The sequence below is a fragment of the Anaerococcus hydrogenalis genome (assembly GCF_002871895.1).
GTDB lineage: Bacteria > Bacillota > Clostridia > Tissierellales > Peptoniphilaceae > Anaerococcus > Anaerococcus hydrogenalis.
In genome coordinates this window covers 1-57,671 of the sequence record NZ_PNHP01000008.1, presented here as the reverse complement: position 1 = coordinate 57,671, position 57,671 = coordinate 1, and the positions used below count along the sequence as shown (strand labels likewise).

General features: G+C 30.8%; 59 protein-coding genes, 19 tRNA genes, 1 rRNA gene and 1 other annotated feature (1 of these 80 running past the window's edge). Of the genes, 5 read left to right on the top strand and 74 right to left on the bottom strand.

What is annotated here, in order from left to right; translation table 11 throughout:
* The 3 genes in view from CJ192_RS09150 to CJ192_RS09140 are tightly spaced (at most 7 nt apart) and all read right to left on the bottom strand, a layout consistent with a single transcriptional unit that may run on beyond the window.
* A protein-coding gene (locus CJ192_RS09150) for an ABC transporter ATP-binding protein (RefSeq protein WP_102198539.1) crosses the window boundary here: on the bottom strand, positions 1-463 show its start. 545 nt of this gene lie to the left of the window's left edge; only the first 463 of its 1,008 coding nucleotides appear in the window; the start codon lies at positions 461-463; the stop codon falls past the left edge of the window.
* A 7-nt stretch (positions 464-470) separates the two neighbouring features.
* Complete coding sequence (locus CJ192_RS09145) at positions 471-1,511, bottom strand: ABC transporter permease (RefSeq protein ID WP_102198538.1); 1,041 nt, start codon at positions 1,509-1,511, stop codon at positions 471-473.
* Between the two features lie 2 nt (positions 1,512-1,513).
* Complete coding sequence (locus tag CJ192_RS09140; RefSeq protein ID WP_102198537.1) at positions 1,514-2,443, bottom strand: ABC transporter permease; 930 nt, start codon at positions 2,441-2,443, stop codon at positions 1,514-1,516.
* Between the two features lie 336 nt (positions 2,444-2,779).
* On the opposite strand from CJ192_RS09140, the gene CJ192_RS09135 reads away from it, so the two are divergent.
* Positions 2,780-3,220, top strand: coding sequence for a LytTR family DNA-binding domain-containing protein (locus tag CJ192_RS09135; protein WP_102198536.1), 441 nt, complete (start codon positions 2,780-2,782; stop codon positions 3,218-3,220).
* Positions 3,221-3,229: 9 nt separating this feature from the next.
* Entirely contained in the window at positions 3,230-3,655 is a 426-nt protein-coding gene (locus CJ192_RS09130; protein WP_102198535.1) for a DUF3021 family protein, read from the top strand.
* 259 nt (positions 3,656-3,914) lie between these two features.
* Here the strand turns inward: CJ192_RS09130 and CJ192_RS09125 are convergent, their stop codons facing one another.
* From CJ192_RS09125 to srtB, 29 genes are all read right to left on the bottom strand, one after another.
* Complete coding sequence (locus CJ192_RS09125; RefSeq protein ID WP_102198534.1) at positions 3,915-4,595, bottom strand: transaldolase family protein; 681 nt, start codon at positions 4,593-4,595, stop codon at positions 3,915-3,917.
* Positions 4,596-4,613: 18 nt separating this feature from the next.
* Positions 4,614-5,426 (bottom strand): SDR family oxidoreductase, encoded by an 813-nt coding sequence (locus CJ192_RS09120; RefSeq protein ID WP_102198533.1) that lies wholly within the window; start codon positions 5,424-5,426, stop codon positions 4,614-4,616.
* A 1-nt stretch (position 5,427) separates the two neighbouring features.
* Complete coding sequence (locus CJ192_RS09115; RefSeq protein WP_102198532.1) at positions 5,428-5,790, bottom strand: PTS glucitol/sorbitol transporter subunit IIA; 363 nt, start codon at positions 5,788-5,790, stop codon at positions 5,428-5,430.
* A gap of 8 nt (positions 5,791-5,798) precedes the next feature.
* The gene (gene srlE, locus CJ192_RS09110) at positions 5,799-6,797 is read right to left on the bottom strand and encodes a PTS glucitol/sorbitol transporter subunit IIB (protein WP_102198531.1); all 999 of its coding nucleotides are present in this window, start codon (positions 6,795-6,797) and stop codon (positions 5,799-5,801) included.
* Positions 6,790-7,350, bottom strand: coding sequence for a PTS glucitol/sorbitol transporter subunit IIC (gene srlA / locus CJ192_RS09105; protein ID WP_102198530.1), 561 nt, complete (start codon positions 7,348-7,350; stop codon positions 6,790-6,792). Before srlA ends, srlE begins: the two co-directional genes overlap by 8 nt.
* A gap of 23 nt (positions 7,351-7,373) precedes the next feature.
* Positions 7,374-7,814, bottom strand: coding sequence for a transcriptional regulator GutM (locus tag CJ192_RS09100; protein ID WP_102198529.1), 441 nt, complete (start codon positions 7,812-7,814; stop codon positions 7,374-7,376).
* 11 nt (positions 7,815-7,825) lie between these two features.
* On the bottom strand, positions 7,826-9,691 hold the full coding sequence (locus CJ192_RS09095; RefSeq protein WP_102198528.1) for a BglG family transcription antiterminator: 1,866 nt from the start codon (positions 9,689-9,691) through the stop codon (positions 7,826-7,828).
* 129 nt (positions 9,692-9,820) lie between these two features.
* On the bottom strand, positions 9,821-10,180 hold the full coding sequence (locus CJ192_RS09090; protein WP_004816908.1) for a DUF1667 domain-containing protein: 360 nt from the start codon (positions 10,178-10,180) through the stop codon (positions 9,821-9,823).
* Positions 10,177-11,436, bottom strand: a complete 1,260-nt coding sequence (locus CJ192_RS09085; protein WP_102198527.1) for an NAD(P)/FAD-dependent oxidoreductase — start codon at positions 11,434-11,436, stop codon at positions 10,177-10,179. The genes CJ192_RS09090 and CJ192_RS09085 overlap by 4 nt, the downstream gene beginning before the upstream one ends.
* A 12-nt stretch (positions 11,437-11,448) precedes the next feature.
* Positions 11,449-12,870 carry an NAD(P)/FAD-dependent oxidoreductase gene (locus CJ192_RS09080; RefSeq protein ID WP_102198526.1) on the bottom strand — a complete coding sequence of 474 codons (1,422 nt, stop codon included), beginning with the start codon at positions 12,868-12,870 and terminating at the stop codon, positions 11,449-11,451.
* 129 nt (positions 12,871-12,999) lie between these two features.
* A complete protein-coding gene (glpK, locus tag CJ192_RS09075; RefSeq protein ID WP_004816959.1) occupies positions 13,000-14,505 on the bottom strand; it encodes a glycerol kinase GlpK in 1,506 nt (501 codons plus the stop codon).
* Positions 14,506-14,516: 11 nt separating this feature from the next.
* Positions 14,517-15,089 carry a glycerol-3-phosphate responsive antiterminator gene (locus tag CJ192_RS09070; RefSeq protein WP_004816982.1) on the bottom strand — a complete coding sequence of 191 codons (573 nt, stop codon included), beginning with the start codon at positions 15,087-15,089 and terminating at the stop codon, positions 14,517-14,519.
* A 166-nt stretch (positions 15,090-15,255) separates the two neighbouring features.
* Positions 15,256-15,864, bottom strand: a complete 609-nt coding sequence (locus CJ192_RS09065) for a sugar transferase (protein WP_102198525.1) — start codon at positions 15,862-15,864, stop codon at positions 15,256-15,258.
* Positions 15,865-15,896: 32 nt separating this feature from the next.
* Entirely contained in the window at positions 15,897-16,604 is a 708-nt protein-coding gene (locus CJ192_RS09060) for a pseudouridine synthase (protein WP_102198524.1), read from the bottom strand.
* Complete coding sequence (locus tag CJ192_RS09055) at positions 16,585-16,920, bottom strand: PadR family transcriptional regulator (RefSeq protein ID WP_004817003.1); 336 nt, start codon at positions 16,918-16,920, stop codon at positions 16,585-16,587. Before CJ192_RS09055 ends, CJ192_RS09060 begins: the two co-directional genes overlap by 20 nt.
* A gap of 40 nt (positions 16,921-16,960) precedes the next feature.
* Complete coding sequence (locus CJ192_RS09050; RefSeq protein ID WP_102198523.1) at positions 16,961-19,543, bottom strand: ATP-dependent DNA helicase; 2,583 nt, start codon at positions 19,541-19,543, stop codon at positions 16,961-16,963.
* Positions 19,540-20,058, bottom strand: a complete 519-nt coding sequence (locus CJ192_RS09045; RefSeq protein WP_102198522.1) for a GNAT family N-acetyltransferase — start codon at positions 20,056-20,058, stop codon at positions 19,540-19,542. The genes CJ192_RS09050 and CJ192_RS09045 overlap by 4 nt, the downstream gene beginning before the upstream one ends.
* A gap of 67 nt (positions 20,059-20,125) precedes the next feature.
* Positions 20,126-20,977, bottom strand: a complete 852-nt coding sequence (locus CJ192_RS09040) for a MetQ/NlpA family ABC transporter substrate-binding protein (protein ID WP_102198521.1) — start codon at positions 20,975-20,977, stop codon at positions 20,126-20,128.
* 18 nt (positions 20,978-20,995) lie between these two features.
* Positions 20,996-21,868: a MetQ/NlpA family ABC transporter substrate-binding protein gene (locus tag CJ192_RS09035; protein ID WP_102198520.1), complete on the bottom strand. Its 873-nt coding sequence runs from the start codon at positions 21,866-21,868 to the stop codon at positions 20,996-20,998.
* Between the two features lie 14 nt (positions 21,869-21,882).
* The gene (locus CJ192_RS09030) at positions 21,883-22,548 is read right to left on the bottom strand and encodes a methionine ABC transporter permease (protein ID WP_004814360.1); all 666 of its coding nucleotides are present in this window, start codon (positions 22,546-22,548) and stop codon (positions 21,883-21,885) included.
* Positions 22,535-23,563 (bottom strand): methionine ABC transporter ATP-binding protein, encoded by a 1,029-nt coding sequence (locus tag CJ192_RS09025; protein WP_004814361.1) that lies wholly within the window; start codon positions 23,561-23,563, stop codon positions 22,535-22,537. Before CJ192_RS09025 ends, CJ192_RS09030 begins: the two co-directional genes overlap by 14 nt.
* Positions 23,556-24,776: an amidohydrolase gene (locus CJ192_RS09020; protein WP_244897304.1), complete on the bottom strand. Its 1,221-nt coding sequence runs from the start codon at positions 24,774-24,776 to the stop codon at positions 23,556-23,558. The genes CJ192_RS09025 and CJ192_RS09020 overlap by 8 nt, the downstream gene beginning before the upstream one ends.
* A gap of 62 nt (positions 24,777-24,838) precedes the next feature.
* Positions 24,839-25,062: a binding site (T-box leader), on the bottom strand.
* Between the two features lie 262 nt (positions 25,063-25,324).
* Entirely contained in the window at positions 25,325-27,145 is a 1,821-nt protein-coding gene (gene glmS, locus CJ192_RS09015; RefSeq protein ID WP_102198519.1) for a glutamine--fructose-6-phosphate transaminase (isomerizing), read from the bottom strand.
* Positions 27,146-27,476: 331 nt separating this feature from the next.
* Entirely contained in the window at positions 27,477-31,010 is a 3,534-nt protein-coding gene (gene nifJ / locus CJ192_RS09010) for a pyruvate:ferredoxin (flavodoxin) oxidoreductase (RefSeq protein WP_102198518.1), read from the bottom strand.
* 85 nt (positions 31,011-31,095) lie between these two features.
* Positions 31,096-32,319: a dicarboxylate/amino acid:cation symporter gene (locus tag CJ192_RS09005; RefSeq protein WP_004817010.1), complete on the bottom strand. Its 1,224-nt coding sequence runs from the start codon at positions 32,317-32,319 to the stop codon at positions 31,096-31,098.
* 425 nt (positions 32,320-32,744) lie between these two features.
* Positions 32,745-34,361 (bottom strand): chaperonin GroEL, encoded by a 1,617-nt coding sequence (groL, locus tag CJ192_RS09000; RefSeq protein ID WP_102198517.1) that lies wholly within the window; start codon positions 34,359-34,361, stop codon positions 32,745-32,747.
* 9 nt (positions 34,362-34,370) lie between these two features.
* Positions 34,371-34,652 (bottom strand): co-chaperone GroES, encoded by a 282-nt coding sequence (locus CJ192_RS08995; RefSeq protein WP_004816894.1) that lies wholly within the window; start codon positions 34,650-34,652, stop codon positions 34,371-34,373.
* A gap of 83 nt (positions 34,653-34,735) precedes the next feature.
* A complete protein-coding gene (locus tag CJ192_RS08990; RefSeq protein WP_102198516.1) occupies positions 34,736-35,641 on the bottom strand; it encodes a DNA-3-methyladenine glycosylase family protein in 906 nt (301 codons plus the stop codon).
* 8 nt (positions 35,642-35,649) lie between these two features.
* Complete coding sequence (srtB, locus tag CJ192_RS08985) at positions 35,650-36,414, bottom strand: class B sortase (protein ID WP_004817038.1); 765 nt, start codon at positions 36,412-36,414, stop codon at positions 35,650-35,652.
* Positions 36,415-36,495: 81 nt separating this feature from the next.
* Here srtB and CJ192_RS08980 point away from each other — a divergent pair, with 81 nt between their 5' ends.
* Together CJ192_RS08980 and CJ192_RS08975 are read left to right on the top strand one after the other, a co-directional pair.
* Positions 36,496-36,723, top strand: a complete 228-nt coding sequence (locus tag CJ192_RS08980) for a glutaredoxin family protein (protein ID WP_004816980.1) — start codon at positions 36,496-36,498, stop codon at positions 36,721-36,723.
* A gap of 129 nt (positions 36,724-36,852) precedes the next feature.
* Positions 36,853-37,668, top strand: a complete 816-nt coding sequence (locus CJ192_RS08975) for a Cof-type HAD-IIB family hydrolase (protein WP_102198515.1) — start codon at positions 36,853-36,855, stop codon at positions 37,666-37,668.
* 40 nt (positions 37,669-37,708) lie between these two features.
* Here the strand turns inward: CJ192_RS08975 and CJ192_RS08970 are convergent, their stop codons facing one another.
* The 18 genes from CJ192_RS08970 to thiD all read right to left on the bottom strand — a co-directional run bounded on the left by CJ192_RS08970 (position 37,709) and on the right by thiD (position 49,233).
* Positions 37,709-37,942, bottom strand: coding sequence for a hypothetical protein (locus tag CJ192_RS08970; RefSeq protein WP_004814425.1), 234 nt, complete (start codon positions 37,940-37,942; stop codon positions 37,709-37,711).
* A gap of 11 nt (positions 37,943-37,953) precedes the next feature.
* On the bottom strand, positions 37,954-38,127 hold the full coding sequence (locus CJ192_RS09330; protein WP_004814426.1) for a hypothetical protein: 174 nt from the start codon (positions 38,125-38,127) through the stop codon (positions 37,954-37,956).
* A 474-nt stretch (positions 38,128-38,601) separates the two neighbouring features.
* A complete protein-coding gene (locus tag CJ192_RS08965) occupies positions 38,602-39,300 on the bottom strand; it encodes an aldose epimerase family protein (RefSeq protein ID WP_102198514.1) in 699 nt (232 codons plus the stop codon).
* A 52-nt stretch (positions 39,301-39,352) separates the two neighbouring features.
* Positions 39,353-39,838, bottom strand: a complete 486-nt coding sequence (locus CJ192_RS08960) for a ferritin (protein WP_102198513.1) — start codon at positions 39,836-39,838, stop codon at positions 39,353-39,355.
* Entirely contained in the window at positions 39,831-40,127 is a 297-nt protein-coding gene (locus CJ192_RS08955) for a hypothetical protein (protein WP_004814429.1), read from the bottom strand. Before CJ192_RS08955 ends, CJ192_RS08960 begins: the two co-directional genes overlap by 8 nt.
* 49 nt (positions 40,128-40,176) lie before the next feature.
* Positions 40,177-40,806 (bottom strand): epoxyqueuosine reductase QueH, encoded by a 630-nt coding sequence (locus CJ192_RS08950; RefSeq protein WP_004816945.1) that lies wholly within the window; start codon positions 40,804-40,806, stop codon positions 40,177-40,179.
* Between the two features lie 8 nt (positions 40,807-40,814).
* Complete coding sequence (locus CJ192_RS08945; protein ID WP_081456701.1) at positions 40,815-41,369, bottom strand: chromate transporter; 555 nt, start codon at positions 41,367-41,369, stop codon at positions 40,815-40,817.
* Complete coding sequence (locus CJ192_RS08940) at positions 41,359-41,916, bottom strand: chromate transporter (protein WP_004816962.1); 558 nt, start codon at positions 41,914-41,916, stop codon at positions 41,359-41,361. Before CJ192_RS08940 ends, CJ192_RS08945 begins: the two co-directional genes overlap by 11 nt.
* 259 nt (positions 41,917-42,175) lie before the next feature.
* Positions 42,176-42,406, bottom strand: a complete 231-nt coding sequence (locus CJ192_RS08930) for a cysteine peptidase family C39 domain-containing protein (protein ID WP_102198511.1) — start codon at positions 42,404-42,406, stop codon at positions 42,176-42,178.
* On the bottom strand, positions 42,406-43,389 hold the full coding sequence (locus CJ192_RS08925; RefSeq protein ID WP_102198510.1) for a DUF2705 family protein: 984 nt from the start codon (positions 43,387-43,389) through the stop codon (positions 42,406-42,408). Before CJ192_RS08925 ends, CJ192_RS08930 begins: the two co-directional genes overlap by 1 nt.
* On the bottom strand, positions 43,386-44,102 hold the full coding sequence (locus CJ192_RS08920) for an ABC transporter ATP-binding protein (RefSeq protein ID WP_102198509.1): 717 nt from the start codon (positions 44,100-44,102) through the stop codon (positions 43,386-43,388). The genes CJ192_RS08925 and CJ192_RS08920 overlap by 4 nt, the downstream gene beginning before the upstream one ends.
* Positions 44,099-44,962 carry a CPBP family intramembrane glutamic endopeptidase gene (locus CJ192_RS08915; protein WP_102198508.1) on the bottom strand — a complete coding sequence of 288 codons (864 nt, stop codon included), beginning with the start codon at positions 44,960-44,962 and terminating at the stop codon, positions 44,099-44,101. The genes CJ192_RS08920 and CJ192_RS08915 overlap by 4 nt, the downstream gene beginning before the upstream one ends.
* A 256-nt stretch (positions 44,963-45,218) precedes the next feature.
* Positions 45,219-45,371 carry a hypothetical protein gene (locus CJ192_RS09325; RefSeq protein WP_180960904.1) on the bottom strand — a complete coding sequence of 51 codons (153 nt, stop codon included), beginning with the start codon at positions 45,369-45,371 and terminating at the stop codon, positions 45,219-45,221.
* 410 nt (positions 45,372-45,781) lie between these two features.
* A complete protein-coding gene (locus CJ192_RS08910; protein ID WP_180960903.1) occupies positions 45,782-46,474 on the bottom strand; it encodes a helix-turn-helix domain-containing protein in 693 nt (230 codons plus the stop codon).
* Positions 46,475-46,664: 190 nt separating this feature from the next.
* Entirely contained in the window at positions 46,665-47,057 is a 393-nt protein-coding gene (rpsI, locus tag CJ192_RS08905; RefSeq protein ID WP_004814442.1) for a 30S ribosomal protein S9, read from the bottom strand.
* Between the two features lie 12 nt (positions 47,058-47,069).
* Entirely contained in the window at positions 47,070-47,510 is a 441-nt protein-coding gene (gene rplM / locus CJ192_RS08900) for a 50S ribosomal protein L13 (RefSeq protein ID WP_004814443.1), read from the bottom strand.
* Between the two features lie 171 nt (positions 47,511-47,681).
* Positions 47,682-48,425, bottom strand: coding sequence for a sirohydrochlorin cobaltochelatase (locus CJ192_RS08895; protein ID WP_102198506.1), 744 nt, complete (start codon positions 48,423-48,425; stop codon positions 47,682-47,684).
* Between the two features lies 1 nt (position 48,426).
* The gene (gene thiD, locus CJ192_RS08890; RefSeq protein WP_102198505.1) at positions 48,427-49,233 is read right to left on the bottom strand and encodes a bifunctional hydroxymethylpyrimidine kinase/phosphomethylpyrimidine kinase; all 807 of its coding nucleotides are present in this window, start codon (positions 49,231-49,233) and stop codon (positions 48,427-48,429) included.
* 143 nt (positions 49,234-49,376) lie between these two features.
* Here thiD and CJ192_RS08885 point away from each other — a divergent pair, with 143 nt between their 5' ends.
* On the top strand, positions 49,377-50,060 hold the full coding sequence (locus CJ192_RS08885) for a DUF554 domain-containing protein (protein ID WP_102198504.1): 684 nt from the start codon (positions 49,377-49,379) through the stop codon (positions 50,058-50,060).
* Between the two features lie 56 nt (positions 50,061-50,116).
* Here CJ192_RS08885 and CJ192_RS08880 read toward each other — a convergent pair whose 3' ends face one another.
* The 24 genes from CJ192_RS08880 to rrf form a co-directional block, all read right to left on the bottom strand.
* A complete protein-coding gene (locus CJ192_RS08880; RefSeq protein ID WP_102198503.1) occupies positions 50,117-50,842 on the bottom strand; it encodes a helix-turn-helix domain-containing protein in 726 nt (241 codons plus the stop codon).
* A gap of 166 nt (positions 50,843-51,008) precedes the next feature.
* Positions 51,009-52,469, bottom strand: a complete 1,461-nt coding sequence (locus tag CJ192_RS08875; protein WP_102198502.1) for a TrkH family potassium uptake protein — start codon at positions 52,467-52,469, stop codon at positions 51,009-51,011.
* A gap of 2 nt (positions 52,470-52,471) precedes the next feature.
* A complete protein-coding gene (trkA, locus tag CJ192_RS08870; RefSeq protein WP_004817037.1) occupies positions 52,472-53,839 on the bottom strand; it encodes a Trk system potassium transporter TrkA in 1,368 nt (455 codons plus the stop codon).
* Between the two features lie 133 nt (positions 53,840-53,972).
* Positions 53,973-55,175, bottom strand: coding sequence for a M20 metallopeptidase family protein (locus CJ192_RS08865; RefSeq protein ID WP_102198501.1), 1,203 nt, complete (start codon positions 55,173-55,175; stop codon positions 53,973-53,975).
* A gap of 198 nt (positions 55,176-55,373) precedes the next feature.
* Positions 55,374-55,450 (bottom strand) — tRNA-Ile (locus tag CJ192_RS08860).
* Positions 55,451-55,515: 65 nt separating this feature from the next.
* Positions 55,516-55,592 (bottom strand) — tRNA-Ile (locus CJ192_RS08855).
* A gap of 16 nt (positions 55,593-55,608) precedes the next feature.
* A tRNA-Trp gene (locus tag CJ192_RS08850) sits at positions 55,609-55,684 on the bottom strand.
* A 33-nt stretch (positions 55,685-55,717) separates the two neighbouring features.
* Positions 55,718-55,793 (bottom strand) — tRNA-Phe (locus tag CJ192_RS08845).
* 3 nt (positions 55,794-55,796) lie between these two features.
* Positions 55,797-55,890: transfer RNA gene (locus tag CJ192_RS08840), tRNA-Ser, on the bottom strand.
* Between the two features lie 29 nt (positions 55,891-55,919).
* A tRNA-Ser gene (locus CJ192_RS08835) sits at positions 55,920-56,010 on the bottom strand.
* Positions 56,011-56,016: 6 nt separating this feature from the next.
* Positions 56,017-56,092: transfer RNA gene (locus CJ192_RS08830), tRNA-Lys, on the bottom strand.
* A gap of 86 nt (positions 56,093-56,178) precedes the next feature.
* A tRNA-Lys gene (locus tag CJ192_RS08825) sits at positions 56,179-56,254 on the bottom strand.
* 4 nt (positions 56,255-56,258) lie between these two features.
* Positions 56,259-56,334 (bottom strand) — tRNA-Gln (locus tag CJ192_RS08820).
* A gap of 3 nt (positions 56,335-56,337) precedes the next feature.
* Positions 56,338-56,414 (bottom strand) — tRNA-Arg (locus CJ192_RS08815).
* Between the two features lie 3 nt (positions 56,415-56,417).
* A tRNA-Gly gene (locus tag CJ192_RS08810) sits at positions 56,418-56,491 on the bottom strand.
* A gap of 4 nt (positions 56,492-56,495) precedes the next feature.
* A tRNA-Tyr gene (locus CJ192_RS08805) sits at positions 56,496-56,581 on the bottom strand.
* Between the two features lie 62 nt (positions 56,582-56,643).
* Positions 56,644-56,719 (bottom strand) — tRNA-Thr (locus tag CJ192_RS08800).
* A 26-nt stretch (positions 56,720-56,745) separates the two neighbouring features.
* Positions 56,746-56,822, bottom strand: a tRNA-Asp gene (locus CJ192_RS08795).
* Between the two features lie 27 nt (positions 56,823-56,849).
* A tRNA-Val gene (locus CJ192_RS08790) sits at positions 56,850-56,925 on the bottom strand.
* A gap of 4 nt (positions 56,926-56,929) precedes the next feature.
* Positions 56,930-57,004: transfer RNA gene (locus CJ192_RS08785), tRNA-Glu, on the bottom strand.
* Positions 57,005-57,040: 36 nt separating this feature from the next.
* Positions 57,041-57,117 (bottom strand) — tRNA-Met (locus CJ192_RS08780).
* Positions 57,118-57,121: 4 nt separating this feature from the next.
* Positions 57,122-57,210 (bottom strand) — tRNA-Leu (locus tag CJ192_RS08775).
* Positions 57,211-57,213: 3 nt separating this feature from the next.
* A tRNA-Asn gene (locus tag CJ192_RS08770) sits at positions 57,214-57,288 on the bottom strand.
* Positions 57,289-57,380: 92 nt separating this feature from the next.
* Positions 57,381-57,497: ribosomal RNA gene (gene rrf / locus CJ192_RS08765) — 5S ribosomal RNA — on the bottom strand.
* Positions 57,498-57,671: the final 174 nt, after the last annotated feature.

Sequence of the window (57,671 nt, the reverse complement as noted above, 5' to 3'; positions counted from 1 at the left end):
TACGTCTTTTAGGATTTGAAATTCCTACATTTTCTAACATTTCAACTGCTTTTTTATAGGCCTCGTCCTTGGAGCATTTTTTATGGACCAAAAGGGCCTCCATCAATTGGTTTCCTATTGTATAAACTGGATTTAGGCAAGTCATAGGATTTTGAAAAATCATCGAACACTTATCTCCCCTAAATTCACTCATTTTTTGTTTATCATAATCAAGAACATTTTCTCCTTTATAGAGAATTTTTCCTGACTTTACCCTTCCTGGATCTTGCAAAAGTCCCATTATTCCATAACTTTCTACAGATTTTCCAGAGCCTGATTCTCCAACAATACACATAATTTCATTTTCATAAAGGGTGTAGCTTATAGAGTCAACTGCCTTTACTTCTCCAACAGGTGTGTCAAAGGAAATAGATAAATCTTCAATTTTTAATACTTCTTTTTTATTTTCTTTTAAATTTTCCATAATACACCTATTTCTTTAACCTTGGATCTAGAGCATCTCTTAGTCCATCTGCAAATAAATTTAAGGATAAGATCATCAAACTTAATAATAAGGAAGGAATTATTAGTCTATAAGCGTAAGAATAAATTCCTCCAAGGGCATCTGCTGCCAAGGCACCAAGGGATGTCATAGGAGCTGAAACTCCTATTCCCAAAAATGATAAGAATGATTCTAGAAATATTGCTGATGGTATTTGCATAGCAGTCATAACTATTACTTGACCAATACAATTTGGAAACAAGTGCCTTCTAATAATTCTTTTTTTAGAACCACCCAAGGCCTCAACTGCTGTAACAAATTCTTGTTTTTTTAACATCAAGACTTGTCCTCTAATAATTCTTGCCATTCCTACCCAATAAAGTAGGCCAAAGGCAATAAAGATAGAAATAAGGGCAGGTCCTAAAACACCGATTTTTTTTGCTATTTCTGATGTCGATGAGTTTACAAAAGATTTCATTGGTTGAGATATACCAATTGATAATAAAATTACAACAAGTACATCTGGTATTGAATAAATAAGATCTAAAAATCTCATCATAAAAGCATCAACTTTCCCACCAAAATATCCTGAAATTGCACCATAGGCTGTACCTATTACTAAAACTATTAAGGATGCAAAAATTCCTACAATTAGTGAAACTCTTGTTCCATACATAGTACGAACCATAAGGTCACGGCCCAATTTGTCAGTTCCAAAAGGATATCTAAGACAAGGAAACAAATTTTCATCTCCCCTATATTGGGTAGTATAATCGCCCTTTACAAAGAAAGGTCCAATAAAGGCAAATATACAAACTATAATCAAAAATCCAAGAGAAACCATAGCAACCTTATTTTCTTTTAGCCTCCTTAAAGCATCTTGAAAATAAGAAGTTGGAGGAGTTTTGGTCATGAAATTTTCTTTATCATTTTCAGATGCCAAATCAAAATCATCATCTGAAAAATCACTTTCAGAAAATTCAAATTCCTCTAATTTTAATTTTGAATTTAAACTAAATAAATCTTCCATCACTAATCTCCTTTAGTTAAGTCAATTCTTGGATCTATAAACCTATACAAGATATCAACAACCATATTCATAACAATAACCATAAAGGCAAAAAATAAGGTTGTAGCCATAATTATAGGATAATCTCTATTTAAGACAGAATTTATAAAGTATCTACCAAGTCCTTGAACAGAAAAAACTGATTCAACAACCATAGATCCTGTAATAATTCCTGCAGTCAAAGGTCCAAGATAAGTTAGAACTGGAATAAAGGCATTTTTTAGGGCGTGCTTAAATAAAATTTTACTTTCAGGTACTCCCTTTGCCCTTGCAGTTCTAATATAATCTTGACTAATAGCATCAAGCATTGATGATCTTGACAACCTGGCAATGTAGCACATAGGATAAAATCCTAAAGAAAAACATGGCATAAAATATGAACCTATAGTATTAAGTCCCATAGTTGGGAAAATTTTTAATTTCACACCAAAAAATAAAAGTAAGAGAGTTGCCACTACAAAGCCAGGAGCTGAAATCCCTATAGTTGTCAAAATCCTCAAAAATGAATCCAACTTTTTGCCCCTGTTATAGGCTGCAAGGGAACCTAAAGGAACCCCAACTAAAGTCGCCCACAAAAGAGCAATAAGTCCAAGTTTTACACTTGTTGGAAGCATTTCTTTTATAATCTCAATAACTGGTCTGTTTTTTTGCATTTTCAAAGATACACCAAATTCTCCGTGAAGAGCATTTACTATAAATCTTTTTAATTGGACTGAATAAGGTTGGTCCAAACCATATTTTTTATTTAAAGCCTCGAGCACCTCAGGTGATTGGGATTTTTCACTAGCAAAAGGTGAACCAGGTACGAGCTTCATTAGAAAAAAAGTAATACAAGTAACCAAAAGCAAAACTGCTATGGCTTGTAAAATTCTCTTTATTATGTACTTAATCATATCTCCTCCTTGTTGTTATCAATTATATACTTTATCGAATTAAATTGCAAGCACGATAAAGTTATATATTGATAACGTTTTAAATGTTTATATATCAAGCAAAAAGTCCAAACTTCTAAAAATATTAATAAAAATATTTTTCCAAAAAAATTAATTTATTTAAAAAATCTTCCTATAAATAAGAGCTATCAAAAATTTTTTTAATAATTATTTGTTTTCAATACAATTTCTACAAATTTCAAAAATTAACCACTCGGTTAAAATTAAATACCACTTGTCAAAATTTTGTGGTTTTAAAAATAATTTATCTGTATCATATAGATATAAGGAGGGCCTATGAAAGTTGAGATAATAATTGATGAAAATCTAGATGAAAGCTTGGTAAAAATATATGCTCCTTCATATAACGAAGATATTGAAAATATAAAAAGAAGTCTGGAAGCCACTTCTGTTGACATGGTCGTAGCCTTTAAAGAAGATGAAATATATCTATTGGAATATGAAGAAATAATCAGGTGTATTACTAAGGATAAAAATGTATTTATTCAAAGTAAAGATGGGGAATATAAGGCAAGAATGAGATTATACGAACTTTATGAAAGGTTAAATAAGAATAAATTTATAAAAATATCAAGGTATGAAATTATAAATCTTGATTATGTAAAAAAATTAGATCTTTCTTTTAAAGGAACCATAGCAGTAGAATTTAAAAACGGAAGCATTTCCTATGTTTCTAGAAGATATTTAAAAGAATTTAAAAAAGCCCTAGGCTTTTAGGAGGAAATTATGAAGGATTTAACAAAATTATTAAGGTCATTTTTAATAGGAATAGGAATTGGAAGTATTATAGAAATAATTCTATCCCTTATGGCAGGAGAGCTTATTTTGGGAGTTCCAGAATTTTTAAAAGGACAAGACTCTATCTTAAAGGCAAGAATAATAGAGTTATTCTTGTATGGGGGATTTGGAATCATCTCTTTTATTGGTAATAAAATAATAAAAGGTGATAATTTGTTAAGGGCAAGTATATTACATTTTCTAATCTTAACCATATACTTTATATTAGTAGGATTTTACTTAAAATGGCTACCTGATATTATTACTGCCCTCATATCTTTAATATTTTTTATTCTAATATATTTGATAATTTGGTCAGTAATATATTTTTCAACCAAATCTGAAATAGAAAAATTAAATGAAAAATTGAAATAAAAAACTGTTAAGATTTTACTCTTAACAGTCTAGACTGTTGACAAAGTATACAAATCCTCACGCTAAGAATATCATACGAAAAAAATTGATTTGATTTCAAATTTGAAAATTCGTAAAAAATCGCAATGTTCGAGCATCAGCGAGTTTGCGATTTTAGAATTTTAAATTTAGAAATCAACAATTTTTGGAGTTAGATATTTGTGCTTGAGGGTTTGTCTACACTCTGAACTGTTAATATTTTATTCTTAACAGTCTTTTTTTAATTTAAATAATCAATCATAGTTTTCTTATTAGGATCAATTTTTTCAAAATCTTTTGAAAAATCTTCTACTGCCCTATCAACATTCCTATCATCAACAAATTTATTAATTACATCTACCCCACAAGTGAGAGCTCCCACTCCGTATTCTATTAAATCAAGAGCTTGGTTTGAATTTTTAAAACTTGCTGCCAAAATTTCTGTTTCAAATTGGTTTGAATCTATAATATTTTGGATTTTTTTTACAACATAAAGTCCATCATATCCTAAATTATCAATCCTATTTACATAAGGAGCCACATATCTAGCCCCTGCTTTCATAGCAAGAAAGGCTTGCATTGGAGAATATATAGCTGTTGCTGTAACTTTAATATTTTCTTTTTTAAGCTCTTTCATAGCCTTAAAACCTTCTTTATTAGAAGGAATTTTTACAAAAGTATTTTCTCCAAACTCTTTTACTATTAATTTCGCTTCTTTTATTATATCCTTAGAATTTTTTGATAAAACTTGCACATGAAGCTCGTCTTGACCTATTATTTTTCTTATCTCACTTAATACATCCTTTGGTGATTGATCTTGCTTTGAAAGAATTGATGGATTTGTTGTAACTCCATCTACAAGATAATATTGATATATCTCTTTTATCTTTTCAATATTTGCATCATCTATTAATAGCTTCATATATAACTCCTTTTATTTTTATCCCCTAGTTTTTCCACCTGCAACATTTATGGTTACTCCGTGGATGTAGGATGACCTGTCGCTTGCTAAAAAGCAAACTAAATTTGCAACTTCAGAAAGCTTTCCGCTTCTTCCTAATGGAGTTGTTTTTGTTGATGAATATCCCTTTCTTAAATCATCTACAGATATAGACCTTGTATAAGCAAGAGCAGTTTCATATGATAAAGTTCTAAGCCCTGTAGCTTCCAAAATTCCAGGAGCAACACCTACAACACGGACTCCATATTTTCCAAGTTCTTTTGACCAAGACCTAGTAAAGGAGTTTACAGCATTTTTTGTAGCTGCATAAATAGATTGACCTTCACTACCTTCAAGACCTGATTCAGAACTCATATTAATTATTACCCCAGATTTTTGTTTTACAAATATTTTTGCTGCCTCTTGGGAACAATAAAATAATCCTTTAAGGTTTATATCAACTACCTTATCAAAAACTTTATCATCAAGCTCAAATTCGCTTTCTTCTTTTTTTGGATCTACTAAAAGTCTAGGTATATTTATTCCAGCATTGTTTACAATTGCATCTAGGCTTCCATATTTTTTTACACCATCAGCTATTGCTTCTTTTACATCTTTTCTGCTAGTTACATCACAAACTTTGTAAAGAAGATTTTTTTCATTTTCAAAATTAAATTCTGGTTTTTCTTTATTAATATCACAAGCAATAACATTAGCCCCAGATTCTAACAATCCTTCAGTTACTGCTTTTCCAATTCCAGATGCTGCTCCAGTTACAAGTACAGCTTTATTTTCTAATCCTAACCAATCCATTTTATGCCTCCAATATTTTTATAGTTGATCCTATTTCTAACTTATTTAAATTTCCATTTTCACAAATTATTGCCCCAGGTAATAAATCATCTAAATTTTCTGATAAATTAACAGTTAAATGACCTAAATTTTCTAAATTTGTTTGAGCTTCTTCTCCAACGGCCAATATTTTTACTTTTGATCCATCAACTTCAAAATAATCGCCTGCTTTAATTTGTCCATTGACTTTTTTGATATCTATTAAATGGCAATAATCTTTTAAAGTATCAGGTGCATTATCACCAAAAAATATAATCATTTCACTTCCGAACTCTTCTACTAATTCTCCTTGAGCTTTAACTTTATTTTCGTAAATAGCTTTCATTATTACTCCTAATATAATCCAAATGATGCAAGATATCCTACTATTACTCTTGGTACTCCTATAAGAAATCTTGAATACATAACAGATACTACTCCAACTTCTACTGTTTCTTTTTCTGCTTCAGCAAGTCCCAATCCAACTGGTATAAAATCACAAGCGTTTTGTGTATTTATAGCAAATAGTGCTGGTAGTGCAAGATTTGGTGCAATATTTCCCCTTGCTATTTCACTACCAATCAATGTTCCTATAACTTGACTTATAACAGCTCCTGGTCCCAATAAGGCTGATAAAACAGGAAGTGAACAAACTAAACCTAAAATTACAAGGCCAACAATATTATTTGCAAGAGGTATTAATAATTTTGCAAACCAATTACCAAATCCTGATCCTTGAATTATACCTATAAGCATAGATACAAATGCCATAAATGGAAGGATTGTATTTAAAACAGTTTGTACAGAATCTCTTCCTGCTTGGAAGAAAATATCTATAACCCTACCTGTTCCCATACCAACTTTTTGGATAAATGAATTTCCAGATTGTTCTGCTAAGGTTTCAGAAACTTTTTTATCACTTGAGTAAGAAACTTTCTTATCTTCTTTCTTATTGTTTTCAGAAACATTTTCTGTGATCTCATCTTTTGACAAAGCCTTAATTTGATTTAAGCCTACATCAGAAACATAAATATCTTCTGTTATATAATTTGCTAGTGGACCTGATTTTCCAGTTGCCATAATATTTATAGTAGGTATTCCTTTTTTAGGATAAATTCCACACCTTAAAGTTCCACCACAATCTATAATTACTGCGAAAATTTTTTCTTCTGCTACAGAAGTTTTAAATCCATTAACTGCTTGGCAACCTGTAAGTTCAACAATTTTATCAACTATATCTGGTTTTGCTCCACCACCTGTTATATATAAAAGTGTATCTTTTTCTCCCTCAGGGCCTATTTCCAATGGTCCGCCAAATCCTGCATGACCTTTTTCTATTCTAATTTTAGTCATTGTGAGCCTCCACATCTATGCTTCTTTTTAATTTTATATTTTGTTGTTTTTCAACATATTTTGTTGTAAAATCTGTTATCCATCCTGCTAAAAAGTTCATTACCAAACCTACAAGCATATATCTTATAGCTAAAGGTACTGTTGATAGACCAAGTTTTTCAACCCCTTGAGCTATTCCTAACCAAACAAATAATTCTCCAGGATTTATGTGTGGGAAAATACCATTGTTTGTATGGCAGTGATAAGCTGCTGATGCATAGTAGGAAGGTTTTTGTGCTTCAGGTAAGAATTTTCCCATTGATAATGCCATAGGATTACCTAGCATAAATGCTGAAACAAATGGAAGGACTCCATAAGCTAATAATTTATTTTTCGAACATAATTTTCCAAATTTATTAACTCTTTCAGCTCCTATAATTGCTATTAATGCGTTCATAAATACTAAAAGTAAAAGTACCTTAGGTACAATACCTGTCATCCAACTTACTAGAGTCTCTGCTCCAAGCTCAAATAATCCTATAAAGGATTGAGCGAGATTTACTAAAAAATCCATAAATTTTCTCCTTATTTTTTATTTTATTTTTTAAAAAAGCCAAAAGCTTTTTGTAGAGGCGATTTTTCCATTTCTATCTTTTCTCCATTTAATGCTTTAATAAAATTTTCCCTTGCATTTAAAATAGCTAAAGATAGGTTTTTGTCTAACTTTAATCCTTTTACAAGCTCTTGATCTAAATCTTTTATATTGGCATTATTAAAAGTATCTTCTTTTTTAAATCTAGCAAATACTGAAACACCTTTAATATAAGCGTAATTTTTAATATTTCCTATATCATCTACAGAAAATAAAACTATAGAACCTGCCCTAATAGCTCCTTTTTTTATACCTATAGCAACTTTTCCATCTTTGATAAATTCATTAAAATATTTTTTAAAAGAATTCATCTGTAAAAAAGTAAATAAATATTGCAGTAGGTACATAAAAAGTATAAAAATACCTAAAATTATCAAATTGTTCATAGTATTTCTCCTTATCTAAATAAATTTGTATCCTTGATAAAAAATTCCATTAGTTTAGGGTAAGATTTTATCTTAGATATTTTTTCAACTAAGTTCTCATCATTTGCTATAGTAACAATTTCGTCATATAGCTTTACCAAGACTTCATCTAAATTTTCTGGTAAACCAACTAAAAATATTAATTTTGGATAAGATTTCTCATTTATACCAAAAGCTACAGTAAGTTTATTTGCCTTTGCATGAGGAAAAGCTATACTTTGAGAGAAAATTGTTGAAGATTTCTTTTCTCTATCAATAACTTTTTGCTTGAAATCTTTTGAAATTAATCCTTCATTTTCTAATGAATCTAGCATATAGATAAGATTTTCATTAAAATCTACTCCATCTAATAAGAATAATTTTTGATCATTTAGCTCATTTAAAAATACAGATTTCAAGAATCTTTTATTTAAAACTAAATTCTTCTTTTCTTTAAGATTTTCAATTCTTTCCTTAATTATTGCAAAATTGTAGGCTTCTTTTCCACTTATCTGATTTATGTCTGTATCAATGTCCTTATTTGTTATAATAAGGTCAAAAGAATTTAAGTTTCCATCAATACTGTCTAATATACTTACAGATAAATCATTTCCAGGACTCATTGACTTTAGCTTCCTTTTTAAAGATTGGCCATTGATCTCATCAGATGTATAAATAGCAATTTTAAAGCTATTTTTATTTATCAAATCTAGTTTTTCAACTATATATATTTGAAAATATGAGGCCAAATAAGATTTCTCTGATTCATTTATATTTTTATCAAGCTTATCTTCTATAACCTTAGAAGCTATTTCTGCCATCTTATAAGCAACCCTATATTCCTTTTTAATCTCATCATTTAGGCTATTTTGTATCTTATAATCAAGTTTTATCCTATTTAAAAGAAAATATATATGGTAGGTAAATTCTTTTTTGACCTTTCCTAAGTCAACTTCAAGGTCCATTTGCTTTTTGATAGCCATAAAAATTTCTTCTATCAAATCATATATTTCATCCCCTATTTTTATATCTGAAATTTTATTTGTTATAAGAGGGGTTCTCATTCCCCTAATAGGTACAGTTATAAATTTCAATTCTTCATGGCTTAGGACAATCTCAAACATATGACTTACCTTATCTCTTAAGATATTTGCAATATCAAAGGAAAATTTATTTGAATCATAAGAATAATTATCTGAAAGATTTTCAATATTATGTCCCTTATTAATTCTAGAAATAGATACATTTAAAAACATTTTCATTTTTTCTATTGTATCCTCATCTATTAGGTAAGGTGATAAAATATCCTTAATTATCTTTGAAACTATTTTTGTATTTTTATTTTCTTTAATAATTTCATAGTAACAATTTTCGATAACAAAATTTCTTATATCTATTTCTTCACCTTGCAAACAAATACCTACATTGGGTTTACCTGATATCTTTAACCTATAATCTTTTATCAAATTGTTTAGTTTTTCTATATCCTTATTTAAGGTTGTCTTTGAAATCATCATTTCAAAAGATAAATCACCCATATTGGCTGTATCATTTAAAAATAGATATCCAATTATATAAATGAGTCTATACTTTTCATTATTAAAACTTTCTCCTTCTTTTTTTATTATGTTTACACATCTTTTGTATAGGTTATAATCATAAACAAAAAGTGAAAGCTTTTTATCTTTAAGGTTAACGAAAGCACAGTTTTGCATTTTTTTATTTAGTTGTTTTACATCATTAGACAAGGTTTTCTTGCTAACTTCTAATTTCTCCAATAATAATTCTTCACTTATAGAGCTTCTTTCAAGAATTTCAAGTAACTGAAGACTTCTATTTTCTATTTTTTTCCAAATCATATCCTCCCTCTTTCTATATAGTAATATTTTTACTAAAAAAATTAATATACACTTTTTCTAGTTTGAAGAAAAATGATTTGTTAACTAAAAAAATCTCAAGCCTAAGCTTGAGATTTCAATCTTTTTTATTTATTTTCTATTTGCTGTAGCTATTAGAGAAATTCCTGTTTCTGCTATATTTTCTATAACTACATCTCCAACATGAACTGGAGCTTTTATTTTTGCCTTATTTATTTCATTCATGGCTTCGTTCATTTTATTTTTTGGAATTGCATCGGCAGTTTTTACTGAAACTGAGTATTCTTTTCCACCATCAACTTTTACTGTAGAAGTTACAACTCTTACTGGATTTTTCACTTCGTTTCTTGCGTAAACTTCTCCTCTTTTACAAGTATTACCTGTTACATTTTCTACATTTCCATCTTCATCCATTGTTACTGTTACAAGGCAACCTAGAGGACAATTTATGCAGGTTAATTCTTTTTTCATATTTCCTCCAATTTTATTTCTATTTCTTTTGCATTTTCATCTATATCTTTTTTCTTTAGTATTAAATTTTCCATTTCACCTGGAGCGTATACTAATTTTCTTTTCTTTGTAACTTCTTTTCCATCTACATACATTTTTAAAACTCTGTTTTGGTAGACATTGTTTACCCTAAATCTTATTATTGCTTCATCTTGCATAGTATCTGGATTTATATATTGTGGAAGGGTATAAGATATTCCATCTCCAGCTTTTAAGTATATTGGATCTGTTTGAGATTTTTGGAATTTATCTTTTATATAATCTGCTGCATTTTTTGCTGCAAGTTCACTTTCTTCTGTTACATAATCTACTAAATCGTGTACGTGTAATACATTTCCTGCTGCAAATACTCCATCTACATTTGTCATTAGCCTATCAGAAACGATAGCTCCTTTTGTTTTTGGATCCATTTCTATGTGAGCTTGTTTGGTTAGTTCGTTTTCTGGTAAAAGTCCTACTGAAAGTAAGATTGTATCACAGTCAAAGTGTTTTTCTGTTCCTGGTATTACTTTCATGTTTTCATCAACTTTTGAAAGGGTACATCCTGTTACTCTTTCATATCCTTCTATTGATGAGATTGTTGTATTAAAATAAAGTGGAATATCAAAATCGTCCAAACATTGAACTATATTTCTTTTTAGTCCTCCGGAAAATGGCATAATTTCAGCAACACATTGAACGTCAGCACCTTCTAGGGTCATTCTTCTTGCCATAATCAATCCTATATCACCAGATCCTAAGATTACTACTTTTTTACCTGGCATATAGCCTTCAAGATTTATCATTCTTTGAGCTGTTCCTGCTGAATATACTCCTGCAGGTCTACTTCCTGGAATATTTAAGGCTCCTCTTGGCCTTTCCCTACAACCCATAGCAAGAATTACTGCCTTTGGTTTTATTGTAAACATTCCGTTTTCTTCGTTCATCAAAGTAATTGTTTTGTCATTTGCAAAATCTACTACTATTGTATTTAATAATACGTCTATATCTCTTTTTTCAACTTCATCTATAAATCTTTGAGCATATTCAGGACCTGTAAGTTCTTCTTTGAATCTATGAAGACCAAATCCGTTGTGGATACATTGGTTTAAAATTCCACCAAGCATTTCGTCTCTTTCAACTACTAATATATTTTTAATTCCTTCATCATAGGCACGAGCAGCAGCTCCAAGTCCTGCAGGACCTCCACCTATTACTACTAAATCATAATTTTTCATCTCAAATGCTCCTTACTTTACATGTCCTTTTATGTAGTAAGAATCTTTTCCATTTTTTACTACATCGTCATAATTTACACCAGTTTCTCTTGCAATAATTTCCATAACTCTTGGTAGGCAGAAACCTCCTTGGCATCTTCCTGCTGTGGCTCTTACTCTTCTTTTTACTCCATCAACAGTTCTTGCTCCAAGTGGACGATTTATTGCATCAACAATTTCACCTTCTGTTATAGATTCACACCTACAAATAATTTTTCCATATCTCTTATCTTTTTTGATTAATTCGTCATGTTCTTCTAAACTTAATTCACTTGTCTTTGGTGTTGGTTTCCTATCATAGGTAAAATCTTTATTTTCTTCTAAGTTTAATTTTTCATTTACAAGATTTGCCATGTATTCACCAATAGCTGGTGCTGATGTTAGACCAGGAGACTCAATTCCTACACAGTCAAAAAATCCATCAAGGCTTTCTTTTAAGATAAAATCTCCGCCAACTTCGTGGGCTCTGTTTCCTGAAAATGATGTTATTACCATTCTTACAGGAACATTTTTAACTGTATGATTAGATTTTTCAACAACTTCTTCTAAGTGTTCTCTTGTTGAACGTCTGTCATGTTTATCATCTATAAAGTCAGATGTAGGTCCTACTAGAGTATTTTCATCTATTGTTGGTGTTACAAGAATTCCCTTACCTTTTTCTGTTGGAAGGTTAAACATTACATGGTTTACAAAACCCTTTGTATCCTTATCTAATAGTAAATATTCTCCACGTCTTGCCTTGATTTCAAATTTTTCATCTGAAACTTGGTTGTGAATTTCATCTGCATAAATTCCTGCAGCATTTACTATGGCCTTTGTTTTATATGTATTATTTTCAGTATTAACTTCCCAATAGCCATCTTTTTTTTCTGTTTTTACTACTTTTTCATTAAATTTATAATCAACCCCGTTTATGTTAGAAACTTCTGCAAAGGCTATGTTCATTAAAAATGGATCTACAATTCCTGCCTCTTTTGAATAAAGTGCTGCAACTACGTCATCTGTTATATTTGGTTCCATTTCTAAGATTTTATCTCTTTTTAAAATTTCCATTCCAGAAACGCCATTTTCAATTCCTTGGTCATAAAGGGCTTGAAGTTTTGGAATATCTTCTTCGCTGTGGCAAAGAACAAAGGTTCCAATTTTCTTGTAAGGGAAAGATAATTTTTTTGCTTCCTCTTCCATCATGTGGTTTCCCTTTACATTCATTTTTGCCTTCATTGTGCCTGGTTTTGCATCATAACCACCGTGGCAGATTGCAGAATTTGCCTTTGATGTTTCTGTACATACATCTTCATTTTTTTCTAAAACTAAGAAATTTCCTTTTCTCTTTGATAGTTGGTAGGCTACAGATGTACCTGTTACTCCTGCTCCTATAATTATTGCATCAAACATATTTTTTCCTTTCACTCTAATTTTAAATGAAAAAAAAGCAAGCTAAAGTAGGGCTTACTTCAACTCGCTTTCTCATCGCTTTATTTACTTGTTAATTATATTATAGTACAAATTTTATAATTTGTAAAATTATTCTTCAAAATGGTTTGCCCATCCAAATGCTCTTTGCATAGCTCTTTGCCAGTTTCTATCTTTTTTATCTCTTTCTTCAACAGAAATTTCTGGATTAAATTCTTTATCAACAAGTCTATTTTCTTTAATTTCTTCAAGATCTTTATAGAAACCTACTGCAAGACCTGCCAAATAACATGCACCTAGTGCTGTTGTTTCTAAAGTTTGTGGTCTTTCTACCTTTGTTTGAATCATGTCAGCTTGGAATTGCATTAAGAAGTTGTTTGCACTTGCTCCACCATCTACTTTTAATTCTTTAAGTGGTGCACCAGAATCTTTTGCCATTGCATCTAAAACGTCATTTGTTAAGTATGCAAGTGATTCAAGAGTTGCTCTTACTATATGGTATTTGCTTGTTCCTCTTGTAATTCCTACGATTGCTCCTCTTGCATAGGCATCCCAATATGGAGCACCAAGGCCTGTGAAAGCTGGAACTACATAACATCCATTTGTATCGTCAACTTTTGTAGCCATATATTCTGTATCATCAGCAGCATCTACAATTCTTAATTGATCTCTTAACCATTGGATAGCAGAACCTGCAACAAAGATTGAACCTTCAAGAGCATAATTTACTTTTCCTTCTTCAAGTCCCCAAGCTATTGTTGTAACAAGACCATTATCAGATTTAACTGCTTCTTCACCTGTATTCATAAGTAAGAAGGCACCTGTTCCATAGGTATTTTTTGCATCACCTTTGTTAAAACATGTTTGTCCGAAAAGTGCAGCTTGTTGGTCACCTGCAATACCTGCTATTGGAATTTCGCCATCAAAATATCCAGCAAAAGTATTTCCATAAACACAGCTTGATGGTTTAACTTCTGGAAGCATACATTTTGGAATATTTAAAATTTCAAGAAGTTCATCATCCCATTCAAGAGTGTGGATATTAAAAATCATAGTTCTTGAAGCATTTGTGTAGTCTGTTACGTGAACTTTTCCACGAGTTAGGTTATAAATTAACCAAGTATCAACAGTACCAAATAATAATTCTCCATTTTCTGCTCTTTCTTGTCCATTTTCAATATGGTCAAGTATCCATCTTATTTTTGTTGCTGAAAAATATGGGTCAACTACAAGACCTGTTTTATTTTGGATAGTTTCTCTATAACCATCTTCTACTAATTTATCTGCCATGTCAGCAGTTCTTCTACATTGCCAAACGATTGCATTGTAGACAGGCTTGCCTGTAGCTTTTTCCCAAACTATAGTTGTCTCTCTTTGATTTGTAATTCCTATAGCTTCAATATCCTTAGCTTCTATACCTAACTTTGCAATTGCTTCTGTACAAACTCCAAGTTGAGTTGACCAAATTTCTGTAGCATCATGTTCTACCCATCCTGGGTGTGGGAAAAATTGAGTAAATTCTTTTTGAGCAACAGACATTATTTCACCTTTTTTGTTAAATAAAATTGCTCTGTTACTTGTAGTTCCAGCATCTAGCGCCATTATATACTTTGTCATACAAACTCCTTTTACATTTTCCAAACATTATAATTTGATGATGATACAGCAACTGCCTTTGAATTTAGGGCATCAAAAACATCTTTTTTATCCCTAACTAGCCCTCCGGCAATAAGAGGAATAGATGTTCTTTTTTCTATATCATCTAGAATTTTTGGCATAATACCGGGAAGTATTTCAACAAGATCACAATTTGCCTTTTTTAATGTTTCTTTTACATTATTATAAGATAAGGAATCAAGGACGAAGAACCTTAGTATAGCTAAAAGTCCTATTCTTCTTGCATAAGCTGCATTTTGACTTCTTGTTGTAATAATTCCATCGGCATTTGTGTATTTTTTGATAAATGATGATGACAAAGATGATGAGGAAAGGCCCTCAATAAGGTCTTCGTGAATAAATACAACCTTATCACGATCTTTTAATTTTTCAACAATGGCTGGTATTGATTCAATGCTTCCATACAAAACAAAAACCACCTTGTTGTTTTCGTATTCATCTTTTAAACACTCTTTTAAATCCGTATTATCCTTTATTGCCATAATACAAGGATTTTCTAAAAGCAAGTCTATAATATCTATCATTTCTCCTCCAAATACACAAAGCGAGACCTATGTATAAAATAAGTGCTCGCTTCTCCAAATATATTTATTACATTTTTATTTTATCATATTAATTTTTATTATGCAAACAATTTCATAAGTTTTTTCTAATATTTTTACAAAATAAAAAAGAAGGAATTGATTCTTTTTATTTAAAATCTTCTTCGCTTCTTTTTCCTTCTCTTATTCCTTCTCCAAATATTACAGCAGGTATTGTTTTTAAAAATAATTTTATATCATCTACAAAGTTTATATTTTTTGCGTAAAGTCCATCCATTTTAGCCTTTTGTCTTGGGGGTAGGTCATCTCTTCCTGAAATTTGAGCAAGGCCTGTTATGCCTGGTTTTACCTCACAAGCACCATATTCTTCTCTTAAATCTAAAAGTTTTTCTTCTTTTAATATTACAGGTCTTGGGCCTACAAAGGACATATCTCCTTTTAAGATATTATATATTTGTGGAATTTCATCTATTGATGTTTTTCTAATAAAGCTACCAAAAGGTGTTATGTAATTTTCAGGATGTTCAAGCTCCCATGTTGAGGCATTTTGGGGAGCTGTTGTTCTCATGGACCTAAATTTATAACACCTAAATGGTTTTCTATTTCTTCCTGATCTTTCTTGGATAAATAGGACAGGAGCCTTGGGCTCTTTTATTTTTATTATTATTGCTGTGATAAGAATTATTGGACTTAAAAATATTAGGGCAAATATAGCTAATATTTTGTCCAATATAAATTTTATATGATTTTCGTACATATTTTCTCCTTAACACAAATTATTTTTCTGTGTTAATCTTTTATAAATAAATTTTTTTCTTCCTCGCTAAGTTCCCTATATTGACCTGGGTTTAGGCTTTGGTCTAATTCTAGATCTCCTATAGCGAGTCTTTTTAATTTTATAACTTCATTGTCATTGTTTGAAAATAATCTTTTTACTAAATGAAACTTTCCTTCTGTAACATATACATAGGCTTTTTTCTCTCCTATTATATCAAGTTTTGCACTTCTTGCATAATAGTCATCTTCTTTAATATATACTCCATCTTTAAAAATTTCAACTAAGGCAGGGGCTATTTTTTTGGATGTTTCAACCTCATATTTTTTCCAAATATTTGAGTTTGGACTTATGACCTTGTGGATAAATTTTCCATCTGTTGATAATAATAAAAGTCCTGTGGTATCTTTATCAAGTCGTCCTGCTATAGCAAGGTCCAAATTTAAATAAAATTCATCTAAATCGCTCATTACTGTCCCATCAAGTTCGTTTGATTGGCAAATAAGCCCTTCTCTTTTGTTCATCATTATATAAATATTATCAAAATAATCTACAAGCTCACCCATATATATTACTTCATCCAAATTTGGATCAACTTTTACTGATGAATCTTTAACAATTTGACCATTTATTATTAGCTCACCTTTTTTTGCATTTCTTTTTATATTTTTTCTTGTATCAAGATTGGCATTTCCAATCATCTTATCTACTCTCATTATCATTTTTTACTCCTAAAATATTTCTTACATTTTCTTCAAGTTCCAAAAAATCTTTTGAAAAATCTATCAAATATTCCTCCCCCTTTGGAGTTATATAATAATATTTTCTTTTTGGTCCAACCTTGGATTTTTCTTTTGATGAAAATATAAGTCCTTTTTTTGATAGTCTTTGCAAAATAGGATAAACTGTTGATTCTGTCATATTGTAAAAACCATTTAACCTTAAAGTTTCTACTATTTCATATCCGTATGTTTCTTTATCTTTTATAATTTTTAGAATTACCCCTTCGATAACTCCCTTTAACATTTGAGATTTCATTTTATCACCTAAGAACATTGTATTACATAGTAGAGCTTATTCAAGTTCTTTTACAAAAATAAGCCATAGGACAATATCTACACTTACCTTTATCATCAGTCCTTATTTCTATATTTTTTTCTACTATATTTTTTCCTATCCTGTCTATATATTCCATATCAAAATCCGATTTTTCAACTTCTATTAGCTCATCTTCTTCTATAAAATATAAAAACATCCTATCAACTTTTTTATTATTATATACCAACAAGTTGTAGTAAGTAAGGAGCTGGTTCTTGTATGAAGATAAATTATTAATTTTTCCAGTTTTAATATCGATTATAGATCCATTTTCAAGGACTATATCAATATTTCCTTGGAGTATATAATCTTTTCTATCAAGTTTTATATTCATTTCTGAATTCTTTATAGGAAAATTCCTATTTACAAAATTTTCTATTGGCCTTTGAAATTCCTTATTTTCTCTTATAAAGTCATTTATTTTTTCTAAAGAAAGATTTTCTTTCTTTAAATTTGTAAGATATTCTGAAAGACTATGGACTTTTGATCCAAAATCTAAAGCTTTAGTTTTTTCTTTCCTATAGTTTAAAAGTCTAATAAATTTATATTTTAAGGGGCAGGTGTCATATAGGGAAATATCTGTTGTATAGGCAAGAATTTCTTTCTTAACCTGGTCTTTTTTAAATTTAAAATCTATAGAATTTAAATTTGATGAAGAATTTAAAGCTTGGGAAAAATTTATCATGCTTTGATCTTGGCAGTTATCTAGTAAAACCAAGAGATTTTTTGCCCTGGTAAAGGCTGTGTAGTATTTCCTATAATAATTTTTCAAATGATCACTTTTATTTTTTACATCAATTTGAGGACTAAAGGCCTCCCTATCTTTTCTTGGCTTATCATACAAACTTGAAACAAAAACCACATCATACTCAAGTCCTTTTGCCTGATGGATTGTAGAAAATATTACCGAATTTTTTGGAACATCGCAGTTTTCAAATTCGCTTATGGAAGAATTTTTAAAAAGATAAAAAATGTATCCATAAATTAAATCTACTGATTTTTCATAATAGTTAATATTATCGCCTTGTAAATTTATAAAATCTGATAAGATTGATGTGAATTTCCCAATATTTGAAAGCTCCCTTATATGGTTTAAATCATCCATTTTTTGACCTAAAATTTTCCTAAATATATCAAGGCCAAAGGCCCTATACAAAATATCAGTGTAGGATTTATTTTGGGCTAAGGATAATTTTTCTTCATTTATAAAGGCATTTAATTTTTCATCTTTTACAAATTCCTTATAATCAAAAATCCCACCTATATATTTCTTAAAATTTGTTTCATTTACCCAAGTGTACTTATCTGGGCTTGATCCTGTAAGTTTTTTGGGTTTTTTTGAAAAAATTGAAAGCAGGACATAAAGGCAAAGCCTTATTTCTCTTCTTTTAAAAAACAATTTTGATGACTTATTTAAGACATTTATCCCGTGATTTTCAAAATAAGTTTGTAAGGATTTGGGATAGTCGCTATTTAAGCTTGGAAATAAAAAGGCTATTTGATTTAAATTAATTTTTTGATTTAAAAATTTTACAATTTTTTCAATATTTTCGTAATTGTTGGCCCTGGCCCTTACTACAGAATTTTCATTTTTATTTTTCTCATTTGCTTGTAAGTTTTTAATTTTTTCCAAATCAAAAGCCTCAGATTTTACTAGAAAATCCCTTGACTTATCAATTATTTCTTGGTTTGACCTGTAATTTATATCAAGCTCATAAAATTTGGCATCTGCCTTCATTTTTTTCTTGCAAGCCTTATCAAATTCCCTTAAATTACTGGGACTTGCCCCCCTAAAAGAATAAAGGGCCTGGTCATCATCTCCAAAAACCATGAGATTTTTTCCCTTACAAAGGTTAAAGGCAATTTCTTCTTGGATTTTGTTGGTATCTTGGTATTCATCAATAATTACAAAATCAATCCTATCTCTGATTTTTTTGCCAAAAAGGGGATCTTCCAAAAGGTCGTAGAAATTTTTAAGTATCAATTGATAATTAACAAGATTATTCCTATCAAGAAAATCTGCCCATTTTAAATAAACTTCTAAGGCCAAGACATCCTTGACATTAGAAGAGTTTCTTAGCTTATTTAAATCTATCAAATTGTTGGTAATATTTGAAAAAATCCCCATAATTTGACCCACTTCATTGTAGGAAATAAGGTCATTAAAATTTGGAATTTCCCTAAAAATTCCCATATTTTTCTCAAGCAAATAACCTTCAATGTTTGAATCTATAACAAAGGGATCAAAAATTTTATTAGAAAAGGCCCTATATTCTTTTAAAAAAGAAAGGGCAAGGGAATGAAAATTTCCAATAAGCATATTTGAAGTATCAGCATGGATATTTTCATCTTTAAGCCCTGACTCAACCCTTTCTACAAGCTCATTTGCAGCCTTTTTGGTAAAGGTTGTAACAAGGATTTTATTAGGACTTAGGCCTTCATTTTTTATTAAAGAAATAATTTTTTGGACAATAGTAAAAGTTTTTCCAGTTCCAGGACCTGCAAGAACTGCAGCAGGATATTTTGAATCATTTACAATCAAATTTTGCTTTTCATTAATCATAAAACTAGCTCATAAACATATCTTTTTGATCTTCTAATCTTATCATCAACCGTACAAACTCCTACTTTTTCAAAAGAAAATTTCTTAATCAAATTTTGCATTTTAAAATTATCAGGATGGGTATCAATTCTTATGGCATCCATTTTTAAGTCTTTGCCATAAGAGATAATTTGGTCAAAAAATTTCTTAGCAACCCCTCTTTTTTTGGCACTTTCTTTCACACTTAATCTGTGAATAGTAAGATAAGGTCCATGCTTTTTAAAATTATTTTCAATTTCCCTATAATCTTCTTCGTAAGCTTTTTTCAAATAAGCAAAAGATAAAATCTCCCCATCTTCCTCATAAACAAAACTTTCCCCTGTCAAAATATTTTCACAAATCCCCTCCCTATCAGGAAGTCCATTTTGCCACTGGTCAATCCCATCTTTTTTCAAAGCTTTTTTGCCATCATTTATAATTATCATAATTTCATCTAAATCTTTAATTTCTGCTATTCTCATATCATTATTATACATTAATTTATTTAAAATTTCTCAAATTAAAAAACTACGAGTAAATCTCTCGTAGTCTTTTAAAGGGGTCTTATTTTTCCCAAGCTGGAATCCATGCTCCGCCTGTGAATTTTTTATAGTCTTTTTCAGTTTGATCTGTTTGGTAATAATTTTTTACAAAGTCATTTAAAAATTTATCATCTTTTCTATCTTTTTTTGCAACTATTATATTTACATATGGGTTATCGTCTGTTGGTTTTGAATCTTCAAATTTTAAGGCTGGATATTCTGTTGCAATTTTTGAATCAAGGGCAAAGGTATCATTTACAACGGCTATAGCTGCTGAGTCTAGGTTTCTTGCAGTTTGACTTGCATCTACTTCTGTAATTTTTAGATTTTTTGGATTTTCTTTTACATCTGTTACTGTAATTGAATCACCTTTTTTTCCATTTACCTTTATTAATCCTGCATCTTGTAATAAGAATAGGGCTCTTGCTCCGTTTGATGCATCGTTTGGAATTACTACTTCATCATTATCTTTTACTTCATCTAGGGATTTATATTTTTTGGAATAAATTCCAAGTGGTGCAAGCATTGTATTTCCGATTGATACAAGGTCTGTTTTGTGGTCTTTGTTGTATTCTTCTAGATATTTTTTGTGTTGGTAGGCATTTAAGTCAATATCTCCAGATTCTAAGGCTTCATTTGGTTGATTATAATCTGAAAATACTACAAGTTCAACCTTGTTTCCTGTTTTTTCTTCATATCTTTTTGATACTTCATTTAATACATCGTTATATTCTCCAACTACACCAATTTTTATTGTTTGTTTTTCTTTGGTATTTGAGTTTGAGTTTGCTTCCTTTTTATTATCCTTGTTTGCACATGAGCTAAATCCTACAAGTAGGGCAAGTCCTAGGGCTATTTTTCCTAATTTTTTCATTTTTTATCTCCTTAATTTTTATTTCCAAGCTGGAATTTCTGATCCTTTTGTTTCTTTTTCTACTAATTTTTTGGTTTCGTCTGTTTGGTAATAATTTTTAATAAAGTTTTCTACAGTTTTTGAATCTTTGTCTTCTTTTCTTGCTGCAATTATGTTTACATAGATTGCCTTTGCTGGATCGTCCTTATCTTCAAGATAAATTGCATCTTCTGTTGGAACAAATCCTGCATCTACTGCTACTCCAGAATTTATTACTGATGCAGCAACTTCTGTAAGGTTTCTTGCTGTTTGGCTTGCATCAAGTTCTATTATTTCTAAATTTTTTGGATTTTCTTTGATATCTGCTACTGTAATTGCATCTCCCTCTTTTCCATCAACTTCTATTAAGCCGGCTGATTGAAGTAGGAAAAGGGCTCTAGCTCCGTTTGTTGGGTCATTTGGAATTGCAATTTTGTCCCCATCTTTTATTTCTTTTACATCTTTTATTTTATCAGAATATATTCCCATTGGGGCAAGTAGGGTATCTCCAACTGCAACTATATCAGTTTTGTGAGATTTGTTATAATCTTCCAAGAATTTTTTGTGTTGGAAGGCATTTAAATCAATATCGCCTGCTTTTAAAGCCTCGTTTGGTTGGTTGTAATCTGAAAATGAAACTATTTTTATTTTCTTTCCTGTATCTTTTTCAAATCTTTTTGCAATATCTTCTAAAACTTCATTTTTTTCTCCACAAACACCAATTTTTATTTCTTTGGCATCTGCAAACCTGTCTTCTGTTTTTGCTTGGTTTGAAGCATTGCTGTTTGAGTTTGTGTCGTCCTTCTTATTTCCACAAGCTGTTAAGCTTAGTACTAGCCCTAAGCCTAGGGCAATTTTTGTAATTTTTTTCATTATTTTTTCTCCTTTTAATGTGATGTTTTCTTTATTAATAAATTTGCAAGGCCTTGGATGGCATATACAATTATCAATATTACTATTACGGATATAATTACAACGTCATTTTTGTACCTATTATATCCAACTGCTATTGCTAAATTTCCTATTCCTCCAGCTCCGATTGTTCCAGCCATTGCTGTAAGACCTAGAAGTGAAATCAAGGTTATTGATGAGGCTCTTATTAATGAAGGAAGTCCTTCTCTTAAATAAACTGCTGTTATAATTTCAAAGGGAGAATTTCCCATAGCCTCTGCTGCTTCTATTACTCCCGGGTCAACTTCTGCCAAGGCTTGTTCAACTTGTTTTGCAAAAAATGGCACACAAGAAAAAACTAGGGGAACTATTGCGGCTGTTGGTCCAATTCTTGTTCCTACTATAAAGTTTGTAAGAGGACTTATTACAGCAAGTAAAATGATAAAGGGAATAGCACGAAATAGGTTGGTAATTTTATCTAAAATGCTATAAACTTTTTTATTTTCCAAAATTCCGCCTTCATTTGTTACAACTAATATAACTCCTATTATAAGTCCAAAAATTCCTGAAAATATAGCTGATAAAATCAACATATAAAATGTAAGTCCTATATCTTCAAAAATCCTATCTTTTATTGAAAGTGCATAATCAAAGTATCCCATTACTATCTCCTAAAAGTTCTACATTTGTTCCTCCAGCTACCAAGTATTCAATAGCCTTGTCGATATTTTCTTTTTCTGCCTTAAAGGTTACTATAAGATTTCCAACTGGAACATTTGTAATAAATTCTATATTTCCTGCCAGTACATTTGTTTTTACCTTAAATTTTTCATAAATTTCATTTATAACAGGCTCTGTGGTTGAAGCTCCAACATAGGAAAGTTTTACCAAAAATTCATCCTTTTTCAAAACTCCCAAATTATTTTTAACTTCTTCTAAGGTTTGGTTTACATTTGTAGATGTTTCTACAAAGTCTTTTGTAAGTCTGTGTCTTGGATTTGAAAAAATTTCAAGGGTTGTGCCTTCTTCTATAACTTTTCCATCTTGCATTACAGCAACCTTATTGCAAAGATCTTTTACAACCTCCATTTGGTGGGTGATAATTACAATGGTAAGGCCAATTTTTTCCTTGATTTCTCCAAGAAGTTTTAAAATTTGCTTGGTAGTCTTTGGATCAAGGGCACTTGTTGCCTCATCACAAAGTAAAATCTCAGGATCTGATGCAAGGGCTCTTGCAATTGCACACCTTTGTTTTTGTCCACCTGAAAGCTCTCTTGGGAAAGAGTCAGCCTTATCACCTATTCCAACTAAGTCCAAAAGTTTTTTTGCCTTTTTAATTTTTTCTTCTTTTGAAATATTGTCTTTTCTAATTGGAAAAATTACATTATCAATTACAGAAATATTATTCAAAAGATTAAAGTGTTGGAAAATCATTCCTATTTTTTTACGTCTTTGTCTTAAATCTTTTTGAGATAAGTTCAAAAGATTTTCACCCTTTATCAAAACCTCACCATTTGTTGGCTTTTGCAAAAGATTTATACACCTTACTAAAGTTGACTTACCAGCTCCGGAAAATCCTACAATACCAAAGGCATCAGCCTTTTCAATTTTAAGATTTACCCCATCAACTGCCTTAAAACCATCAAAGTCAACGCTTATATTTTTAAGTTCAATCATTATTACTCTCTTTCCTACTAAAATTTATTAAAAAGTTAAGGGCAGATGCTAGGCCGAAATAAAGCCCCTCATTATCTACATCAAATTTTTCAGTATGGGCACCTGCTCCATAGCCTTCTTTTTCGTTTTTTATACCGATTTTTGCAAAAACTGTTGGGCAAATTTTTGCATATCCATAAAATGATTCTCCCCCATAAGAAACTTCTTGATCAACCAAGGCATCAGGAAGGATCTCATTTAAGGATTTTCTTGCAAAGTCTGCAAGTTTTTCATCATTTGTCACTGGATAGGCAACCACCCTTGTATAATCGTTAAATTTAATCTTACAATCATAAAGATTCGCAGTTTTTTCTGCCACAGTTTTTAACTTTTCCAAGGCATTTTCTCCAACCTCATCTTTGAAAAATCTCAAGGTCGCCTTCAAATTTGCCTTATCAGGAATTACATTTGAAGCAAAACCTGCATTTATTGATCCTATTCCCAAAGTTACAATTTCATTTGGATCAAGATTTGTTGCCCAAGTTTGATTTAAATTATTTATAATAGCAACAAGGGCATTGATTGGTGAAGTCAAAAGGTCTGGCCTTGAACCATGACCACCTCTTCCAATTACATCAAAATCAACTCCTGCACATCCTGCATAAACTCTTCCTTTGGAAATGGCAATTTTTCCAGTTTCTATTTCGGTATTAACATGGTTTCCATAAATTGCATCAAAGTTAATATTTTTTAAATGATCAACCATAGCGTGGATTCCTGCCCCTGTCTCCTCGCCTTCTTCAAAGATAAAGTAAAATTTTCCATCTAATTTATCCTTAATTTGGCTTAGGATTTTTGCACTTGTTAGGGCAAGGGCCATATGAAAATCATGACCACATGCATGCATCACGCCAGGATTTTTTGATACAACTTCCTTTTTTCTTTTTAAATTTTGATCATTTTCTAAAATTGGAAGGGCATCTATATCAGTTCTTAATCCTAAAATTTTCCCATCTTTTTTTGTATCAAGAATTGCTACAAAGCCTGTTGAATTTTTAACTTCTCGGATTTCTAATCCAAGTTTTTTGCACTGGTCTATGAGAAATTTACGGGTTTCAGATTCCTTGCTTGAAAGCTCTGGATTTTCATGCAAATAATTTTTTATTTTTTTAGAAAAATCTAAATTTTCCTTTATTAATGCCTTTATTTCATCATGGCTTATATTTTTTGCCATTTTCTCTACCTTTCTTTTCTAAATTTAAACAAAATAAAAGTCCTTATCGTAGATAAAACTACAATAAGGACGAAATTTTTCCGCGTTACCACCTTTTTTGCACTAAAAAATGCCACTTCAGATACTAATATATCCTAACTCTATAACGGGAGTTCCCGTATAAGTCTAAATATCGACCTATCCCATCTGAGACCATCTTCATCATATTTTTTATCCACCCTTCTCAGCAAAACAGGGCTCTCTGTACAATAATCCATACGATTACTCTTCTCTTTATCTGGTTTTGTAAATCTCTTTGATAATTAGATAATACTATCTTTTAAATTTTCTGTCAAGACTTTTTTTAATTTTTATAAATTTATAGGTGAAATTATTAATTAAAATCCCTAAAATCCAGACTTTTATAAAAGCATACAAATACTCATACTAATAATATGATAGGTAAAAAAATTTTTTAAAAATTCAAAAAAAAGAAGCCCTAAGGCTTCTTCATGGTTTTGGTAAAATAAATTCACTAATAATATACTGTAATTAATTTTTTGTGCAAGTTATTCTACTGTTACTGATTTAGCTAAATTTCTTGGTTTATCTACATCAATTCCCTTTGCATCTGATGTGTAATAAGCTAGTAATTGTTGTGGAACTACAGCTAGTACTGGGTAAAGGGCATCTATTGTTTCTGGTAATTTGTAAGTGTAGTGAGAAATATCTTCAAGGTGATCATCGCTTCTTGCAATTGAGAAAATATTAGCTCCTCTTGAAATAACTTCTTTTACATTTGAAATTGTCTTTTCCATAATATTTTCTTGAGTTGCAACTGTAACAACTGGTGTTCCCTCTTCAATTAGGGCAATTGTACCGTGTTTTAATTCTCCAGCTGCAAAAGCTTCAGAGTGAATATATGAAACTTCTTTTAATTTCAAAGCTCCCTCAATTACAGATTTATAATCTAGGCCACGTCCTAGGTAAAATATTGATTCAGAGTTTTTAATCTCTTGGGCATATTTTTTGATATCTTCTATATCATCAAGAATTTCCTTAACTTTTTCTGGAATTTTTTTGATTTCATCTAAGATATTTTTGTATTCTTCTTCACTAATTGTTTCTAATTTTCTAGCAAAGTCTAAGGCTAGCATATAAAATGAAATTATTTGTGTTGTATAAGCCTTAGTAGATGCTACTGCAATTTCAGGTCCTGCATAACAATAAATTGTCTTATCAGCTTCCCTATCAAGTGATGATGCAACTACATTTGTCAAAACAAGAGTCTTTGCTCCCTTTTCTCTAGCAAGTCTTAAAGCTGCAAGAGTATCAGCAGTTTCTCCTGATTGAGATGGTAAAATTATTAAAGTTTTATCATCTATAAATGGATCATTGTATCTAAACTCACTTGCTATATCACAAATTACTGGAATTTTTGCAAATTTTTCAAAGGCATATGAACCAACAATACCTGCATTGTAGGCTGTACCACAAGCTACCATATAAATTTTATTAAATCCTTGAATTTCTTCTTTGCTAAAGGCATTTTCTTTAAAATCTATAAGGCCATCAGTCAATTTGTATTTGATAGTATCAGCAATAGCCTTTGGTTGCTCATTAATTTCTTTAATCATGAAATGGTCATAGCCTTCTTTTGTAGCATCTTCAAATGAGAAAGTAACTTTAGAAACTTCTCTTTCTACCTTATTATTATCCCTATCATAGATAGTATAATCATTTCCTTTTATATCAACAAGGTCTCCATTTTCAAGATAAACTACATCTTTTGTATATTTAATAATTGATGGTAAATCACTTGCTGCAAGAATTCCATCATCAGTAAGTCCCAAAACAAGTGGACTTTCTTCTCTTAAAACAATAAGTCTATCATCTTCGTCTTGGCAAATAATTCCAAGTGCATAAGATCCCCTAAGCATAGCCTTAGCTTTTCTTACTGCATCTAATAGGTCATTTTCATAGAATTTTTCAATTAAAACTGCTATTACTTCTGTATCAGTTTCTGATTTAAAAGTATATCCTTCTTTTTTAAGATTTTCTTTTAATTCATTGTAATTTTCAATAATTCCATTATGAACTACAGCGATTTTTCCATTATTTGAAAGGTGTGGGTGTGAATTTACATCTGAAGGACCACCGTGAGTTGCCCATCTAATATGGCCAATTCCCAAATGTCCCTTGATAGGATTTTTAGAAAGTTCATCTTTTAAAACTTTAACCTTACCACTTTTTTTAACTGTAGAAAGTACTCCATTATCAATTAATGAAATTCCAGCAGAATCATATCCCCTGTATTCCAATCTTTCGAGCCCTTCAACAATTACATCCCTAGCTTCTAAATTTCCTTTGTAACATACTATTCCGCACATAGTATCCTCCTTATATATTTAATTTTAGAGGTATCACTTTATTTTCTTTGTAATAAGAATTGCTTCTTATCTTTGTTAAATACTAAGCCTGTGAAAGCTATGGAGCATCCGCCGAATTTTCGATAACTCCATTCCTCGTCATCCCAAAGGGATCTGGCGCTAATCAATTTTTACCTCGTTTTAACATTATACACTATAATTATGAATAAAAAAAGTAATAAAAATGAGCTTTATTTTAGGAAATTTTTATAAAAACATTTTTAATATCCAAAAAAATAAACCAGACTTAAAGCCTGGTTTATTAAAACACTTAGTAATTAGTAGCTATTTTTTATTTATTTTCCATCTTTTTGTAAGATTCTAACCTTTCCTTAGCAGCTTCTTCAGCTTCTGCATATAACCTATCTGCATCTTCTGGGAATGCTTTTTTAAGGGAAGCATACCTTACTTCTCCTTGTAAAAATTCTTGGAAAGATTCTGTAGGATCTTTTGAATCTAGAACGAATGGATTCTTGCCTTCTTCTTTAAGAAGTGGGTTAAATCTCCATAAGTGCCAATATCCACTTGCTACAGCTTCTTTTTCTCTTCTTTGAGTCTTGCCCATTCCTGCTTTTAGTCCGTGGTTAATACATGGAGCGTAGGCAATTATTAGTGATGGACCATGGTAAGATTCTGCTTCTTTTATTGCTTTTAGGGTTTGAGCTTGGTTTGCTCCCATTGCAACTTGGGCAACATAAACATAACCATAAGTTGTCATCATTAAGCCAAGGTCTTTCTTTCTAACTTTTTTACCACTTGCTGCAAATTTTGCTACAGCTGCAAGAGGAGTTGCCTTTGAACTTTGTCCACCTGTATTTGAGTAAACTTCTGTATCAAATACGATGATATTAATGTCATCGCCACTTGCAAGAACATGGTCTACTCCAGAAAAGCCTATATCATAAGCCCAACCGTCTCCACCGTAAATCCAAACAGATTTTTTAACTAAATAATCTTTTAGATTTTTAATTCTTTCAATAATCTTATTAGCTTCTTCATTGTCAGTTTCATTTGCTATTAATGATTCAATTTTTATAGCAGCTTTTTTGCTTTCTTCAAAATCATCATTATTTTCTAACCATTCATTAAAGGCATCGTTAAGAGGTGTAGAAACTTTTAATTCTAAGAACTTTTTCATTAATGTTTCTAGTAAGAATTTATTTGATTTTGTTGCAAGAAGCATACCATAACCATATTCTGCTGCATCTTCAAATAAGGATGATGCCCAAGCTGGACCTTCCCCATTTTTATTTGTACAGTATGGCATTGATGGAACTGATGATCCCCAGATTGATGAACATCCAGTTGCGTTTGAAATAATTTGATGGTCACCGTAAAGTTGGGTGATTAATTTTGCGTATGGTGTTTCTCCACAGCCTGCACATGCGCCTGAGAATTCTAATAATGGTTGGCTAAATTGTGAATTTTTGACATTTGTTGGAGCTATTTCATCATCCCTATATCCAACTTCTTCGTGAGCAAATTCCCAATTATCTGCTTGTTTTTCAATTTGTTCATCTATTGGTTTCATAGCTAAAGCTTTTTTTGGAGCTGGACATACGTCAACACAGTTTCCACATCCCATACAATCATATGGTGAAACTTGGATTCTAAATTCGTATCCTTCAAGTCCCTTGCCTATAGCTTTTTTAGTTTCAAATCCTTCTGGTGCTTTAGCTTTTTGTTCTTCATCTAATAAGAATGGTCTAATTGTAGCGTGTGGACAAATGTATGAACATTGGTTACATTGGATACAATTATCAATATTCCATTCTGGAACAAATAAAGCTATACCACGTTTTTCATATCTAGAAGTTCCTGCCATGTATTGACCATCATCGTATGGTAAATATGTTGAAACTGGTAGGTCATCTTCTTTTAGGTTTATAATTGGTCTAACCATATTTTTGATAAAGTCAGGTTCGTTTTCATTTTCGCCTTCCCTATCATCTTTTAGGTTTTTCCATTCTTCTTTAACTTTTATTTCTTGTAACTCTTCACTTGCACGATCAACTGCCTTGTTGTTCATATCAACAATATCTTGACCCTTCATTCCATAAGATTTTTCTATAGAATCTTTTAGGTATTTTATAGCATCATCTATTGGTAAAACTTCTGAAAGAATAAAGAAAGCTGTTTGGATAACCATGTTTGTTCTATGTCCAAGGCCTACTTCTTGAGCAATTTTTGAAGCATTTACTGTGTAAAATTTAATATTTTTATCTGCAATTTCTTTTAAAAGATAATTTGGAATATGTTCTTCAAGTTCTTCTTCTGACCAAATTGTATTTAATAAGAAAATTCCACCTTCTTTTAAGTTTTTAACCAAATTATATTGTCTTACATAAGCTTGAGGTGAGCATGATACAAAGTCAGCTTCATCTATAAAGTAAGCAGCATGGATTGGGTTTGGTGAAAATCTTAAGTGAGACATTGTTAAACCATTAGATTTTTTGGCATCATAGTCAAAGTATCCTTGGGCAAACATATCAGTATTATCACCTATAATTTTGATAGCAGATTTATTTGCTCCTACTGTACCATCTCCACCGTTTCCCCAGAAAATACAACGAGTTGTTTTTCCATCGTTAATTACAAAGCTGTCATCAACTTCAAGTGATGTATGAGTTACATCATCATTAATTCCAACAGTAAAGTGGTTTTTAGGATTTTCTTTTGCTAAATTATCAAATACTGATTTAAAATGAGCAGGTCTTGTATCTTTTTGGCCAAGTCCATATCTTCCTGCAATTATTTTTGGATTTCTATTTGAATCTGAGAATGCTTCTAATACATCTAAGTATAGTGGTTCTCCAGCTGATCCTTTTTCTTTAGTCCTATCAAGAACTGCAATTCTTTCAACTGTTTCTGGAATTGCTTCTAATAAGTGTTTGGTTGAGAAAGGTCTATAAAGATGAACTTTTACAAGTCCTACTTTTCTACCTTCTTTATTTAATTCTTCTACCGTTTGTTGGATAGTATCTGTACCTGATCCCATAGCAACAATTATATCTGTAGCATCATCAGCACCAACATAGTTAAATAAAGAATAATTTGTTCCAATTTTTTCGTTTACTTTTTCCATATAAGAAAGAACGATTTCAGGTATAGCATCATAAGCTTTATTTTGTGCTTCTGCTCTTTGGAAATATCCACTTTTTTCAAATACACCACGCATGGTTGGTCTGTGTGGATTTAGGGAATCGTTTTTAAAATCGTCAATAGCTTTCCAATCAACCATATCTTCGAATTGGTCATAATCCCAAACGTCGATTTTTTGAATTTCGTGACTTGTTCTAAATCCATCAAAGAAGTTTACAAATGGAACTCTTCCCTTTATAGCCGCAAGGTGGGCTACTGGTGATAGGTCCATAATTTCTTGAACAGAACCTTCTGCAAGCATAGCAAATCCTGTTGCTCTTGCTGCCATAACGTCTTGGTGGTCACCATACATATTGATTGCAGATGTTGATAATGAACGAGCTGCTACATGGAAAACTGCTGGAAGTCTTTCTCCTGCTATTTTGTACATATCAGGAATCATAAGTAAAAGTCCTTGACTTGCTGTGTATGTAGATGTTAATGCTCCTGCTGCAAGGGAACCATGTACTGCTCCTGCTGCTCCTGCTTCATGTTGCATTTCTGTTACTGAAACTGGATTTCCGAAAAGATTTAATCTTTCATTAGCTGCCCATTTATCAATAAATTCTGGCATTGGTGAAGATGGAGTTATAGGATATATAGCTGAAACTTCACTAAAAGCATAAGATACGTGAGCCGCCGCTGTGTTACCATCCATGGTAACTTTTCTTCTTTTTATTGTCATAAAAATTACTCCTTTTTAATAATTTTTCATTAAAATTTTCTTAAGATCATAAGCTCAAAAATAGAACTCAAAAGAGTTCTATTTTTTATTGCTTAACTAGTTCATCAATATATTCAGCATTAGCTTGTGGATCTAATTTAAATCCTGAAATTTTATTTACAACGCAAGCTATAGCTGCATCACCTGTTATGTTACATGCAGTTCCGAAAGAATCTTGAGCAACATATAGGGCAATGATTAAGGCTGTCATTGGTTCTGTAAATCCAAGCATAGATTGAAGAATACCTAGGGCTGCCATTACTGCTCCACCTGGTACTCCTGGTGCTGCTACCATTGTTACTCCTAACATTAGGATGAATGGGAACATATGTTGGAAACCTACATCTGATCCATTAAGCATTAATATTGATAAGGAACAAGATGTAAGTGTTATTGTTGAACCTGATAAGTGGATTGTTGCACAAAGTGGAATTACAAAGTCTGCTATACCCTTATTTACACCTAATTTATAAGTTTGGTTAAGTGTAACTGGAATTGTTGCTGCAGATGATTGTGTTCCTATAGCTGTCATATAAGCTGGAATCATAGTTTTGATTTTTGAGAATGGATTTCCGCCTGCCATTGAGCTTGCTATAGTAAATTGTGTGGTAATTGTTAGGTAGTGGAGTATTAATACCATGATAAATACTCTTGCAAATACTGAAAGTACTACTGCTACAGTTCCTTGATAAGCCATGTTTGCAAAAATACCACAAATGTGGAATGGCAATAATGGAATTACAACTGATGATATTAATTTAGTAATAATATCAGAAAATTCATGAACTGCTTTTTTAAGAACGTCAGCCTTTGCAGCTGCTATACCAACACCTAGAATAAATGAAATAATAAGTGCTGTTGTAACAGAAAATACTGGATCCATTGGGGATTCAAATATTGGCTTTAATACGTGTCCTGCATTTTTATCAGGGTCAAATGAAATTGCTCCCTTTTTGATAAATGTTGGAAGAACAACGCTACCTACAAAATATGTAATGGTTCCGAATACTACTGTTGACAAATACGCAAGTCCTGCTGTAATTGCTAGTGTCTTTCCTGCTGAATCTCCTAAATCTGCTATACCAGGAATTACAAATCCCATAATGATAAGTGGAATAACAAATCCTAAGAAGTTGCCAAATAGACCATTAAATGTTATTAGTAATCTAACCAAAATCTTTAGAGCACCAACTTTTTGTGCTACTAGACCGATTATAATACCTAGAATAATTGCAATAATAAGCCTTGGCAATAAACCTAGTTTCTTCATTTCTATTTCCTCCTTGAAATGAATTATATTGATCTTAAGATCACCTAAATAATATCAGTTTTTTCTTTTCATGTCAACATTTTCACAAGATTTCTAAATTTTCTTTTCAAGGTATTGAAAGAGTGTTGTTTTTTCGATAAAATCCCTGCAAAGCAGGATTTTTATTGATAATTTTAAATTATACTTTTACTTTTTTGGGATATGTTTTAAAAATAAATTTATGGTATTGTTTTCCTTTAAGTAAGAATTTTAGGAATTTTTTAAATTTTATTATGAAGTTTTATAAATTTATCAAGTCTGTTCATTGTATCATCAAATTATCATATATTTTCTAATTTTTTTAAAATCATTAATAAATTTTTTCAATAAAAAACCCCTCCATCCTTATTTAGGATTTCGGGGTTTGGGTCATTTTTATCTATTTTTTAATATCCCATTGGCATTTGTGGTGGCATTTCTGGTTTTTCTTCTGGTATATCTGCCACTGCTGCTTCTGTTGTGAGTATCATGCTTGCAATTGATGTTGCATTTTCTAGGGCTGATCTTGTTACTTTTGTTGGTTCTACTATTCCTTTTTCAAACATATTTACATATTCATCATCATAGGCATCATAACCTGTGTTTTTGTCTGATTTTTTAACATTTTCGAGTACAACTGATCCGTCCATTCCAGCATTTTCTACAATTTGTCTAAGTGGTGCTTCAAGAGCTTTTGCTATTATTTTTGCTCCTGTTTTTTCATCGTTTTCTAATTTTTCTTCTAAAGCTTCAACTTTTTTGATAGCTTCGATTAGAACTGTTCCACCACCTGCAACTATTCCTTCTTCAACAGCTGCTCTTGTTGCTGATAGGGCATCTTCAATTCTGTATTTTTTATCTTGCATTTCTGTTTCTGTTGCAGCTCCTACATTTATTACTGCAACTCCACCTGCAAGTTTTGCTACTCTTTCTTGGAATTTTTCTTTGTCGTATTCTGAATCACTTGCTTCAATTTGACCTTTGATTTTTTCTACTCTTTCAGTTAAGGCTTCTTTGTTGCCTTTTCCTTCTACAATTACTGTGTGGTCTTTGTCAACTTTTACTTTTTTAGCTGATCCAAGATCTTCTATTGTAGCTTCTTTTAATTCCATTGATAAGTCTTCTGAAATTACCTTTGAACCTGTAAGAATTGCTATATCTTCAAGCATTTCTTTTCTTCTATCACCATAGCCTGGTGCTTTTACTGCAACTACGTTGAAGGTTCCTCTTAATTTGTTTAATACTAATGTTGTTAAAGCTTCTCCGTCTACATCATCTGCAATTATTAAAAGTGGTTTTGATGATTGAACAATTTCTTCTAGTAGTGGTAAAATTTCTTGGATATTTGAGATTTTCTTGTCTGTTACAAGTATATATGGGTCATCTAAATCTGCTACCATTTTTTCGTTGTCTGTTGCCATGTATGGTGACAAATATCCCTTGTCAAATTGCATTCCTTCTACTACATCAAGGTAGGTGTCTGTTGTTTTGGATTCTTCTACTGTGATTACTCCATCATTTCCTACTTTTTCCATAGCATCTGCAATAAATTTACCAATTTCTGGATCTGCTGATGAGATTGTTCCTACTTGTTCGATTGCTTTTTTATCTTCTACTTCTTTTGAAGATTCTTTGATGTAGGAAACAACTTCATTGCTTGCTTTTTTTAGACCCTTATTTAAAACTACTGGATTTGCTCCTGCAGCTAAATTTTTTAGTCCTTCTTTTATGATAGCTTGGGCAAGAACTGTTGCTGTTGTTGTTCCATCTCCTGCTACATCGTTTGTTTTTGTTGCAACTTCTTTTACAAGTTGAGCTCCCATATTTTCAAACCTATCTTCAAGTTCGATTTCTTGGGCTATTGTTACACCATCGTTTGTAATTGTTGGTGCTCCGTAAGATTTATCTAAAACTACATTTCTTCCCTTTGGTCCAAGAGTAACTTTGACAGCATTTGCTAATTTATCAATTCCTCTTTCAAGACCATCTCTTGCACTTTTGCCATATGCTATATCTTTTGCCATAATCTTCTCCTATTCTACTACTGCTAATACGTCTTTGTATGCTAATACTACGTAATTTTCACCGTCAATTTTTACATCTGTTCCTGCATATTGGGAATAAATAACCTTGTCTCCTTCTTTTAAGGAATCTTTTTTGTCTTGGTCATTTAAAATATCATTGCTTATTGCAACAACTTCTGCGTATTGTGGTTTTTCTTGGGCAGATTCTGGTAAAACTATGCCAGATTGGGTTTTCTTTTCTGCTTCTAATTTTTTTATAACTACTCTTTCACCTATTGGTTTTAAGTTCATTTTATATCCTCCTTTTAGCACTCATTAACTTTGACTGCTAACTCCTAATATAAATATACAAGTAATTTAAAATATTGCAAGTTTTATTTGCCTATGGCGTTTTCTCTGCCGTAATAGAATAGATATTGTTGGACGTAGCCTGCATTTTCCCCAAAGTATTTGTCAGCATAGGCTGAAATTTGTTTTTTTGGAACTTCTTCTTTAATAAATAAAAATTCCATAACTCTTTTTATCCACACATCAACAGGGAAGGTCTCTCTTTTGTGAAAGGCAAAAAGCAAAATACAATCGGCAACCTTTGGCCCAACTCCAGGAAGCTCTTGGAGTTTTTTTCTTAGATCTTCTGTTGACATTTTTATATCTTTTTCAAAATCAAAAAATCCTTCATTGATTATATTTGCAGTTTGGACTATTCTTTTATCACGAAAACCAACTCTTGCTTTTTCTCTCAAATCTTCTGGACTTGCTTTTGATAGTTGTTCAGGATTTGGGAAAGAATAATATTTTCTTCCTTTATATTCTCCAATATAATCCCCATACATCTCTGATATTATTCTCACAGCTTTTTTAATTCTTGGGATTTGGTTGTTAGCTGAAATTATAAAAGAAATTAGGGTTTCAAAAAATTCTTGGTTTAATATCCTAATTCCTGATCCATATTCTGTAGCCTTTTTTAAAGTTTCATCTACAGAAATTTTTTCTTTTATTTTTCCATAATCTACTCCAAGGTCAAAATAATCGTAAAAAATTTCATAAAATTCTTCTTCACTTACATTGTCTATTATTATTTTGTCCCCTTCTTTTTTGAGATTTATAATTTTTCCCAAAAAAACTGCAGTGAATGATCCATCTTCTTCTTCAAAAAAGTTAAAACATTGGCCGCAGGTAAAAATATCTTTTGGATCAAAAGATTCATGGTAAAAAATCAATTGACCCTTTTCTTCTTTTATATTTAATTTATTTTTATTTTCTTCTATATATCTGTTCATTTTAATCCTTATCTTACTCTTAGAGCATGAACTGCTAGTCTTTGGTCTTTGTAGTCATATTGACATGTTGATAAAGTAATAATTGTATCACTTTCTTTGAAGTCGCGAGTTTTCAACTCATTTTCAGAATTAGCCTTTAATTTATTAAAATATTTTATTTTTTCTTCAGAATCTTCAAAGTCTAGCGTCCTGTAATCATATTCGCTAGGAATACCATAAGCTGAAAATACTTGATATTCTCTGAGCCCTTCATTGGTTACTAAATATATCGTTCTATGATTTTGTGCAAAATCATTTTTTCTATACCCATCAAGCCCAGTAAACATAGATTCAATATCTAAATGATGTCCATATATTACAGTATTTGCATCATCAACTTTCGAATCATTCATATAATCCATAAAAATGGAACCTGCTATATCATATTTTTTATTTATTCCTTTTCTCAAATAAAAACTATTATCATTAGCTTGCATTATCGGATAAGCTATATAGGTTCCTGGAATCTCCATAAATGCTTTTACATCCGAATTTTCATTTTGTAATTTTTTCAAAATCTTCATATACTTTTTTTCTAAATTATGAAATTTTTCTTCCGAACTTGTATCATCTTTTCCATCTACATCAGAAACTTCATCAACAATTCTAGAGATATGTTGATTGTTTTTATAATTAACATAATAATCATATCCCCTTCTACCTAAAATTCCCAAACATACTATTATAATAATTACAAGAATTATCCTAATAAGTTTTAATAATTTATCTTTCATAATACCACCTTTAAAACTTCCTTTCTATTAGTATAATAATATAAAATGAGAATATTATGAAATTTATTTTAAGGAGAATATATGTCAGACTATAAATTATTTGTAGGTAGTTTTTGTCCTCATTGTAGGAAGGTTGAAAATTTCTTGGATGAAAATGATATAAAAATTGATATTGTAAATATAAATGAAGATAGGGATGCCATGATGGAATTAATCCAAAAGGGTGGCAAAAGACAAGTACCATGCCTTTTCCATGATGGAGAATACATGTACGAATCAAATGATATAATAGAATTTTTACAAAAATAATTTTTTAAGCGTGTGTTTTTTAATGCACGCTTTTATTTAATTTAAAATTTACATTTTTATATTAATAAGAAAATTTTTAGTTGTAAAAATTAAAATACACTTTGGGTATAAAATAAAAAAGGAGAGTTTATGATAAAATTAATTGCAACAGATTGTGATGAAACGCTTTTGTCAAATGACAAAACAATTCATCCAAGAAATATAGAAGCTATCAAAAAAGCCCAGCAAATGGGAATAATAATTACAACAGCCACAGGCCGTGGTCCCTACCAACTTTTTGATATCTTAGAACAGATTGATAATGTGAAAGAAGACAGGTTTTCAGTGCTTTGTAATGGTGGAATAATAATGGATAATGTGACAAAAGAAATTGTCCATTCATCTCCAATTCATTATAAAAAAGCAGTAGAAGTTTCAAATTACTGCAGGGAAATTGGGGTCCATTTTCAAATTTATACCGACAAGCATTGTTATATATTCGCAAACGGAAATGAAGTTTCTGGAAATTATGATAAAAATGTATATAAGTTTGTCCAAAATGTAGAGGATATTAAAAATCTTGATAAGGAAATTATAATTAAAGTTATAATAAAAAATTCAAACCTAAACTACCTAATGAGCCTTGAAGAAGACATAGCAAGGATTTGCGATTGGGATGTAGCTATTTCTTATTCATCTGACACCTTTATGGAAATAAATAAAAAAGATGTAAACAAGGCCAGAGCCCTTGAAATCTTATGTGATCATTACAAGATAAAAATGGAAAACGTCCTAACCATTGGCGATAATTATAACGACAAGGAAATGTTAGAAGAAGCAGGATATTCTGCAGCTGTTCAAAACGCCCACCTTTTATTAAAAGATATAGCAAAATATACAACCTTGGCCACAAACGACCAAGGAGCTGTTGGTGAGGCTATAGAAAAATTTGTTTTAAACCAATAGAAAATACCCCAAAATCTTAAAAAGAATTTGGGGTATTTTTTTACCATACTGACTTTTCTTTTACAAAAAATTTATAAATTAAATAAGCTATTGCTCCAATAATTCCAAGAGGAATTAATAAAAAGAGGATAGGAAAAATTATAAATCCTCCACATATTAAAATCGGAATAAATAGGGCAAAAACTATAGAAAATAAAACTTTTATTATCTTAAATCCCAAGATTAGTCCAAGGATTGTTAAAATTATTTTTACAATTTTGTTTTTATTATTCATTTTTCCACCATCTATTTAAAAATATCTTCTTTCTTAATTAAAACTTTATATAGGAAATATATAAGAAGTACAGGTATCACTATTGATACAACAATATTAATTGCAAGACCTAAAAGTTTCAATACAATAACAGCAAAAAGAGCCATCAACAAAACTCTTAGAACATTTCTAGCTTGATCATTCATAATTTCCTCCCATCTTAATATTATTATACTTTATTTTTATATTTTTCAAGTTTCATATTAATATATTTAATCTTTTTTTCTTTTATTATTCATATATTAATTTTACTTTTAATTAAATAAAAACTAGCTATAAGCTAGTCCAAGATGTTGACAAAGTATGCAAATCCTCTTTCTAAGAATATCATACGTAAAAAATTGAATTGATTTCAAATTTAAAAATTCGTCAAAAATCGCACTCTATAATTTAAAGCAATGATATTTTATTAAATAAATTTACTTCAACTAAATCTTAATTCTTCGTTTTATTTCGAGGGATAAATATTAAAATCGTGCCACTGGCACAATTTTAAGCTATTTATCTATCATCGCCTTAGCGAGTTTGCGATTTTAGAATTTTAAAATTTAGAAATCAGCAATTTTTGAAGTCAGATATTCGTGCTTGAGGGTTTGTCTACGCTCTGAACTATCTATAAGCTAGTCTTCTATAGATATTTTTATATTTTCCTTAAAAGTCTTACAACTTTTTAGAATATAGGGCTTATTTATTTCTTTAGAAAAACTTGGCCCATTATAACAAGGCTCTAGGCACAAGTAATCTCCATTAAAATCTGTCCAAATAGCAAATTCTTTAAAATTTTCATTTTCTATTGAGATATTAAAATATTTGCTTTTTATACTAGCTTTTTTCTCTTTTAGAAAATACGTGTCTTCTAATCTTATATTTTCAAGGTCAAGACCTTTGATTTTAGAATTTTTGTCAATATAAAAATATGGGTGAAAGCCAGGAGCAATTTCCATGTCTTTTTTTGACTTATTTATTATTTCAAGATAAAGAAAAAGACTAGAATCTTTTAACTCATACCTTATTTTATAAATAGAATTTTCATACTCTCCCTTTCCATCAAGTTTTAAATCAATAAAATTTTCACCCCTATTTTCTACATCCCAAAAAGAATTTCTTCCAAAACCATGTTGGTCAAGATTTTTTATATCACTTTTTCCAAAATTTGGAAGGCAAGGATGCATTCCTCCTCTTGTTTTCAAATCACCCTTTATCTTTAATATAAGTTTTGGGAAAAATATAGGCTTATTATTTTTGCTAAATTTTTCTATGTAAGCTCCATAGAAATTTACTGTCATTTCTAGATTTTTTTCTTTTAATTTTATTTTCATATCTTTAATTTATCTAACAAAAAAAGACCAAGTAAAACTTGGCCTTAATTTCTTATCCTCTATGTGCAAGTTGGCCATCAAGAATGTAAAGGCCACCGTAATTTCCATTAATTCTTTCAAGTCTTGTAACAAGTTTACCGAAAGTATCTTCTTCTTCAACTTGTTCATCAACAAAACATTGGATAAATGAAATTACTCTTTCATCTCCTTCTTCTCTTGCAGCTTTTGCTATTTCATGAATTCTTCTTGTAACTTCTTTTTCATGGTCTAAAGCTTGTTTTGTTACATCTAATAGGTCTTCAAATTCTTCATTTGGAGCTTCCATTGCTTTGTATACTGGTTTAAATCCAACTTCTTGTAAGAATTTAGTCATTTTTTCAGCATGTTCAATTTCTTCTCTAACTTGTTGTCCAAACCAGTGAGCAAATCCTTCAAATTCTTCATCATCAGCATAAATTTGCATAGCCCTGTATTCATATGCTGATTGTAATTCAAAGTTCATTTGGTCATTAAGCATTTCTAGTAACTTTTCACTCATTATATTTTCCTCCTAAATAGTCATCGTACAATATATATACCCCATATATCATACATCCATTATCGATTAATTTTTGTATCACTTCTGTAATCTTAGAAGAGATCAAATCTATGGTTATAGAAGATTTTTTAATCGCCAGTCTGTTAGTCTCGACCAATTTTTCGTCGATTAGACAATTAAAAATTCCCACAAGCTTATCTCTATCACTTATATTAGTTTTTATTGTAACTGGTATTATATTATTTAATTGATCTTCATTTAAATTTTTTATTAGTAATACATCAGCCATAATTATCTCTCCTTATATAAAATTACCCAAAGAAAGATAAATATAACATTTATTTTAAATTTTTCTTCTCTTCCATCTCCCTATAAGAAAAGACACAACCACAATAATCTTGCCTGTACAACTTATATTTTTTTGAAAGATCTATAGAATCCTTGTAGCCATTTTTCTTTTTAAAATCAGAATACAAATATTTTATCCCATATTTTTCTTCCAAATTTTTTCCAATTTCATTAAGCCAAGCTGAGTTTTTGTAGGGAGAAATTGAAAGGGTGGTTGTAAAATAATCATAAGAATTTTTCTTGGCATAAATTGCAGACTTTTCAAGCCTTAGCTCATAACATTTATAACAAGACTCTCCCCCTTCATGGTCATTTTTCCTATCAGAAACATATTCATAAAAATCATTTGGACTATTTTCAGGAAAAATCACCCTAGCATCTAGGTCCATATCATTAACAAGCTCTCTTACAGTCTCCACTCTTTTTTCAAGCTCATTTGCAGGATAAATATTTGGATTATAATAAAAAATATCTATATCAAAATCTTCTCTCAAACGAGTCAATACACTAGATGAGCAGGGAGCACAACAAACTTGAAGCAAAAGCCTGGGCTTTTTTCCTTCCTTTTTTATATTTTTTATAATCTCTTCCATTTTCAAATTATAATTAATTTTTACCATAAATCACCTCAAATAAATAAATGTATAAACAAATAAATAAAACCAGATCCTATCATTAAAATTATAGGATCAATTTTACTTTTTCTAATTAAAATAAGCATAAGAATAAATAAAATCACCATAGAAAAATCAATATTTCCCAAAGATACTTTATTTATATCAAAAAAAGCAGTCTTTAAAATATCAATTCCTGCAGCCAAAATCATAGATACAACAGCTGGCCTTAAAAATCCCAAAACACCTTGCATGGTATCAAGATTTCTATACTTACTATAAAAATATGAAATAGAACCCACAATAATAAAAGAAGGCATTATACAACCAAGGCTTGCTACAATTGCCCCCCAAATTCCAAAAACTCTCATACCAACAAAAGATGCAGAATTAATAGCAATAGGCCCTGGAGTCATTTGGCTTATAGTAATAAGATTATTAAACTCAGAAATACCCAGCCAAGAATTTGCATTTACAACTTCTTCTTGAATCAAAGGAAGGGCAGCATAGCCTCCTCCAAAAGAAAAAAGTCCTACCTTAAAAAAACTTATAAATAAATTAAGAAGCATGATTACCCCCATAAAAAGAATAAATAATACCAAAAATAATTAGACCAAGAATTATATAAATAATATTTACATGCAAAAAAACATTGAGGATAAAAGAGATTATAAAAATTCCATAAATCAAAAATCCCCTACCAACAATAACTTCCTTGGTCATATCTATAACTACATTTATAATCAAAGCCCCAACGCCCGCCTGCATTCCCTTTAAAATTAAGGCAATATACCTATTAGAAATAAAAGCATCATAAAAATAAGAAATTACAGAAATAATTATAAGAGGAGGAATGACAGTGCCCAAAGTGGCAACAAAAGCTCCAATAAATCCAAATATTTTATAACCTACAGAAATAGATGCATTTATAGCAACAGCCCCAGGAGATGATTGGGCAATAGCTGTCATATCGAGCATCTCTTCCTTATTAATCCATCCCAATTTTTTTACAAAAGTAGTGTCCATCAAAGATAAAATTACATAACCCCCACCAAAAGTAAAGGCTGACAAATACAGGGTATGTAAAAATAGTTTAAATAATTTTTTAAAATCCATATGAAAATCCTTTCTCCTTACATTTTACTATTTTTTTCTTAAATAGTTATGAGAAGCTACTTTATATAAAAAAAACAAGGAAAAATCCTCGTTTTTTATATTGGTGAAATCGCTAAGTTATTTACCATTTCTCTATAAAATTCATTTTCCCTTAATAAGTCTTTATGACTTCCTTTTGAAATAATCTTTCCCCCATCCATAAAATATATTAAGTCACTATCAACAATAGAGCTAAGTCTGTGAGCTATAAAAGGATAATTTATAAGATTACTATCCAATTGTTTTTTTCATCACTAAAAGCAGAGATGGTAAAGCCTAGCTTTTGTGCTGCCTTTACTAGACCCATTCCATTAGTTCCCTTGCTATCAGTTTTTGCATATTGACGAATTCTAACTATATCTTTATTTCTACCATAAAATTTACATACTGTAGCTAAGCATGCAGCAGCACAATCAGTGGAATCTTTTTGTCTAACAGATGGATATTTCATTATATGTCCCTTTTGTTTAAATGTGTACTTGAAATTATATACATCAAAATACCTAGTATAAATATAATAATTATTCCTTTAGTAAAGGTAAAATAATCATTTATCGGAGTATTTAAAAAATTAGATATATTTGCATAAGGTAGGAAAGTATATGATATTATTTTTGAATCCACTTTTAAATCTATAAGTTTATTTGATAATGAAAATCCTAAAAGAAAATACAAGATAGATATAATCCTTGAAATTAAAGAATTTTTAGAAATTTCTGTCAAAGCAAAAGTAATTATAGATAAAAATATCGCAGTTATTAACCACAAGGCAATATTTATTAGGCTATGTACTAAATAAGTATGTTCGTAGACATTGTGACTAAAATAAAATACAGTCTTTTTAAATCCACCTTCAAATCCATAAAACAAGCCACCAGCAATGAAAGTGATAAGACTAGATACTGCTATTATAGCTACAACACTAATAAGTAAAGCGATTATTTTAGTATTAAAGCTATAAAATCTTGAAAATTTTTGACTATATATATAATCCTCCATCTTATTTTCTATCTCTAGACCATATAATTTTGATGATAAATATATAATAAAAATAAGTACGGCTATATTAATATAGTTAGATGTATAATTTAGGTATTCATAGCTACTATGACCTTTCACTGGAGCAATGTCATTATCTATTCTATACTTTAATATATCATTATTCATTTTGACCTTGTCTTTACCAACAACATCTTCTAAAGTTTTGTTAGCTTCTATTTGAACTTTAGCCTTATCTTTCCAAGTAGAAGCTGAGTTCATTTTTTCTTCAATTTTTATATCTTCTTCATTATCTGTACTATCAGTATTAAAAATCCATAAAACAAGAGCATTTGAAACTAAAATAATTAAAAAAAGCGAAATAATATTTTTAAATTTAAATAGCTTTGATATTTCAACTGAAACTAGCCTTAAAAAATTCTTTATATCTCTCATAACTTCTCCTTAAAATTAGCCTTATCTTCATTTATTAGCTTCATATATTGATCTTCCAAATCATTGACATTATCGCTTTTTCCTAAACATTTACCCTTGTTCATAAATATAGCCCTATCACATACTAAACTCATCTCAGATAGTATGTGGCTAGAAATTAAAACTGTCTTACCTTCTTTATGACATATATCTTTTAAAAAATTTCGTAAATCTCTAATACCTTCTGGATCTAGACCATTTGTTGGCTCGTCTAATAGGATTAAATCTGATTTTTTTATTAAAGTCATGGCTATTGCAACTCTTTGTCTCATTCCAAGAGAACACTTTTTTATCTTTTTATCTAAATAATATTCAATATCTAATTTTTTTATTAGATTAATCACTTCTTCTTTACTAGTATCTGCATAGACCATGGCTATTTTCAGATTATCCTTAACAGTGAAATTTTCATAAAATGAAGGCTCACCTACCATGCCTGCCACATGAGTTTTATCTAACAATTTTCTATCACTCGCTTCATGAATGCTTATTTGTCCTGTATAATTATATAGCCCTAAGAGACACTTAAAAAGTGTAGTCTTCCCAGCTCCATTAGGGCCTAAAAGTCCTACAATATTTCCTTTTGGAATCTTGGCTTTAAAATTTTTAAGCACTTTTTGTTTTGAAAATTCTTTTGATACATTATCAATAAAATAATAATTTTCAGCTTTCATATTAATAACTCCTTTTTTGTATATGTTTTAAAAAATAATAACCCTACAAGAGCTCCTACTCCAACTAAAACTATGGTAACTAGAATAGGAAATTCTATAGTTGTTACTTTTAATACGTTTTTGTCAAAAAACATTTTAATAATTGGAAATTTAACAGATACTAAAATAATAATAGTTGATAAGATATTCTTTGATATATGTAAACATATCGAAATCAGTATATTCTTACTATAATAAAATAGTATGCATGAAATTACTCCATCCACAAGACATGACCAAAACAAAGGACTACCTAGTCCATGAATAAAAGCAAATAAAAATGATGACCAAACAATTCCATATAATTTCCCAACTTTACTCTCGAAAAATATATTTAAGTAATAACGATAGAATAACTCTTCATATATCGGGCTAATAACAATAGTACTAATAAAATTATCTCCATTTGAGTATTTATAAATTTTTGATATATCTATCTTCTCCCCAATCATATCACCTAAAGTTGTGTAACTACCTAATTCATTATATTTTAGAGTATATTGCCATGATTTAAATCTTTCTACTAGAATATAAACCGCCAATGTAAATAGAAATATCAATAAAACTTCTTTTATATTAATTTTTCTAATGCCATATCCATTTTTAATAGAAGATGGCAATTTCTTATAAATTAAAAGCATAATCATGATTTCTATAATCATAAAAAATGTATCAATATTTGAACCTATACTATTATTCGAAAGTAATCTCATAATATATGATTTTATATCCTGGTAAATAAATCCTTTATATCCCAAGAATATAACAAAAAATATCAAAGGGTATAAAATTTTTATAGGAATAAAAAATATTTTTTTCATAAATTCTCCTTAAATTAAACATATGGGAAGCGAGAAATAAATCGAATTCTAATATAAAAACTTAATTATTTTTCCAGCCGTCTTTAAATCCTCTTATTAAATCTCCTGCTTTATTATTTACAAAATCTTTAGCTTCTTCATAAATTTGAAATGGGTCGAAACCACCTTCTACTTTTTTAGTTCTTTTTCTGTTAGTTTTTTCATAATTTTCTCCTTTTAAAATTTATAAATTAATAAAACTATAATATTTAGTATATTAACCCCTAAAGTAATCTATTGCTCCCTTAACCTTATCTGATGTCCAATTCCAAGCTTTTTTAGCAGCTGAACCAATTTTATAACCAAAATCATAGTCCTCTTTATCTCCACCATTAACCAAATAAAGATCTTTTTCGTGTAATAATTTCAATTTTTTCTCCTTTATTTTCTTATTTTCCGCTTAGCATAAATTTAATATCATTAGAATTAATAAATATTTTGACACCAAATTTTCTTAATGACTTAAGTAATTTAAAAAATACTTATAATCTTCTTCACGATATGTAAGTTATATGTATTAATGTAACAATCCTTTTAGAAATTATCATTTAAAAAAAGAAGAATCAACACCCATTTGTGTTGATTCTTATAGATTATATTTATTTATAATAATTTTTTATTTAGTTTATATACATCCACTTATTTCACTTAATAATAAAGCTTTATTAAAATTTTGTTGTGAAAGCCTATAATTTGCCAGTTTATATAAAATTAACCCTTTTAAATAATATATCATATTTAAAAAAAATAATTTACTTGAGAATCTAGTTTCTATAATGCTTATATTACATATGCTAAGGGCTTGAGTAAGTCTTCTTTTCTATAGTAATAAAGTGCAAGGTAAAATGTATAGATGTAATAAATATCATTTGACTTGTCAATATTATCGAATATATATCTAATTATTAAACCAAATAATTCTATTTCTCCAAGCCTTAGCTTGCTTATAGCTAGGCCTAGGAGTATTTTGAGGGAAAATTCACTATATTTTATTTCTTTAAATTTATCCATATTAAAATCTGGATGGACATATAAAAGCGCTGTAATAAATTCTTTATGTGAAAGGTTAAAATCTAGACCTTTGATAAGCTCGGCTACTCCTTTATAGTAATGTTTACTTGCTTGTATTTCATTGATATGTACTTCTTCTGCTATAAGTCTATTATTGATGTCATTTAAAAGAAAATCAGAATTATCAATAAAGCCATAATATATTAAAATTCTTACTTTTTTCCTAATTTCTATGAGCCTATCACAATTTTTTTTATTTTCATTAAGTAACAATTGTAAATCCACATCTAAATTCTCACATAAAGAATATAAGGTCGAGATTCTTGGATCATTATCTTCCTTTTCTATCCTACGAATTGTCTCTTCTGATATATAAGTTTTTTCTGCTAATTCTTTTCTTGTAATGTTTTTTTCTTCTCTTAATTTTCTTAATTTTTTTCCTATATGACAGCAATATTGCAAAATAATTCCCCTTTTTATTTAATAGTATTACAATTTATAAAATATAATGATAAAAAAAACTAATCTAATACTTATTTTACTATATCTTTGATATTTTACCTAACAATGTAATTTTTTCTTTATTAAAATAAGCAATAAAAATAAGCACAAAAAAACAAGGAATAAAAATTCCTTGTTTGTAAAATACTTCTTATCTTTTTGAGAATTGTGAAGATTTTCTTGCTTTCTTTTGACCGTATTTGTATCTTTCTTTTTTTCTTGGGTCTCTTGTAAGAAAACCTGCTCTTTTAAGAGCTTGTCTATAATCAGGATTTACTTCAAGTAAAACTCTAGCTATAGCATGTCTAATAGCTCCTGCTTGTCCGTTAAATCCTCCACCTTGTACATTAACTTTGATATCATAATTTGATTCATTTTCTGTTAATTTTAATGGTGCTTTTGCTATGATTTTTAATGTATCATATGAAAAATAATCATCAAGATCTCTTCCATTAACTTTTATTTCACCGCTACCTGGTCTCATTGTAACTCTTGCTACTGAAGTTTTTCTTCTACCTGTAGCTTGATATATAATATCTGCCATCTATAGTCCTCCTTACTTTAAGTCCAAAACTTCTGGGTTTTGTGCTTGGTGATCGTGATTTTCACCTACATAAACTCTAAGTTTTTTGGCCATTTGTCTACCTAATTTGTTGTGTGGAAGCATACCTATTACAGCGTGTTCTACTATTCTTTCAGGATGTTTATCCATCATGTCTTTGTAAGAAATAGTTTTTAATCCACCTGCATATCCAGAATATCTTTTGTATTCTTTTTGGTATTCTTTGTTTCCAGTAAGAACGACTTTTTCAGCATTTACTACTATTACATAGTCACCTGTGTCCATGTTTGGAGTAAATGTTGGTTTGTGTTTTCCTCTAATAATTGCTGCAACTTGGCTTGCAAGTCTACCTAAAACCATGTCTGTTGCATCAACTACATACCATTTTGGTTCAATTGTTGACTTTGTTGGTACATATGTCTTTTGATTTTTCATCAAGTTCCTCCTTAAATATTTTTGCCTATCTATTTAGACACCGCTCGGATAGGTGGCGGCTTTACTCGTCCTGACATTTTTTAATCGCCCTCAGGATCTGCGATTATGTCAAAAGTATTTGGAACTTTTTTCATACTAATTAATGATACACTGAAAACACGCTTTTGTCAACTATTTTTCAAGCTTTTCTACGAAAATTTCAGCAATTTTATCATATAAAAGCAATGATTTTTTTACTAAATTAATTTCTATTTCATTTTCTTCAAAAACTTTCTTGTAGGAATTTTTCTTATCCCCTTCTATGTCTTTGGCAACATGGTTACCTACAATAATTAAAAAAGGAATTACCCTTATCTTACTTATATTTTTTTCTTTAAATTCATTAATCAAATCATCAAATTTTCTATCTTCAAAACTTGAAAAGTATAGGTTTTTATCGGAATTTTTTATTTTTTCTTGAAATTTTTCAAATTCTTCTAGGCTTTTTCTAGGACTTCCATGAAAAATTACAAGACTTGGGTCATTTTCTCCAAGCTCTTCTAGAAAATCTAAAATTTCTTCATTATTTTCTTCTTCAAGAAGAGCCTTGGTGAAGGTAAAATTGAAAAATCCGTCTTCGTTTAATTGATCAGCTTTTTTCATCACTTTTTCATATTCTATACCCCTTAGGACATAGGCCATCAAAAATCTTACATCTTTTATATTTTTCTCCCTACACTCACTTAAAATCTCATCCAAATCTTGGCAAAGGTCCTTATATTCTACTTTTTTTCTAATCTTATCGCTTGCCATATAAGATTTTACAAAAGAGTCCTTATATTTTTCTTCTACTTTATTTTTTAAAAAACCAATAGCTTCCTTCTGATTTTCTACTTTACTTGTTCCGTGATTTACTATTATTGTTGCAAATGTCATTTTAATCTCCTAATTTTTTATACTTTTCTTTTATATCAAAGGCATGGTTCATTGGTCCTGAGCCTTTTCCTAAATCTAGCATATCCAAAAGGGCATTTGATAAATATTCTTTTGCCATTTTTATTGAATTTTCCATATCAAATCCTTTGGCAAGGTTTGCTGCAATTGCTGATGAAAGGGTGCAGCCTGTGCCATGAGTATTAGGATTATCTATTCTTTTTCCCTTAAACCAAGTCCCTCTTCCATCTTCAAATAAATAATCATTGGCATCATTTAAAGAATGTCCTCCTTTTAAAAGAGTTGCACACTCAAATTTATTTGAAATTATTTGAGCTGATTTTTTCATATCATCAACAGTTTTTATTTTCATATCTGATAAAATCTCTGCCTCTGGAATATTTGGTGTAAGAAGGTCAGCTAGGGGCAAAAGTTCTTTTTTTAGGCTATCTATGGCCTCATCTTTTAATAATTTTGACCCACTAGTTGAAACCATAACTGGATCTACAACTATATTTTTAGCCTTTCTTTCTTTTAATTCTTTAGCTATTACAGAAATTAAGGAAGAATTTGAAACCATACCAATTTTTATTGCATCTGGATATATATCGTCAAATATCATATCAAGTTGATCTTTTAAAAAATTTTCGTCTACATCCAAAATATTTGAAACTCCGGTAGTATTTTGGGCTGTAAGGGCAGTTATGGCACTTTGGGCATAAACTCCATTTAAGGTCATAGTTTTTAAATCTGCTTGTATTCCAGCTCCTCCTGAACAGTCACTTCCTGCAATCGTCAATGCTTTTCTCATAGATTATTCCTTTCTTCATTACTAATTTTTATCATAGGCTAATTATAGGCTATTGTCAATTTTCTTTAGACTTTGGGGAGATTTTTGCAAATGATCGCCTGCTTTGATATAATTTATTCAAAATAATATATAAGGAAGGTTTTATGCTAGCTGTTTTTGTAAATTTTATTTTAGTTGGGATTTTAGGTTTTTTGGGATCTAAAATAGGCAATAAGTTTTCTGAAAGTTTGAGAAATTCTATAATGAATTTTTTGGCTGCAGCAATTATTGTTATTGGAATAAGGTCATCAATGAAGGGGGATATTCTTGTAATTATCATCTCTGTTGTCCTTGGTTTAATAATTGGTGAATTTTTAGGTCTTGATAAAAAATTAGATAATTTATCATCAGCTATTGAGAAAAAATATATTAAAGATTCTAATACAAATTTTTCTGAAAGTTTTTTAAATGCAAGTATCCTTTTTTGTTTTGGGGCTATGGGAATAATCGGTTGTATTGAAGCAGGAGTTACAGGTAATGACCAAGTTTTGATGGGAAAAGCTTTAATTGATGGGGTTGTGGCATTTTTCATGGCCCAAAGTATGGGAATCGGCGTTTCTTTCTCATCCTTTTCTATATTAATCTTCCAAGCTCTCTTGGTTCTTCTTGCTGGATTTTTAAGTCCTCTTTTGGGAGAAGAGGTAATAAATAATATTTCAGGAACAGGAGGTCTTACAATTATAGTAATAGGTCTTTCCCAGTTAAAATTAGTAGATTCAAAAATAGCAAATATCCTACCAGCCCTTGCAATACCAGTAATTTATGGCTTAATTTCAGGTTTATTTTAAAATAAAAAATGACCTTTTGCAAATGATAAATAATCATTTTGCTCAAGGTCTATTTTTTACTCATAATATTTTCCAATCCCATATAAGGGTAAAAATAAACTTGAAAAAAATAAAATTGTTGACAAAATAAGGTGTGTAGAATTTTCAAAATTAAAAATGATTGGAAAAATAACCATACTTCCTATAATCCAAATTCTTAAAAACTTTAATATTGGCTTCCAATTTTTGTTTGAAAAATATACTCCAACTACATTTATTCTGAAAAATCCCTTACTAACAAAGGATATTTTGTTTTCATCATAATAACTTGGCAGCCTTTCATCAATAAGTAAATACAAATATATTGAAAAAATCACTCCCAAGATTCCTATAGTAAGAAAGTTATTAATATCATACTTAAATATCCTATAAAGAAAATAATATTCTATTCCTATAAAGATAAATGCAAAAGCCAAAAACACAGCTCTATTAATTTTTTCTTTTCCCTTATTTATTTCATCTTCTTTATTAATTTCTACAATTTTTTCCAATAAATTTTCAATCTTTTGACTATCTTCTGCTTTTTCCTCCCTTGATTCAAGCAAATTTACAAGTTTTACATCCAAGATTTTTGCCAAGGGCATCAAAAGAGAAATATCCGGCAAAGACTTACCTCTTTCCCATTTGCTCACAGCTTGAACACTTACATATAATTTCTCAGCAATGTCTTTTTGAGTCATGTTTTTTTCTTTTCTTTTTTTACAGACAAATTCCCCAAAATCTTTTTTATTAATTTCTTTCATATCTGCCTCCTTTAGAAAAATTTTAGCCTAGATAATTTTATAGTCAAGAAACTATTGGTTTAAAAACTATCAACTCTTAGTTTAATTGTTCATTTCCCAACCTTATTTATAAAAAAGACTGTTGCAAGACTATATATTCATAACTTAGCAACAGTCATTAGTAACTTTATTTATTTCTCAAATTCCTATAAGTTGATGGATACAAAATTAATAACATTGGAAATATTTCCAGCCTTCCCAAAAGCATGGCAATGGTTAGGACAAATTTTGAAAGTTTGGACATTTGCTCAAAGGTTGTGATTGGTCCAAAGGCTCCCAGACCTGGTCCTACATTATTAAAGGTTGTAGATACTGCAGCAAAGGCAGTCTCAAAATCATTCATATCTATTGAAACTATCATAAATAAAACAATAAAAATCAATATATAAATTACCAAATATTTCGAAACAGATCTTTCAGTTTCATTATCAACTTTTTTTCCATCCAGCCTATTTATGGTGATTTTTCTTGGGTTCATTGACTCTTTTATTTGGTTTATTCCACCCTTTACCAAAATTACAAATCTTGAAACTTTGAGTCCTCCTGCAGTCGATCCTGCACATCCACCTATAAACATTAGCATTATAATTACAGATTTTGAAAATAAAGGCCAGCTTCCAAAATCAGCTGAAACATAACCTGTAGTTGTAATTATTGATGATACAGTAAAAATCGAATTTACCAAAGAATAAATTGTATTTTTATATATGGAAACAATATTTGAAAAAATTAAGGCTGATGAAATCAAAATTATTGCTATATACCATTTTAATTCCTCACTTTTTACAGCTTCCCTAACATTTTTTGTAACTGCATAAAAATAAATATTAAAATTCACTCCAAATACTGCCATCATTACGGCAAGAACCACTTCAATATACCTAGAATCATAGGCCCCAATGGAAATTCCCTTATTAGAAAATCCACCAGTTCCCGCTGCCCCAAAGGCGTGAATTACAGATTCAAATAAATTCATCCCACCAAAAAGAAGAAGAATTACAGTAATAATAGTCAAAACAATATACATTCCATATAAATTTCTTGCTGTATCTGATAATTTAGGTGTAATTTTTCCAAAAGTTGGTCCTGGAACCTCACTTTTCATCAAAAGTGATGATTCTTTGTTTGAATTTGGTAAAATTGCAAGGGTAAATACCAAAATTCCCATTCCTCCTACAAAGTGAGAAAGCGACCTCCAAAAAATTATTGAATGAGGCAAAAGTTCCACATTAAGAGCAACAGATGCCCCAGAAGTTGTAAATCCTGAAACCATTTCAAACAAGGCATCAATATATCCATTATAATTTGACTTGGTCAAAAATAAAGGAATTGCCCCAATAAGAGAAAATAAAACCCAGGTTGATGCAGTTATAAACATAGCTTCTTTTGTGTATAAATGGGACCTATTATCCCCTCTTTTACTTAAAATAATTCCCAAAACAAGAGAAATTATTATAGGAATTACAAAATTTCTTATATCCTCAAAGCTTTCCCTATAAATAAGAGAAACTAGAAGGGGAAAGGTCAAAAGTCCTGAAAGAACTAATAATAATTTCCCAAGCGAATATTTTACAATCTTTAAATTCATACCTACTCCAATATATCATCTATTTCTTTAAAATCTTTTTGTTTGGTAACAACCATAACCCTATCGCCAAGCTCGATTGTACTCTCACCATTAGCAACCTCGATTTTACCACCCAAACTATCTCTAGAAATTCCCACTATAAGAGTATTAGACTTAACATTCAAATCTTTTAATTTCTTACCTGTAACTTTCGAATTTTCAATTACTGTAAAATCAATAGCCTCAACCCTATCATCAGAAAGCCTAAATAAGTTTGAAATAGATTCTCCCCTAGAATTTTCCTTAGACCTTAAAAGCCTTGAAACAAAAAATGAGGCTGATTTTTTTGGAGTTACAGTTGTATCAACATCAAGAATTCCTGTGATTTTTAACAATTGAGTCCTATTTACCTTGGCAATTATCTTATCAATTCCTCTTTTTTTAGCAAGAAGGGAAATCAAAATATTTTCCTCATCAATTCCTGTTAGGGCCACAACAGCATCATAATTTTCAATCCTAACCTCATCTAAAATCTCAGGATCTGTCCCATCAGCATTAATAACATCACAATCAGGAAGATTTTCAGAAAAATCCATGGCCCTTTCTTTATTATTTTCCAACACAGTAACCTTAAAATTTCTTTTAAGCAAAAGTCTTGAAAGATATAAGGCAATGGCTCCTCCACCAACAATCAGAACATTTTTAATATTTTTCCTATCATCAACTTGCTTCTTATAAAAAATATCAATATCTTCCCTAGGACCTGCCACATAAATCTTCTCGCCAACTTCTAGTATATGATTACCATTTGGTATAACAACCTGGTCATCCTTCTCACCTATAACTATAATAGTATTTCCCAAAAGTCCTTCTGAATTAACCTCCATCAAAGACTTATTTTTAAGCTTAGAATTTTCATCAATCTCAAGCTCAATCAAAATAACCTTAGAATCCAAGAAATTTTCCACATTAACAGCATAAGTATATTTTAAAGTTCTTTGAATTTCCTTAGCAGCAGAAAATTCCGGATTTACAAGCCTATCAACCCCCATAGTCTTTCTCATAAACTCATCATCCTTAATATATCTTGGATCACGTAGCCTAACTATGGTAGATTTGGCCCCTTTTTTCTTAGCAATCATAGATGAAATCAAATTAACATCATCATTAAAAGTCATGGCAATAAAAGCATCACATTCATCAACATTGGCCTCTTCAAGAACATCAAGATCCCTACCATCTCCCAAAATTCCCATAACATCATTAGAAGCCAAAAGCCTTTCCAAAACATCCTTATTTTTCTCTATAACTAAAATATTGTGCCCTTCATCAGAAAGTTGGCTAGTAAGATAAGACCCAACCTTACCAGCCCCTACAATAATAACATTCATAAATCCTCCTAAAAGTAGAAATAACTAGTACCATTGTATAATAAGTGGGGAAAAAAACAAAGTTTATAAAAAACTAAACAAAAAAATAGAAATTCAAATTGTATAAACAATAAGAATTTCTACTAATAAATTTTTAAAACTCATCTTGACTTAAATATTCATAAGCATAAAGGGCGTACATCATAGCCCCATTTTTTAAAACTGACTCATCAACATTAAAATCAGAAGCATGGTTGAAATTATGGGTCTTTGGATCAGAATTTCTTGCCCCAATCATACCAAAAGATCCCTTTACTCCCTTAACTCCATCATATCCTGTTAAATACAAACCGAAATCTTCACTTCCAGAAAATCTAATATCTTTATCGACATTTTCTTCTCCCACAATTTCTGCTGCAACCTTTTGGGTTAGTTTTCCACTATTCTCATCAATAACAACAGGAGCTGCTCCCAAATTAAAATCAATCTCAACCTCGCCCCTGTACATCTTTGCAACTTGATTTGCATACTCAATCAATCTCTTTTCAACAAAATCTACGCTATCTTGAGTAAAGGCCCTAAAACCTGCCTCAATATAAACATCACCACAAATAGAATTTGCAACCTCACCACCGTGAATTTTTCCAAAAGTTAAAACAACAGGCTCTTCGGCCAAGTCAATTTCACGAGAAATAATAGCTTGAGAATTTAAAATAAAAGTTGCTGCCATAACCATAGCATCAACGCCCTTTTGAGGAGTAGAACCGTGGCTTGTAAGGCCTTTAAAGTGAATGTTAAAAAAGTCATTAGCAGCAAAAGTTTGACCATAAGTAGCCCCCAAAACTCCAGAATCAAAAGAAGTAAAAATATGGGCACCAAAAGCATTATCTACCCCATCCAATACACCATCTTTTACCATAGACTTGGAACCTTCACCCGTCTCTTCACCTGGTTGAAAAACAAAACGTACAATTCCATCAAGCTCATCCTTAACCTCATTTAAAGCCTTCAAAGCTGTCAAAAGCATAGCAGAATGAGTATCATGACCACAGGCATGAGAAATACCCTCATTTTTAGACTTATAAGAAACATCATTAGTTTCCAAAATAGGAAGAGCATCAATATCTGCTCTTAAAAGCACAGTTTTTTTATCACTTTTTCCCTTAATCTCACCAATTATTCCTGTAGGATTAGCAAACCTATAAGAAATTCTCATTTCATCAAGAAAAGATGCAATAAACTTACTAGTCTCAAACTCCTTCATAGAAAGCTCAGGATTTTCATGCATCTTCCTTCTAAAATCTATCATACTTTCTTCATTATCTAAAATAACTTTCTTAATTCTATCCTTAACCATAAAATATCCTTTCAATTTAAAATCTAATTAACTTATTAATATATACCCAAAAGAACAATATATAATTTTCTTATTTAGGAAAAAAAGCTTAAAACTAAATGATTTAAAAAAGTAAAAATAAAAATAATTAAAATAAAAATTAAAGATAAAAATAAATTTAAGCAAAAGAAAAGCACCAACTTTTGTTGGTGCTTAATCTGGTGGGCCTCCAGGGACTCGAACCCTGGACCTACCGGTTATGAGCCGGGCGCTCTAACCGACTGAGCTAGAGGCCCAAACAAAACCTTATAATTTTTAATAAAAAAATTTTATGAAATAAATTCATAATTAGGTTTGTTTTTGGTGGACCTGAGTAGACTCGAACTACCGACCTCACGCTTATCAGGCGTGCGCTCTAACCTGCTGAGCTACAGGTCCATATATAAAATTTAAATGGCAGGGGTTACAGGACTTGAACCCGTGACATCCGGTTTTGGAGACCGACGTTCTACCAACTGAACTAAACCCCTACTTAAACCTCTCAATTAAGAAAGAGATTTATTTGGTGCCCAGAGGCGGAATCGAACCACCGACACGGGGATTTTCAGTCCCCTGCTCTACCGACTGAGCTATCTGGGCATATGGCGGAGAAGGAGGGATTTGAACCCTCGCATCCCTTTTGAAAGGATCTACTCCCTTAGCAGGGGAGCCTCTTCAGCCACTTGAGTACTTCTCCAAAAAGTCATTGTATTGACTTTTTTTATTTGGCGGAGAGGAAGGGATTCGAACCCTTGTGAGCCGTAAGACTCTAACGGTTTTCAAGACCGCCCCGTTATGACCGCTTCGGTACCTCTCCATATATTGGTGACCCATCGGAGATTCGAACTCCGGACACCTTGATTAAAAGTCAAGTGCTCTACCGACTGAGCTAATGGATCAATCTAGAAATACAGTGGCTAAAAATAACTTTCTTGCCTATTTAGCTTGCCAGTATAACCACTAAATAAATATTAAATAATATTAATGGTGACCCATCGGAGATTCGAACTCCGGACACCTTGATTAAAAGTCAAGTGCTCTACCGACTGAGCTAATGGATCAAATTGGCTGGGATAGCAGGACTCGAACCTACGCATACCAGAGTCAAAGTCTGGTGCCTTACCGACTTGGCTATATCCCAACATGGCGCGCCTGGGAGGAGTCGAACCTCCGACACACGGATTAGAAGTCCGTTGCTCTATCCAGCTGAGCTACAGGCGCTTATGGAGCGGGTGAAGGGAATCGAACCCTCGCAACCAGCTTGGAAGGCTGGGGCTCTACCACTGAGCTACACCCGCAAATTGGTGGGGAAGAGCGGATTCGAACCACTGAAAGCTAAGCTAACGGATTTACAGTCCGTCCCATTTGGCCAACTCTGGAACTTCCCCAAAATTTGTATTTCTTGCAATAAAAATATAGCAAATATTCAATTTTATATTCTCAATAAAATTGGAGCTGATGATAGGACTTGAACCTACAACCTATTGATTACAAATCAATTGCTCTACCAATTGAGCTACATCAGCACATTGGATCTCTTCTGAAATCCAAATGGCGACTTAGATGGGATTCGAACCCACGACCTCTGCCGTGACAGGGCAGCATTCTAACCAACTGAACTACTAAGCCATAAAATAAGTATAAAACTTATTTTGATGGTGGAAGTAACAGGGCTCGAACCTGTGACCCCCTGCTTGTAAGGCAGATGCTCTCCCAACTGAGCTATACTTCCAAAATGGTGACCCTACCGGGATTTGAACCCGGGATACCGCCGTGAAAGGGCGATGTCTTAACCGCTTGACCATAGGGCCTTATTAATAATTTTATAAACAAACATACAAAAAGTATGGTTGCGGGAGTAGGATTTGAACCTACGACCTCCGGGTTATGAGCCCGACGAGCCACCAAGCTGCTCCATCCCGCGTTATTGGTGCCGAGAATCGGAATCGAACCGATACGGTGTTTGACCACCGCAGGATTTTAAGTCCTGTGCGTCTGCCAGTTCCGCCACCCCGGCATTTGGCGCTCAGGGTGGGGCTCGAACCCACAACCTACCGGTTAACAGCCGGGTGCTCCACCATTGAGCTACCTAAGCACATATAATATGTAATAATTATAAAATATTAAAATTGTTTTGTCAAAAAATCTTACAAATTTTGTGAAGATATAATCTTCACAAAAAAGTAAGTTTGGCAACTACCTAGTCTCCCGGGAGGTCTCCCTCCGAGTACCATCGGCGTTAGAAGGCTTAACTTCTGTGTTCGGTATGGGAACAGGTGTATCCCTTCTGCCATCGTCACCATATTTTTAATATACTGTTTTAACCTAATTTTCTATTCTCGCTTCGCTGCGAGTGCTCCGCACGGGTCCTCTATGAGCCGGACGGGCTTATTAATAGCTATAAATATTTCCAGTCAAGATATAAAGTTTAGTATCCATTAGCTTAATACATTACTGCACTTACACCTTGGACCTATC

Coding starts and splice junctions, on each gene's coding strand:
- CJ192_RS08955 (WP_004814429.1), bottom strand. CDS start 40,127: ATGGCTGATGTATTACTAATAAAAAATTTAAATGAAGATCAATTAAAT.
- CJ192_RS08965 (WP_102198514.1), bottom strand. CDS start 39,300: ATGAAAATAAAATTAAAAGAAAAAAATCTAGAAATGACAGTAAATTTC.
- rpsI (WP_004814442.1), bottom strand. CDS start 47,057: ATGGCAGATATTATATATCAAGCTACAGGTAGAAGAAAAACTTCAGTA.
- CJ192_RS09065 (WP_102198525.1), bottom strand. CDS start 15,864: ATGTACGAAAATCATATAAAATTTATATTGGACAAAATATTAGCTATA.
- CJ192_RS09070 (WP_004816982.1), bottom strand. CDS start 15,089: ATGATAGATATTATAGACTTGCTTTTAGAAAATCCTTGTATTATGGCA.
- CJ192_RS08865 (WP_102198501.1), bottom strand. CDS start 55,175: ATGGTTAAGGATAGAATTAAGAAAGTTATTTTAGATAATGAAGAAAGT.
- rplM (WP_004814443.1), bottom strand. CDS start 47,510: ATGAAAAATCAAAAGACATATGTACCAACAAAGTCAACAATTGAACCA.
- srlA (WP_102198530.1), bottom strand. CDS start 7,350: ATGGATTTTTTAGTAAATCTCGCTCAATCCTTTATAGGATTATTTGAG.
- groL (WP_102198517.1), bottom strand. CDS start 34,361: ATGGCAAAAGATATAGCATATGGCAAAAGTGCAAGAGATGGTCTTGAA.
- CJ192_RS09115 (WP_102198532.1), bottom strand. CDS start 5,790: ATGAAAGCTATTTACGAAAATAAAGTTAAAGCTCAAGGAGAATTAGTA.
- CJ192_RS09005 (WP_004817010.1), bottom strand. CDS start 32,319: ATGAAGAAACTAGGTTTATTGCCAAGGCTTATTATTGCAATTATTCTA.
- CJ192_RS08945 (WP_081456701.1), bottom strand. CDS start 41,369: ATGCTTCTTAATTTATTTATAAGTTTTTTTAAGGTAGGACTTTTTTCT.
- CJ192_RS09060 (WP_102198524.1), bottom strand. CDS start 16,604: ATGATAATGAGAGTAGATAAGATGATTGGAAATGCCAATCTTGATACA.
- CJ192_RS09040 (WP_102198521.1), bottom strand. CDS start 20,977: ATGAAAAAATTAGGAAAAATAGCCCTAGGACTTGCCCTACTTGTAGGA.
- CJ192_RS08940 (WP_004816962.1), bottom strand. CDS start 41,916: ATGGATTTTAAAAAATTATTTAAACTATTTTTACATACCCTGTATTTG.
- nifJ (WP_102198518.1), bottom strand. CDS start 31,010: ATGACAATAAAAAGAAGAAAAGTTACCATGGATGGTAACACAGCGGCG.
- CJ192_RS09090 (WP_004816908.1), bottom strand. CDS start 10,180: ATGAAAAAAGAATTAACCTGCATAAATTGTCCTCTAGGTTGCCTTGTA.
- CJ192_RS08995 (WP_004816894.1), bottom strand. CDS start 34,652: ATGAACTTAAAACCAATAGGTGAAAGAGTAGTTATAAAAAAATTAGAA.
- CJ192_RS08950 (WP_004816945.1), bottom strand. CDS start 40,806: ATGGTAAAAATTAATTATAATTTGAAAATGGAAGAGATTATAAAAAAT.
- glmS (WP_102198519.1), bottom strand. CDS start 27,145: ATGTGCGGAATAGTATGTTACAAAGGAAATTTAGAAGCTAGGGATGTA.
- CJ192_RS09085 (WP_102198527.1), bottom strand. CDS start 11,436: ATGAAAAATTATGATTTAGTAGTAATAGGTGGAGGTCCTGCAGGACTT.
- CJ192_RS09045 (WP_102198522.1), bottom strand. CDS start 20,058: ATGTATAATAATGATATGAGAATAGCAGAAATTAAAGATTTAGATGAA.
- CJ192_RS08980 (WP_004816980.1), top strand. CDS start 36,496: ATGTCAGACTATAAATTATTTGTAGGTAGTTTTTGTCCTCATTGTAGG.
- CJ192_RS09100 (WP_102198529.1), bottom strand. CDS start 7,814: ATGAACAATTTGATAATTTTAGGTATTTTTATACTTTTTATGTACCTA.
- CJ192_RS09140 (WP_102198537.1), bottom strand. CDS start 2,443: ATGATTAAGTACATAATAAAGAGAATTTTACAAGCCATAGCAGTTTTG.
- CJ192_RS09120 (WP_102198533.1), bottom strand. CDS start 5,426: ATGGATTGGTTAGGATTAGAAAATAAAGCTGTACTTGTAACTGGAGCA.
- CJ192_RS09055 (WP_004817003.1), bottom strand. CDS start 16,920: ATGAAATCTCAAATGTTAAAGGGAGTTATCGAAGGGGTAATTCTAAAA.
- CJ192_RS08960 (WP_102198513.1), bottom strand. CDS start 39,838: ATGAGTGAAAAGTTACTAGAAATGCTTAATGACCAAATGAACTTTGAA.
- CJ192_RS09330 (WP_004814426.1), bottom strand. CDS start 38,127: ATGAATGATCAAGCTAGAAATGTTCTAAGAGTTTTGTTGATGGCTCTT.
- thiD (WP_102198505.1), bottom strand. CDS start 49,233: ATGAGAAAAGCATTGACGATTGCAGGAAGTGACTGTTCAGGAGGAGCT.
- CJ192_RS09135 (WP_102198536.1), top strand. CDS start 2,780: ATGAAAGTTGAGATAATAATTGATGAAAATCTAGATGAAAGCTTGGTA.
- CJ192_RS08895 (WP_102198506.1), bottom strand. CDS start 48,425: ATGACATTTGCAACAATAATAGTAAATCACGGAACAAGTAAAGTAGAA.
- CJ192_RS09035 (WP_102198520.1), bottom strand. CDS start 21,868: ATGAAAAAAATTACAAAAATTGCCCTAGGCTTAGGGCTAGTACTAAGC.
- CJ192_RS09125 (WP_102198534.1), bottom strand. CDS start 4,595: ATGAAGCTATTAATAGATGATGCAAATATTGAAAAGATAAAAGAGATA.
- CJ192_RS08930 (WP_102198511.1), bottom strand. CDS start 42,406: ATGAAATATCCATCTGTTAGACAAAAAGATTCCACTGATTGTGCTGCT.
- CJ192_RS09025 (WP_004814361.1), bottom strand. CDS start 23,563: ATGATTGAACTTAAAAATATAAGCGTTGACTTTGATGGTTTTAAGGCA.
- glpK (WP_004816959.1), bottom strand. CDS start 14,505: ATGACAAAGTATATAATGGCGCTAGATGCTGGAACTACAAGTAACAGA.
- CJ192_RS09030 (WP_004814360.1), bottom strand. CDS start 22,548: ATGGGATACTTTGATTATGCACTTTCAATAAAAGATAGGATTTTTGAA.
- CJ192_RS09130 (WP_102198535.1), top strand. CDS start 3,230: ATGAAGGATTTAACAAAATTATTAAGGTCATTTTTAATAGGAATAGGA.
- CJ192_RS09080 (WP_102198526.1), bottom strand. CDS start 12,870: ATGTTTGATGCAATAATTATAGGAGCAGGAGTAACAGGTACATCTGTA.
- srlE (WP_102198531.1), bottom strand. CDS start 6,797: ATGACTAAAATTAGAATAGAAAAAGGTCATGCAGGATTTGGCGGACCA.
- CJ192_RS09095 (WP_102198528.1), bottom strand. CDS start 9,691: ATGATTTGGAAAAAAATAGAAAATAGAAGTCTTCAGTTACTTGAAATT.
- trkA (WP_004817037.1), bottom strand. CDS start 53,839: ATGAATGTTATTATTGTAGGGGCTGGTAAGGTTGGGTCTTATCTTACT.
- CJ192_RS09050 (WP_102198523.1), bottom strand. CDS start 19,543: ATGATTAATGAAAAGCAAAATTTGATTGTAAATGATTCAAAATATCCT.
- CJ192_RS08875 (WP_102198502.1), bottom strand. CDS start 52,469: ATGAATTTAAAGATTGTAAAATATTCGCTTGGGAAATTATTATTAGTT.
- CJ192_RS08880 (WP_102198503.1), bottom strand. CDS start 50,842: ATGAAAGAAATTAATAAAAAAGATTTTGGGGAATTTGTCTGTAAAAAA.
- CJ192_RS08925 (WP_102198510.1), bottom strand. CDS start 43,389: ATGAGAGATATAAAGAATTTTTTAAGGCTAGTTTCAGTTGAAATATCA.
- srtB (WP_004817038.1), bottom strand. CDS start 36,414: ATGAAAGATAAATTATTAAAACTTATTAGGATAATTCTTGTAATTATT.
- CJ192_RS08915 (WP_102198508.1), bottom strand. CDS start 44,962: ATGAAAAAAATATTTTTTATTCCTATAAAAATTTTATACCCTTTGATA.
- CJ192_RS08990 (WP_102198516.1), bottom strand. CDS start 35,641: ATGAACAGATATATAGAAGAAAATAAAAATAAATTAAATATAAAAGAA.
- CJ192_RS08970 (WP_004814425.1), bottom strand. CDS start 37,942: ATGAATAATAAAAACAAAATTGTAAAAATAATTTTAACAATCCTTGGA.
- CJ192_RS09145 (WP_102198538.1), bottom strand. CDS start 1,511: ATGGAAGATTTATTTAGTTTAAATTCAAAATTAAAATTAGAGGAATTT.
- CJ192_RS08920 (WP_102198509.1), bottom strand. CDS start 44,102: ATGAAAGCTGAAAATTATTATTTTATTGATAATGTATCAAAAGAATTT.
- CJ192_RS08975 (WP_102198515.1), top strand. CDS start 36,853: ATGATAAAATTAATTGCAACAGATTGTGATGAAACGCTTTTGTCAAAT.
- CJ192_RS08885 (WP_102198504.1), top strand. CDS start 49,377: ATGCTAGCTGTTTTTGTAAATTTTATTTTAGTTGGGATTTTAGGTTTT.
- CJ192_RS09020 (WP_244897304.1), bottom strand. CDS start 24,776: ATGGCAAAAAATATAAGCCATGATGAAATAAAGGCATTAATAAAGGAA.